The following is a 57671-nucleotide window of genomic DNA, read 5'->3' on the forward strand; positions in this document are numbered from 1 at the left end:
GAATCATAACCTGTAACAAACTCATTTTCAAACAAAAACCCAAACGTTAAATCTGTTTCTTCTCCTGGAACATAAAATCTAACAATGCCTTTTACTATAAATGACAAATAGGTTTCAACCGTTCCTAATTCTAATAATACAGAATGCTTTTTAAAAGTTACCTTTTGTAATTTTGATGAGAATAATTGCCAATCTGAATCGGTTATTGGAGTTATTTGTTCAATAAAAGTTCTAACTTCATTCATTTCAAAAGACGCTTTATGCACTACTAAAAACACCTGTTTTAAGTAATTACTAATCGTATACCTTTACTTTCAAAGATACAACATACTCTATCTAAATAAAAAACAGTTTGAGATCATACTCAAACTGCTTCTATCTATGCATGACTTCAAATACCGTAGTCTATAAGTCTTCAAAAAGATCCTCTAAAGGCTTTCTTACTTTCTTCCAATATTGAGTCGCATCCTCGGCACTTCTATAACCTATTGCAGCAATTACAGAGGCATTTAAGCCTTTGTCTTTTAAACCTAAAATTTCATTGTATTGTGCGGCTTCAAAGCCTTCCATCGGACAAGCATCTATTTGTAGAGAAGCACAAACCGACAGCAAATTGGCTAGAGCAATATAGGTTTGGTTTTTAGTCCAGTTAAATAGGTCTGCTTTAGGCTGTTCTAAAATTTTCATTTTCATAAAATCGCCATAACCTTTTAAAGACTCTAGATCTAATCCTCTAACTCTTGCTGTTAGATCAATATAATCATCTATAACTTGTGGTTCAACTTGCGTATAATTACAAAACACAATCAAATGCGAAGCGTCTGTAATCTGACTCTGCTGCCATGATACGGGTTTGAGCTGTTCTCGTATTGAGGCATTCTCAATTATAAGCACTTTGTAGGTTTGCAATCCGTAAGAAGAAACAGAGAGTTGTATTGCCCTTTTAATAAGATTAATATGTGCCTTAGACACTTTTTTAGAAGCATCAAACGTTTTAGTGGCATAACGCCATTCTTGGTCTTTAATATAGTTCATAAGTTATTATTGTTTTAGAATATAGTTTTCCATCATAAAGTCTAAAGAAAATCCCATTTTAGCATACATCTGTCTCGCCATTTCTGAAGCTTGTAATGTGGCCAAGTCGTAATTTTTATCTATTGCCATATTTAAAACATGGTGCATGATTTCTTTGGCATACCCTTTTTTTCGTTGTGAAGGTATAATTCCAAGGCTATGAATTCCAATGGTATTATTACTTCCAAACAAAATAATGGTACCTACCAGCGTATCTTCTTGTTTTACCAAATAATAGGCTATGGCATCGCATGTTTTTACAATGGTTTGAGAAGAGATATTATATTGAAACGCCTCTTTAAAAGCCCTACTCCAAAGCTTGGCCTTTACCAAACTATCAACTCTATCTAAGGTAAGTGTTCTTTCAATTATAAATTTTGAATTAAGCGGTAAACTCATACCATATTGTAATGATTTGAGTTGCAACTCACTACCTTCTAACAAACTGGTTTCACTTTTGTTTTCATTAAAATGTGAAAACGTAATCTGGTTATTAGCTTTCATTTCAGATATGACGCTCGTCATGAGCTCTGGAGTGAGTTTCTTGTTAACCCAAATTCTATTGGGCCACTCAGAGTTTTCTACTAAAGAAACAAAATATCCTTTGCCTTCTTTAAAGCCATCAAATGCTGTTCCTGCTAAGGTCCATAACAATCCTAAGTTATGCGTATTTAATGTGTTGTGTTTCATTTTAAATTTATTAATATAATGCCTACAATCATTGCAAAAGCTCCTATTAGGCGTTTAGATGTTAAAGGTTCTACCGGAAGGTTCAACCAACCAAATGTTCCTGCTATTAACGAGAAAATAAGTTGTCCGCATAACCCAAAAGCAATCATTTTAGAAATTCCCATTTTGGGTATGGTATAAAAGTATAGCGAAATACCAATCATACTAAACAAACCACCAATAAACCATAAATACCAAGGCACATGAACTATACGTTCAAATTGAAAAGTATCTTTACCTATAATTAAAAAAACAACAATCCCAAAAACCGAGCTGGCAATTGATGTTGCTATTACTGCCAAAATAGGCTGCTTTAATATAGTGCCAAGTTGGGTGTTAAATCCAGCTTGTATAGCCAAAAACACACCTCCTGCACAGGCAAGACAATAAAGAAGTATTGATTTCATAATGCAAAGGTGAGCAAGAAGAAAGTAGGATGCCTTTACATATGTTGATTTAAATTATCTTTTTTTTATTTTTTTTCTAATTCTGCTTAATTGAGTAGGTGTTATTCCTAAATGCGAAGCAATATAATGCAATGGTATTCTGGTCTCGATATTAGGATGAGCACTTATAAAATCAAGGTAACGCTCATAGGCAGTTTTTAAAACAATATCTATTTCTCGTCTTTCTTTATCTATAACCCAGTTTTTTTCAAGATATGCTATATAAAAGTCATTAAGATCTAAATGCTTAGCCATAAGTTTACGGTACATATTGTAATTAAAGCTTATTAATGTGCTATCTTCAATCACTTCTAGAGCAAATTCTGAAGCTTGTTCCTTTAAGGCAGAAACTGTAGAACCCACAAAATCATCTTCTAAAAAAATATTCTTATGGTATAAATCACCTCGGCTATTGATAAAATAAGATACAATAGCGCCTTTATACAACATATGTTTCTCTCTAGAAACCTTGCCTATATCTAACAACAAGTCGCCTTTTTTTAAATGCTGTACTCTAGAAATGGATAAAACAGAAGCTACAGATACTTCACTTACAGTACAGTAGCTGTTAAAAACTCTTTTTACAAATGCCTCGTATGTTGCCATATTATTCACTTGAGTAAAGATAATAATCTTCTAACAATAACTCTTTCGAAGAAATAAACAAGTAGCCGCAAGCCTTACATTATTTTAAGTCACGTAACCCACTACATATAAAACCTTTACAGCTCTTTTAAGTACACACAGACTGAACAATTAATTATATACGTTGTTAGCTTTTAGTTGTGATAGAAAAGAGGTTCAGCTTTCTGTTCGAGTAATTCAATCAATTCTTTTTGATAATATTTGAATCTATCAGGAATAGCTAAAACTTTAATTTTATTTCCGAATTCTGATCCACCATTTTCCACAATTAATTTTCTGTGCCTTTGCTCCATAACAATGACTAAATCCGCCCAGTTCATTAAATCCATTGTTAGAGGTTTAGTTCCCTCTTTATTACAAATCTTATGGTTCGTTCCAGCAGAATCGAATTCAAATATTTTGAATTTTTCAGAAAAGTAATCCGATGCTGTTTTTGATCTTTGCTTATTCGCAGAACAGACAAAAAGTATATTTTTCATAATTCAGAACAATTAAAGCTAACGGATTTGTATATGATTCGTTGCGTGGTTTAGCACGTAATTTAGCAAATAAAAACCGAATAGAAAATCCGCGAGGATTTTCGTAAGTAAGCTTTCACTAGCAATGGATTATATACGTTGTTAGCCACTGACACTTTCTTGAATTGCACTTTGAATTCCGATTTTAATAATTGATTTTAAATCGTCCGAGGCATTTACAATTTCTATATTTTCAAAAAACTTTTCAGCACCTAATGTAACGTATAATTTTCCGAAAATCTGTTTAGCGCAGAATGTTGCCATTGACCTTATATTTCCCAAATCTACAGAAACTTTCGGGTTAGTTTTTAAACTTTCTGTTATTAAACCAAGGATTTTACTTCCTGATTCTTTAGTACTTATAATTGGACCGAAATCGTCTAAACTTATATTTTTCATTATTTCCAATTTATTTTAATATCGTTAAATTTTTTATTGTCGTGATTTTCAATATCACTAAGAGTTATCGGTTCTTTTAAAGGTAGTGATAAATAAATAATAGTACCTTTCCAATACCCACATTTTTTTGCAAATTCTTTGCCAAAGTCGTTTTTGTAAAATGCTCCTTCGGAATAAATATGGAATCGACCTCTTGTTTTTGTTGCTATTTGGTTTAAAATCCAAAGACCGTAACCCATATGATTTGTCATTTTTTTTGAGGTAACAAATTTTTCTACAGATTTCTTTAATGTTCCTGGTCTATCGATAGAGCTGTTTTCAAAGACTCTATTTAATGTTGTAATAATTCCATTACCAGTATCTGCACAAGCAATTTCTATATGATTTTCGTTTCCTTCAGCGACAAGAATGGAATTTGTATCATCGACTGCGTGCTCCCAAAAATTTAGTAATATCTCTGATAAGCATAAGAAAATCATAGATACTACTTTATCATTTTTTTTATAATATTCTTCAATTTTGGGTAAAAACTCAGATTTTAAAAATTTATCTGAATAATCTTTTGAGCGTAGTAAAGCTTGTGGTGCTATAATAAATCTATCATCTACAAAAACCTTTAGGTTTTTGTAGTTTCTTTCAGTCAAATCTTTATTAGAAACAAAAGAGTGAATCAATTTTGTGAAACCATATCTTTCCCATTCTTTTTCGATATAGTCGTTAACAAATAGATTAGGCTTTTTAAAACAATTGTGTTTATAAGTGTATTCTATAAACTTATAGTTAAGTAAAATACCTAACAAAGATGTTTTTTTTACTTTTTGTAAATTTATGACAACATTAGGTACAAGTTTTTCCTCCATACTGAAAGCTCGTTCCAGTGAATTTAATAACTCATAAATTGAATTTGGTTTAAGTATTTTAGGGAACTCGAATAGAATCATTTACCAAAGTTTGATGAAAGTTTGTCAAATAATTTTAATTCTTTACGGTAGTCTTTTTTCCTATAATCCGTCAATGTCGTTTTGAAATAGTCTGTTATGTCATACATCAACTTCTGATTTTTTTTATGTATATAGAGTTTGTTTTTACTGATTGATTTTTCTACATTCTGTATTAATTGTAATAGTTCATCAGCTTCTGTTTTCCCATCTAAAAAAGTCATTTTGTCTAACTTTCTGTATATGCTTTCAAATATTGAAATTCTTTTTTGTTCTTTTATTTTAAATGAAATTATACTTTTGTCCTTAGACTTTAGTTTATGCTGGGAAATTATATTGATTATTGTCGTTATTAAATTAATCGATATAAATATTAAAAGTGCAATCAATAGTTGATTATTCCTTTCAATATCATCCGCATAGGTTTTGAGTAAATCTTTTAATATTCCAATGTTGTTCATTTATTAACAGGTGTTTCTCGTGTTTGTGGCTAACTCGTTTTATACGATATAAATATACTCATATCTAATATATTATTTTATATCAACTCATTTTTTACTTTTCTAGAAAGGTGCTTATACCTATATACTTAGGTTGTGCTTAGTATTTTAAAGGTTTTATAAGTGTGCTTAAAGATGGCTTCGAGATTCCTCCTACAACATCATATTTTTAAAATATATACCAAAGCGTTTCTCGAACAAGTCTCGAACAACACTCGAAGAAAACCCACCAAAAAACGCTTTTTGGGCCTAAAATTGTGTCAATTTGTGTCAATTTGTGTCAGGATGTGTCAATTTGTATCAGGATGCGTCAATTTGTGTCAATTTGTGTCAATTTGTATCAATTTGTATCAATCTGTGTCAATTTGTGTCAATCTGTGTCAAAATTTTGACGTTTTTAGATGATATCATCATTTTTTATTGAAAGTCATCTAAAGTCTTATTCGTCTTTAAAAATGGGTTATAAAAGGCTTAAATGTAGGTAACAAAAATCCCGAGTATATGCTCGGGATTTTTGCTGTTTATTATTTTGATACTATGTATATCATAAAGAATTTCTAAAACGAGTTTAAGATGCTTCGACTCCGCTCAGCATAAGCGATTCACACAACTTTTGTAAACAAAAGTTGGTTCGCAGTGCTTTGTTCTTTTTAGTGAGATGCTTCGACTGCGCTCAGCATAAGCGATTCACACAACTTTTGTAAACAAAAGTTGGTTCGCAATGTTTTGTACTTTTTAGTGAGATGCTTCGACTTCGCTCAGCATAAGCGATTCACACAACTTTTGTAAACAAAAGTTGGTTCTCTGCTTACATGTTTCTACGATATTGTCCGCCAACCTCAAATAAAGCTGATGTAATTTCACCTAATGAACATACTTTACAAACGTCCATTAAGGCTTCAAAGATATTCTCATTGTTAATGGCTTTGTGTTGTAAGTCTTTTAGCAATTGCTTAGTATCATTTGCTTTATGAAGGTTCTCTAAAGTTTTGATTTGAAATTGTTTTTCTTCTTCTGTAGCTCTAATCACTTCCGCAGGTAAAACCGTTGGAGAGCCTTTAGAACTTAAAAAGGTGTTTACTCCAATAATTGGAAACTCGCCATTATGCTTTAAGGTTTCATAGTATAAACTCTCTTCTTGTATCTTGCTTCGTTGGTACATGGTTTCCATAGCACCAAGCACACCACCACGTTCTGTGATGCGATCAAATTCCATAAGCACTGCTTCTTCTACCAAATCGGTAAGCTCTTCAATAATAAAAGAGCCTTGTATTGGGTTTTCATTTTTATTTAATCCTAACTCCTTATTAATAATCAACTGAATTGCCATCGCACGACGTACCGATTCTTCTGTTGGTGTTGTAATGGCTTCGTCATAAGCATTGGTATGTAATGAATTACAGTTATCGTAAATAGCATATAAAGCTTGAAGGGTTGTACGAATATCATTAAAGTCAATTTCTTGTGCATGCAAACTCCTACCAGATGTTTGAATATGATATTTTAGCATCTGTGCTCTTGCATTGGCGCCATACTTATGCTTTAATGCTTTGGCCCAAATTTTACGAGCTACACGACCAATAACCGCATATTCTGGGTCGATACCGTTTGAGAAAAAGAAGGATAAGTTTGGCCCGAATTTATTGATGTCCATCCCTCTAGAAAGGTAATACTCAACATAGGTAAATCCGTTAGAGAGTGTAAACGCTAATTGCGAAATAGGATTCGCTCCTGCTTCGGCAATATGATATCCAGAAATAGATACTGAATAAAAGTTACGTACATTATTTTCAATAAAATACTCCTGAACATCTCCCATTAAACGCAATGCAAATTCTGTTGAAAAAATGCAGGTGTTTTGCGCTTGGTCTTCCTTCAAGATATCAGCTTGAACCGTTCCACGAACTTGAGCAATGGTTTTAATTTTAATATTTTGGTATACCTCTGCTGGTAATACTTGATCTCCTGTAACACCTAAAAGCATCAAACCTAAACCATCATTACCTTCTGGCAACTCTCCATTATACTTTGGACGCTCAATTCCTTTTTCTTTATATAGCTTGGCTATTTTAGCTTCTACCTCTTTTTCTAAACCATTCTCTTTAATGTAAATCTCACATTGTTGGTCTATGGCTGCATTCATAAAAAAGCCAAGTAACATAGGCGCAGGACCATTAATAGTCATACTTACAGAGGTCATTACATCTGCGAGATTAAAACCAGAGTATAATTTTTTAGCATCATCTAAACAGCAAATAGACACACCAGCATTTCCAATTTTTCCGTAGATATCTGGTCTATGATCTGGATCGTTTCCGTAAAGCGTTACACTATCAAAAGCCGTAGATAAACGTTTAGCAGGCATCCCTTGACTCACATAATGAAAACGTCTATTGGTACGTTCTGGTCCACCTTCTCCAGCAAACATACGCGCTGGATCTTCTCCTGTACGTTTAAATGGATATAATCCTGATGTATATGGAAACTCACCAGGTACATTTTCTTGTAAGGTCCATCTTAAAATATCTCCCCAAGCTTGGTACTTTGGCAACGCTACCTTTGGTATTTGCGTATGCGATAACGATTCTGTATGGGTTTCAATCTTAATTTCTTTATCTCTTACTTTAAAGGAATAGATTGGGTTTTTATACTTGTTAACCTTGTCATCCCAACCTGTAATGACTTCCCAATTATAAGGATCGAGGTTGAGTTTTACGCGGTCGAATTCTTTAACAAGCAAGCCTAAAAAATCCTTTGTATTGTCATCCTGAACTTGATTCAGGATCTCATCATCATTAAGTCCTAATTTTCCAAGGAAAGACATCTCGACTTCGCTCGATGTGACATTAGCCACAGAGCAAATCGTTTTATAAATTCCGTATAGCTTTTGAGCCACCTCAACTTGTGCATTAGCCGTTTTGTCGTATGCACGATTGTTTTCAGCAATTTCAGAAAGGTAACGTGTTCTCGCAGGCGGAATGACAAAAATCTTCTCACTCATTTCTTTAGAAATCTCGAAAGTAGATTTTAAGTCTGAATCTGCTTTTTCAACCAACTTATCCATAATCGCTTTGTAAAGCGTATTCATACCAGGATCGTTAAATTGAGACGCAATGGTTCCAAAAACAGGTAACTCGTCTTGAGGTGTATCCCAAAGATTATTGTTACGCATGTATTGTTTTTTTACATCACGTAAGGCATCTTTAGCACCTCGTTTATCAAACTTATTAATCGCTACTAAATCGGCAAAATCGAGCATGTCGATTTTTTCTAATTGTGTAGCTGCTCCAAACTCAGGCGTCATCACATAAAGTGACACATCGCTATGTTCTATAATTTCAGTATCAGATTGTCCGATACCAGAAGTTTCTAAAATAATTAAATCATACTCGGCAGCTTTTAGTACTTCTACAGCCTCATTTACATATTTAGACAAGGCTAGATTAGACTGACGTGTTGCTAGACTACGCATATACACTCTAGAAGAATTGATGGCATTCATACGAATACGATCTCCAAGAAGTGCGCCTCCTGTTTTACGTTTAGAAGGATCGACAGACACAATACCAATGGTTTTTTCTGGAAAATCGATTAAGAAGCGACGAACGAGTTCATCAACCAAACTCGATTTTCCTGCACCACCAGTTCCTGTAATTCCGAGAACAGGTGTCTTAGAGTTTTTGTTTTTAGTATGAATTTTATCTAAAGCTGCTTTAGCAACCTCTGGAAAGTTTTCAGCAGAAGAAATCACACGAGCAATGTCTTTAGGATTTTTCTTCGGAAGGCTATCAATCTCACCATTAAGCGCATCACCAATAGCAAAATCTGATTGTTGAACCAAATCATTAATCATGCCTTGCAATCCCATTTCTCTACCATCATCAGGTGAATAGATACGATCAATTCCGTAATCCATCAACTCTTTAATTTCTGAAGGTAAAATCACTCCACCTCCACCTCCGAAGATTTTTATATGACCAGCACCTTTTTCTTTTAACAGGTCGTGCATGTATTTAAAATACTCATTATGACCACCTTGATAAGAAGTCATACAGATAGCATTTACATCTTCTTGAATGGCAGTATTTACAACCTCTTCGACACTTCTATCATGTCCTAAGTGAATCACCTCTACTCCTGTAGCTTGAATGATTCTACGCATGATATTTATAGAGGCATCATGACCATCAAACAATGATGCTGCGGTTACAATTCTTACTTTATACTTCGGATTATATGGTGCGATTTGTTTCATTCGTAAAATTATGTGTTTTAAAGGACACAAATTTACGGAATTTTCAAAAGAAGAGCTTTACGATTTAGAATAGTTTAATGTTTAATTCTATTGAATAAAATTCATAAATGTGACACTCTAAAAAAAATGGTGTCAAAAATCAAGATACCAATAAGTTCAAATCTATATATTTGTCGAACAATATAAAATATTTCAATTGATGATACGTAAGTTATTAGCTTTATTATTAGTGTTTTTCAACTTAACTGCTTGCGCAGAATTACAAAGTGTAGTTGACCAACTCCCTCAACAATCTGGTTCTATTTTAAGTAATGCTGATATGGCTGCAGGTTTGCGTCAAGCCTTAGATTTAGGCATTGACAAACAGGTTAGCAAACTCACGCAAAAGGATGGCTTTTTTAAAAATGAATTGGTTAAGATCTTATTACCAAAAGAGTTGCAAAAAGTCGATAAAGGTTTACGTGATATTGGATTGGATAACCTTGCAGATGAAGGCTTAAAAGTATTAAACAGAGCTGCTGAAGATGCCGTTAAGGAAGCAACTCCTATTTTTATAAACGCTGTAAAAGACATTACATTTGATGATGCAAAAAACATTTTACTTGGTAATGACAATGCTGCAACCCAGTACTTGACTAATAAAACACAAACTGCGCTTTACAATAAGTTTAAACCTGTAATTAATAGTAGTTTTAGTAAAGTTGGTGCTGATCAAATTTGGGCTAATCTAATCAATAAGTATAATGCCATTCCGTTTACCAATAATGTAAATCCAGATTTAACCGATTACGTCACTGGTGAAGCTTTAAAAGGTGTATATACCATGATTGCTGTTGAAGAAAAAGAAATACGAAACAAAGTCTCTTCTAGAACCACAGATTTACTTAGAAAAGTATTTGCGTTACAGGATTAGTGATTAGTGATTAGTGATTAGTGATTAGTGATTAGTGATTAGTGATTAGTGATTAGTGATTAGTGATTAGTGATTAGTGAAATTTAAATAATTTATTTAATCTAAAAAAGACTTACTACTTACTACTTACTACTTACTACTTACTACTTACTGCTTACTGCTTACTGCTTACTATCTACCAAACTACTTTTTTCTATACAATCCGTCAAAAGCAACTGTAATGTCTTTACCATTGGTTATAGTTTCCCAATATTGACGAACAGAGCCATCGTCGTTTAATGTCCAAGTCACACGATGATAAAACGGAACACCATCTTTGTTGTTCTCTTCATCAGTCTGTAAAATCATTTGATTTGCTATTCGGTGGCCTTTTAAGTGCAAACTTTGTCCTTGGTTATCTACCCAAATTTGTTCCCATTGCTTGGTTTTATAATTATAAAAATTATTGCTTGTTCCTGTAAAGTTTCCTTTAGCACTTGTCCAATGTTCTTGAAGCACACAATTATCTTGAACTTTTACAATAGTATTGGTTCCTGCTGCAGATCCATCTGGATTAGTGACTTGCCATTCGCCAATCCAAAAATCAAACTCTGCATGTTTTTCGGTACAACAATTACAAGGTTGGGTTTGCGCATAAAAATTTAACGTACATAATAGAACCATTGAGAGTAGTGTCGTTTTCATAATAAGCAGCATAAAGTTGATGTTTTAAAGCTAACAAATCATTCTTAATACAATGCTAATATTAACATAACATTAGTCCATTAATTATATTAGATATTTGCACCAGTTAGTTGTTAAGAATAAATCTTCTCACATTATTTGAATTAGGATAGTTAGTTAAAAAATCGGTCTAAATCTACAGACCGATTTTTTTTTGTTGAATTGCTTTTTTTTCTATATATTTAATAGCTCATTTGTAAAACTTAATGAAGAACTCTCAAAAATATATAGACAAACAACGCTTATTACTTTCGAGATATAAAACGCTTATTGAGCAAGCGTATAACTTTAGACAAACAGATTCTGCTTTAAGTGATATTTCAGAATATAAAGCCATTAAGTTGCTTCATAAAATGAATAAACATAAGTTTTTAATTAGAGATTTAAACTTACTTCAAGAACATTAAAGCGTACTGTGTAATACTTTAAAATAATCAAACGCTTTTAAAAGTCGAGAGCCATACCAAGAAAACGCTTCACCATCAACTATTTTTATTGTCGTATTAGGAAATTCTAAAGCTAAGGCTTCAACATCTTTAGGTTTAAAAGGATAAGGTTCGCTAGATAACAATATCACATCTGGTTGCTTTTCTTTTAATTCTGAAAGCTTAATTTCGGGATAACGTGTTAGGTTTTGAAATACATTTTCGAAATTGTTAAGCTGAAGCATGCTATGAATAAAATTATGATTTGCAGCCACCATCCAAGGATTTTTCCAAATAAAATAAGCCACTTTTAGCTTAGAGCGTCCTTCAATAGACGTTTTAAAACAATGGTGTTTGTCTTGAATAGCATTCACCATTTGCTTTGCTTCTAAAGTCTTATCAAATAACTTTCCGTAGCTATTAATAAGCTCTAAGCTATCATCAATTGTATAAATATCACTTAAATGCACTGGAGCGATTTGCTCTAATTCAGTTATCATTGCTTTGGTATTCTCTTCTTTATTACAAAGAATAACATCAGGTTTTAATGCTTTAATCTTATCAATATTAACTTGTTTAGTTCCTCCAACTATAGCTTTTTGTTGTCGCAAATGCTTTGGATGCACACAAAATTTAGTCACACCAATAAGGGAATCTTCTAAACCTAAATCAACAATTAATTCGGTTTGCGAAGGCACCAAACTCACAATTCGTTTGGGTGTTTGTTTAAACGTGATTGTTCTATTAAGTTGATCTTTAAAACTAAGCATAGCAAAAACTTACAAGGTAATGATAGAAAACTCTCCTTGTAGTGGCTCTAAATTATCTACCAATTTAGGAATGAAACCTGAACCATGTTCTAAATAAAACTCAGAAAAGTTTGTATAACGTTCTTGTAAACTCTTATTTGGGAATAATTCATTTTGAATAGCGACAACACGATTGATATGATCTGAAAGTTTTCTTTTTTGGGCCTTTAATAAGCGTTTCTCTAGATGTGCTAATCCGTTAATCTGTTTCTGTTCTTGTGCTGCAACAGCACCTTTAAATGAACCATCTGTCTTTTCGGCTAAATCATGTAAAGCTTTAAACTGTTGTCTTAAATATTCTTTCTGTTCTGAAAAATCTATTTCTATTTCTGAAATCTGTTTGGTGATTTTTGTTTTTAAATCATTTTGTTTTAAAAACAAATCGGAAATTTGAACATCAAGCTTACTTAGTTTTTCCTTTTGCTTTTCAGTGATAAGCAAAGCAGAGTTACGAAGCAATAACATTGGAAATGGCACATTCTGACTTTCAAAAAATGACTTTAACTGCAACCAATAAGCCAACTCACCTCCTCCTCCTATATAACAGAGATTTGGCAACACCACTTCTTGATACAGTGGTCGCATAATCACATTAGGTGAAAATCGTTCTGGCACCTCATCGAGGTGTTTTATTAGCTCACTCGAATTCCAACTTATATCTGTATTATTAACATAATACACCTCATCTTTTTCTATGATACGCTCTCGGATTCCTTCAGAAATATAAAACAAGTTGATTTCTCTAGGATTGACTTGAATTTTATAATTAGTTTCCAACGAGTTCAATTGATTATTAGCTTCAGAAACTTTTGAAAAAGAGGTTTTGCTGATGAGTTCATTTTTAATATAAGGAACAAATTGCCTTTTTAAAGTCTTGTCATTTCCATCAACAATAACGAGTCCATAATCTTTAAACAATTCGTTAACCAAATCATGCATCGCTTCGGTTAAATTAGAATGATTGAGGTAGGCTTTTTTAAAATAGTGTTTTAACTCTGAAGCGTTAGTCGTTCCATTTAATTGTGACCCAAACACTTTAAAAACTTGGTCTAAACCTTCTAGATCTAAATCACCAACAATACCTGAAGCATGACGATTCCATTGTAATTTTTTTCCTTTAAAATTGAAGAAATTGATTTCATCAAAATCATGATCTTCTGAAGCCATCCAATAGATTGGCACGAAATCGAAATCTGGATATTGAGCCTTTAGCGTTTTACATAAATTTATGGTAGAAATAATCTTGTAAAAAAAGTAAAGTGGTCCAGTGAATATATTCAATTGATGACCAGTAACAACAGTAAATGTGTTCGTGTTTTTTAGAAGATTAATATGCGTTTGTGTCGCTTTAGAAACAACAGAATTTTGATATTGTTTATTTAAGGCTTGAACTAAAACTGCTCTAGAATCACTATTGAAAGCACTTTGCTTTTCTTCGATTTGCGCTTTAAAATTTTCGAGCTTAGGAAAGCGATTATAGAATGATTTTAACGCTTCTTTTTCATCTAAATAATCACATATTAATGACGAAAAATAGTTAGTCTCTTTAAACGAAATACAATTGGTTGGCATAAATACAATTCTAATGAAGTGTAAATATACAGCTATTGTATTTTTAGAGTTACTAAAGTTTAGTTAATTCAATATTACCTTGAATAATTTGGAGCTTCTTTAGTAATGGTAACATCATGAGGATGACTTTCGTGAATACCAGAGCTTGTGATTTTTACAAAGCGTCCAGTATCTTTTAACGTTGCAATATCTTTTGCACCACAGTAACCCATTCCTGCACGTAAACCACCAACAAACTGATGAATACTTTCAAATAGCTCACCCTTATAAGGCACACGACCAACAATGCCTTCAGGAACTAGTTTTTTGATATCATCTTCAACATCTTGAAAATAACGATCTTTACTCCCTTGTTTCATAGCTTCAACAGAACCCATTCCTCGATACGACTTAAACTTTCGTCCTTCATAAATAATAGTTTCACCAGGACTTTCCTTAGTTCCAGCCAAAAGCGAACCTAACATCACACTATCTGCTCCAGCAGCAATCGCTTTAGGAATATCTCCAGTATAACGAATTCCACCATCAGCAATCACAGGAACACCAGAACCTTTAATAGCAGCAGCAACCTCTAACACTGCCGAAAACTGAGGAAAACCAACACCAGCAACTACACGAGTCGTACAAATAGAACCAGGACCAATTCCAACTTTAACAGCGTCTGCTCCAGCTTCAACCAAATATTTAGCAGCTTCACCAGTTGCAATGTTACCAACAATAACTTCTAACGAAGGAAATTGAGCTTTAATAGCTTTTAAAACCATAACCACACCTTTGGTATGACCATGAGCTGTATCTATAATCACTGCATCTACACCAGCTTTTACTAAAGCCGAAGCTCTTTCAACAGCATCACCTGTAACTCCAATAGCAGCTGCAACACGAAGTCTTCCGTATTGATCTTTATTGGCATTTGGTTTTTGAGTAACTTTAGTGATATCTCTAAAGGTAATAAGACCTTTTAGTTTATAATTGTCATCAACAATCAATAATTTTTCAATTTTATTTTGCTGAAGAATTTGCTCTGCATCTTTTAATGACGTTCCGACAGAAGCCGTCACTAAATTTTCGCTCGTCATGACCTCAACAATTGGTCTTTGGTTTTCATGTTCGAAACGCAAATCGCGATTGGTAACGATTCCTTTTAGTGTTCCGTTATCATCAACAATTGGGATGCCTCCAATACTATGTTCTGCCATGTTTTGTTTTGCATCAGAAACTTTCGCTGTCAACGGAAGCGTCACAGGATCGATAATCATACCACTTTCGGCACGTTTAACCTTACGTACTTTTTCAGCTTGCTGCTCAATGGTCATGTTTTTATGCAACACACCAATACCTCCTTCTTGAGCCATAGCAATAGCCATTTTACTCTCAGTAACGGTATCCATCGCAGCAGAAACCACAGGAATATTGATGGTAATGTTACGTGTGAATTTGGTTTGAATGTTAACCTCTCTAGGTAAAATTTCGGAAAAAGCTGGAACAAGAAGTACGTCGTCGTAAGTAAGACCTTCACCAACAATTTTGTTTTCGTGTGCTGTCATGATGCAATTACAGTTATAATTGCATGCAAATCTACGCATTTTATTTCACTTTAAATATCTATTTAACTAATTATAGTAGATTTTTGAATACCTTAAAAACAAATAAATATGAATGAAAAATATACAACATAAATAAGTAATAGCATTACATCAAATCCTAAATAAACTTTAAATTTAAAAAGCGAACAGCTATTCGTTTTTTGAATCTTTGCAATATCGCCTAAGGGATTCAAAAGCGTAAGCATAGCGATCTTGAGCATTAGCAATATCGCCTTTAAATCTAATCACTTTTGGAATTGCCAGACCATATAAAAACTTTCCTTTAGCCATTCGTTTTATTTGATTTAGACTGCGTTCATCCATCATTTTATAAATGCCTTCAATCCAAACATATTGCTCTTTATAGATGATTAATTCATCCCACTTTAAGGCAGCATCAGCTTTTAATATCTTATTAGAAGCATAGAGTGTTTTGAGTATTTCAAAAGCATTATTAAAAACCGTTTCTCCTCCCAAACTCGCATAATGCTTAACTTGTTTTCTAGCCAATAAACTCAAAGGAAATGTTTTAACTAATTTCAATTTACTTGAGACATAATAAGCCATAGAAGGCCAAACTACCTCATGACCTTTTGCTTTAATTTGCGCATCGAACCATTTATAAAAATCTCTGCGTTGCTTCATGTTTGCATACTCATTAGGCAAGTTGTGAGTGAGATTATACGCATTAGCGTTTTGCCAAGTTATACTATTCTGGCGTCTATCGGAAGCCAACCAATCGCTTGGAGATAATTCTTTTTGTTGCGTTGCTTTTTGATACGCACAAATAGAACGCCATTCACTAGCATGAATGGTTAGAGAAAAAAAGAATAATAAAAGCGTATAACTACCTTTCATTTTTATTAAAATCTCAATAAAAATACAAGAATTATACTAGATTCACTTAAAAAGTAATTTGTAGCGTTGTAAACCAATTTCTAGGTGCAGAAGGTATAATTCCTGGTCCAGGATAACCTGTTGCTCGACGTGTAAAATAGGTTTCGTCTAATACGTTGTTAATTCCTGTTTCAAGTTTAAACATTTTGTAAGTATATGATAAGGACAAATCTAAAATGCTATAAGCAGGAATTTTCCCTCTAGTTCCAGACTCATTTGGTTCAATGGCATTAGAAGCATCAGAAAACTGATCAGACAAATAAGAATATTGCACACTAGCTAAGACATTTTTATAACCAAATTTAAGTCCGCTTTTTAAGTTCACATTTGGTACAAACTCAACCTCATTTCCTTCAACACCAAACCTGCTAATGGTTGAGGTATATTCTGAAGCTATTAATGATAAATTATTAAAGATCGTGAACTTATAATTTGAGTTATCTATATTAAACGTTGACAAAACATTCCATTCTACAAGACTTTCAAAACCAAAAATCAAAGCATCACCAATGTTTGTTCGTAATCGATTTCCTTTATCTGGACCTTCACTTTCTAAAATAACACCTATTCTATCATTATAAAAGAGTCCGAATGCACTAATGTCATAGTTTACAAATTTTGACCACTTTCCTCTCACTCCAAGATCTAGGGTTTGACCTTTTTCATCAGAAATATTTTCGTCAACTAAAAACGAAGGATTGACAGTTCTGATATCGGAAAACGTAACTGAACGGTAATTTTGAGACACATTACCATATAACTCAAACGATGTATTAGGTTTATAACTAGCTCCAATACCAAATAAGATAAAATTTCTTTCATTTGTTCTATTATCAAACTCGGTTATACTTGCTATTGGGTTTCCAGCAGCATCTCTATTAATTCTAGTGTATTCTCCTTTAGATTGTGTCTTGATATATTCAAATCTAAAACCAGGAGTGATTGAAAACTTATCAGACAGTCTTAAAATATTTTCACCAAATACAGCAATGTTTTCATTTGGCAAGTCAAAATCTGAATTGATGTAATCACCTGTTTCTACAAAATTAAAATCTGGGTTAATACCTCTAGAACCAGCGCCTTGACTTTCTACGTTACTAGCATTGTAATATTTTGCACCTATCAAGAAAGTACTTTCTTGATTAAACAAATTATAGTTAGATAGCAACCTCGTTTCAAAACCAAAATTATTATACTCTCCAAGAATTAAATCTCTAAAATCGTATTGATTATTAAAAAATTCATCATCATCTAAAACTGGGTTTGGTTCAGGCAATCTAAAGTTTCCTCTATAACCAAGTGCATTTCGTTCAGCATTTAATCCGAAAACATTAAATGTAAAATTGGTTTTTTCAGAAAATTTATGTGACAGCTTAATGTTGTATAAAAGCCAGTTTATCTTAAACCAATTTCGCTTACGATTGCTTTGAAATATATCGTCTTCAAACTGTGCATCTGTTAATCCACCTGCTTGTTGCGCTAAATAATACAAGTGCGTAATATCTGCTGAAATCTTTGTACGCTCATTAAATTGGTAACCAACATGAGCATATACATTTTTAGATTCAAATTGCGAATTTGGTCTGAAACCATCTCCTTTTTTATAATTGAAATAAGTATAGTAGCTAAACTTTCCTATGGTTCCACTTAAACTAGAAAAATTAGTATACAAACCATAACTTCCTAAAGTGTTTCTGGTAATCAACTCAATAGGTTTGTTGGCATTAGGTGTTTTCATTTTAAAATTAATCAAACCACCAAATTGAGTTCCATATTGTAACGAAGCTGCGCCACGAATCACTTGAATCTCTTCTAATCCTTCACTAGCTGGTGTGTAATAACTTTCAGGATAACCTAAAACATCTGCACTAATATCATAACCGTTTTGTCTTGTATTGAAATTAGATGTACGATTTGGGTCTAGACCTCGACCACCAATATTTAGTTGCAAACCTGCATCATCGTTTTGAAAAATATTCAAACCAGCGACCTGACTATAAATTTGTCTGGCATTATTAGACGCTAAGTTTGCCATAGATTGCTCAACAAGAATTACTTCAGTTTTTTTACCAGCATAAATAGCAGTTTCTTCAACTTCTTTTAAACGCTTTAATTCAAAAACTTTTGTTTTTCTAGCGCTTATAACTATTTCTGAAAGTTCTTCCTTTAAAGGTGTCAGTACCACGTTAAAACTCACATCATCTTCTATAACAAGTTCTTGTTCAAAAATTCTAAATTCAGCAATATAAAACGCCAAAGACATTTTATTTTTTGAAGTCACAAACTCATAATACCCATTAGAATCAGAACTCGTTAATAGTCCTGAAACCTTATCGTAGACTTCAACATTTTCTACAATACTGTTGGTATCACTATGAGTAATGTAACCAGACACTTTATGCTGAGCCTGTAATGCAAATACAAGCAAAAAGCTTGCTATTAATAATTTATAATCCTTTAATGTCATCTTTAAATGGTAAAATCCAATGTTTGTGTTTAAACGATTCCTTTTCTTGATACAAATCAACACTTGAGTCAATATAAGGTTGACTTACTCTTCCGTTGAGTGCGACGTAACTTTCAGCAAATACCTGAATATTTTTATGACCTTGAGCTGTAAAATGGTCACCTAAATAATGTGCATACTCTAAAATAAAATCAGGTTGAAAGCTCATTTGTTTTTCTTGAAAAGACGTAAGAAAATCATCATTTTGCACATAAAATGACTGTCCAGATTTAGCATCAACAATTTTAAATGTCGTTAAACCTGCTTTTTCCATGAGCATAACTCGCCATGAAAATCGATAGCCTTCTTCTGTCCAAAACAATTCATTTGGATATAACAAATATCTAAATGGAATCAATACTTGAAGTAAAAAAAACAATCCAATTATCGGAAGTATAAATTGTTGTTTAGTTGCATTAAATTGATGCTCTCTTATTGATTTTGGTTCTATCTGAAAAGCTTTCAACATGCGTTTTATAATTGCAATAATTTTATGATGAAAATCTGCTTCAAAAAAGATGAGCGTCCCAACAATCATGATAAATGGAAACATTCCTATTGGAAACAAGACTCTTGTAAACACATGAAAAAATACTACTAAAGCAAATGCAAATAATCTAGTACGCTTGAATAATAACAAAAACGGAATCGTTACATCGTATAACATGCCTGACCAACTCATTGCAAAATGAAACCAATCCTGCTGCATAAGATTGTCTCCAATTATTGGTAAATCGTATTTTGATGGCAACCATATTTTTAAAGGCATTGCTTTAAACAACCAGTCGCTATTAATTTTTGCCAAACCAGCATAAACGTAAACGATTCCTAAAAGCAATTTTATGCTATCAATGGTCCATTTAGGAATCTTAGAAGTATAGTGTTTTTTTAAAATATTGTCAGCAGAAAAGTACGCATTAGCAGGTAAGAAAATCATCAAAAAGCTAAGAATACTTATAAAATAATAATGATTTAAATAGGTGGTTTTGTCGATTAATTCGATATAAGTGAAACTAAGAAAAAACGTTATGATTGCTATTCTGTATTTTAATCCTAAAGCCACAAACAAAGCCGAAAGACCACAGATTACAAACAACAAATAGTTATATTCTCCTAGAGATTTAACCCATTCAAAACCATAATATTTAAAATGGAAATTGGGTTGAATGTATAGTTTTTCAATCCAGCCATGATACCAAAATCTTAAGATTCCAAAACACATCATTAACCCAAAGCCAATACGAAATATAGCTAAAGGTGCAGCATCAGTGAGAGATTTGAAATATGTTTGATTGTTTGGTTTCATAAAAAAAAAGATTCTTAAATGATTACAATATATCATCAAAGAATCTTTAATCATTTATTTTTTATTCTCCTTAATCTCCATCAGCATCAACAAAATCAACACTAATATTCATGGCTTGAATCATGTCTACTTTTAATAACACGACTGCTGTTTGAAGAGCATCATAAGCTTCGGTCATTTTAGTATTATCTGTTTGCACTTGTTGAGAAAAGCTATCATCTAAAACCTGTATTTTAACTCTAGCTTCATTAAATTGATTATTAATTAGTGTAGCTAAATTTTCTCCTTGACTTATCGTGTTTAAAAAATCTAAGTAACTTTTAAAGCTTTCTGAGGTTTGATTGTTCGCATAATGTTTTCCATTAAAAAAATCTTGAACAGCATCTAAAGCTGTTAAAGCTAAAATTTTAGAAACCTCTTTATTATAAAACCCTTCTACTTTATCACTAAGAGGTGTCGTTGAAAAGACTCCTGCAGGAATTCCAATTTTATTAGCTCTAAGTCCTTTTTCATAATAGAATAAAAAGTCGTTAGCCAATTTATTTGTAGAGCTTGTAGCAGAATTTCCTGAGCTAGCAACAAATTCGTCTCTGTAGGTTGTAGTCCAATCATTTATTACAATGTCTGTAAGACTTTGCATTTGATTAATCAAATCAGAAAGATACTGTAAATTTGCATTCGCATCTACACTAGAAGTATAAGCTTCAAGAATTGCAGAGTCATCTGCAGCTATACCATAAATCATATAGTCTACTGCAGGAAAACCTACTGCGTCATTATTATTTACATTGGTTAAATCATAACTACCTGAAGAAATATTGTTTTGAATATCTGAAACATTCGTTGGATAAATATTCATTTGGAACGCATAATTGATTTGTTCTGCTTTTCCAATATTAAACATTTCAACATATTGCCATTTTGTATAAGCGTCAAGCCAAGAGGTTCTTAAATCTGTTAATGTATTTTGATTTGGAGCGGCTAAAAATTCATTCTTATCCGTTACCATTTCATCTAACTGAAGTGAAAAATCCTGATATGCTGGGATAATAATATTATCTGCCCAATTGACAAGCATGGCTTGTCTGTTAAACTGATCTTGATTACCATCATCTGAATCACTACTATCTGAACTACATGCAAACAGAAGTGCAACTATAAAAAAAGGCAATACTAATTTCTTTATCATAACATTATTTGTTTTCAATTTCGGCTTGCAAAGATAATTAAGCAGACACATTCTACCTAGAATAGTGCCTGCTTTTAGACTAATTCACTTAAAATTAACTTGCAGCTTCAACCATTGATATACCAAATACATCTGCAATATCTTGAGAGATTGCATCTAGTGTTTCATTTGAAACATCCCAGAAACCATTACCTTCCATCAGTTCAGAAATCATTGTATCAACTTCTATCTTTGTAAAATAAGGGTCATCACTATTTGGCTGACGTGTAAACTGAAGGCTGTAAATAAATCCAAATCCTTCAGATAAATCATGAAATGCTCCAGCTTGATTACCACCATTCATCGCTATTTTTCCTTGTTGTAAATAGTAAATTGCTCTAATGGCAATAATTTTAGAAACCTCTTTTCTAATAATATTTGCTTGTTGATCACGAACTGTGTATTCTTTAGCAACAATTGCAGCTCTTCCTAATTTAAAAGCATTATATATGTTGCTAGCTATACCTGTGAAATCTTCATCACTATCTACTTTAGATAAATACTTATTTAAAAAACTATCTGCTTCTAACATTGGAACTTCAGCATTGTCTGTACCATACAAATACCCAAAAGCTTCATCCCACTTATGCTCCATTGTAGTGTAATTTTTCCCTTCAGCTAAAATTTCTGCATCATTATTAGCTCTATTTTCACCAGCATCAAGAACAGATGTACTCAAATAGTTATTAAGCATTTGGTCTACCATTAGAGCACCAATTAAAGCTTTATTAACAGCTTGATTGTATTCTAACCCTTTTTCATTTACGTAGCGAATTGAACCACCTCCAGCTTCTTGTATTTGTCCAGCAACTCCAGAAACAGCATTTGTATTCCAATTAGGATACACATCATTAACTTGAGCAGCAATCCAGCTATCAAAATCGGCTTTTATTGCATTAGCATCAGTAGTGTTTGCTGAGAAATAATCTGAAGAAGCAGCTGTTTTACTTCTAATACTTTTATTTGAGGCGTTTAAATCTGGATTAGAAAAACTTGCATTACCTTCTACATGCGCAAACATAGCATCAATTTGAGCTTCACTTAAAGTTTCATCTTTTAAGGCATTAATAAATTCTTGTCCCATCATGATTCTAGTCGTTTGACCACCATAACTTATGGTTGATTGACCATTTCTTTCAAAACTATAAGTTGCAGGAGCTACAACTTGAGGATCTGAATTAGTTGTAGAATCATCATCATTACTACATGAAGTGAATAAACCTACTAGAGCTAATAAAATTAAAGTGATTTTTTTCATTATTACGTTGGATTAGTTTTTATTTAGACTTGTTATAAATAATTTTTATTTCTGAGCGCAAATTTAAGATAGTATTTAACTTCTTCAAAATTTATTTAGATTAATTTTAAATAATTACATAATATCCAGTCTGTCAAGAAAATTTTGTAATTCAATTTGAAACAAAGTCCCTTCAAGTAGTTCCTTCATTTGCTCCATTTCAATATGACTCATTGCAAAACTTACGTCTGAATTTGGAATATGCATTAAGAGTGATTTACATGAACTATTTAATTCACAATCATTACAGCAACTCGTTTTTGCTTTATTTAAAGTACTATTCACTTCACACAATAGAGACTTTATTTGAGTTATTGAAACATATAAACAAGCAAGTCTGAATATAATTCGAATGTTGTTATCATTGTTGCTTAAGTCATCTACCCATTTAAATGACATTCCAAAATCGTTATGGTATAACGTGTTGATATCTTCCTTCATTTAAAATTTTCATGTTATTGGTTATACAATTTTTGAGAAATTTCGCAACTGTTCAAATGTTCAACCTGTTTGAGTGTGCCTTTTAAAAACTCTAATAAAGCGTTCATATCACAGTTTGAATTATGATTCAGAAGCAAACTAAAATCTGGATGATATTTCAAAAGATATAACGGATTATGAACCTCATTTTTTGAAGGATTATTAATAAGCATTTGATTCACGATATTGGTAAGGTTTACGACGTCTGATTTTGAAAGTGCTAAAAATTTATTTTTATAAACCATCATAATTTTTGAAAAATCGGCATCTACAGCTCTCTTTAATTGAAAAGCAATACCTACTGTATTGTAATATATCGTATGAAAATCATTCATTTTAATTAATAATTAGAGTATAATCAATATCTACAAGTCTTAGAAACCTAATTGTATTAACTTGCTCTGTATTAAGTAATACTTTTAATTCGGTTAACTCTTGTTTATTAAACATGAGTACCAAATTTGATTGTTGTGTAGGAATGGGAATTTTTCGTCTTAATCTAGTACAAGCGTATTTGTCTTCCCAAAACGCAATTTCTAACTCATTTACATAGGACTTAAATTTCAAAAATTCCTGTTTCGTGAACTCTAGATATATGTTGTTGTATTCTAAATGAAATATTTTACAATTTTTACAAAAGGTCAATTCTCCATTTTTAGTCTTGCTTAAAATTTTGATTTTGTGACACATAAAGTTTTATTTAATAACAATCTGTTTTGATTTGTCCCATTTTTTCAAAGTCGCTTAAGGGTTTGTCTAATACTGATTTTGTTATATTATCTAAAGTTTCAAAAACGTCTTTCTGCATAGCTATAGAACCACAAATCATAATGACACCTTCATTTTTCAAATGATTAGCAAAGAACTTGAATCGCTCTTTTATTAAATCTTGCACATATTGTTGATTCGTTTCTTGAGAATAAGCAATAGCAATACTTGAAAGGTGTTTTTTGGTAATAGCTTTATCAATATCATCCTTATATAAATTGAAAGACGCCTTTGTTCGTCCTCCCCAAAATAAGTGAAGGTTTTTTCGCTTTTTATTGTCGTTCATCATTCCTAAAAAAGGCGCTATTCCTGTGCCATTAGCAATCATGACAACTTCACTTTTATGCTTTGGAAAATGAAACGCTGTGTTTTGTTGAATCTCAGCATTTAGGATGTCGCCTTTTACAAGCTGATTTAGATAATTAGAACACAATCCTTGATCGTGTTTTTTTATGCTTAACAAGATGCGATCCTCTTTTTTTCCAATAGAATACAATCTTGGAGATTGATCTTTATCTATAGCTATTGAAAGCAAATCACCAGATTTAAATTTGAGTCGCTTACTAGGACGTAATTCAATTAAAAATGTAGAATCGAGATTAAGCTCTGTTTTGTTTATGACTGAAAACTTATGCTGTTTATTGCGTTTTGGTTTAAACATTAGGTCATCAATATTGAGCTCTAAATTATTAGCCTCACTCCAATTCTTAACCCAGTGTTTAAAGGTTGTTTCAGACTGATTATTGATTTTATGCAAGGGTAATTTTGGTGTAAACATGTCATACTTTTGAAGTAAGCCATCAACTAGAATGGCATACTTACAATAATCTGGATATAAGAGTGAACCAAAGCCAAGAACAGCATATTCAATAGGATTAGATTGCGCAGTAATACGCAATTTACTTTCAAACTGATTGGCAGATAAAGGCGCATCACCTTCGCCATAAGTTGATGTAAAAATCACCAATTGTTTTGCGCTTTCGAAATTGGTATAATGATTCAGATCCGTTAAATAAACTTTTTTATTCAACTTCAAAAGGGCATTAAAAAATAACTTAGCGAAACGATAGGTTGTTCCTGTTTCAGAACCAACTAAAATGATATACTCAGCATCATCCTTATCATATTTATTAAGCACACGCTTTGACGTTTTTAATCGTTTTAAACTCATTGCAAAGCCTGAATAAATAAAAAATAAGATTCCTAAGCAGACTACAAATAACACTACAGACCAAACAATACTGCCTTGTCCTGTGTGTAATTTTAGGCTCCAAAAAGAAGTCCAATGCATCCAAGGATAGTGCTGTTCACTTAATATTTTTCCTGAGTACTGATGTATTAATAATTCTTTGTCGCTAAGCTTAACAAAGAAGTAGTCTTCTGGATCTTCTGAAAAAGGAAACTCCACCAATTGAACATCTGCTATTGCAATTGTTTTGAAGATTTCTAATTCGTGATGTGATTTGGTTTCTGAAAACGAATCCTGCTGTATCGTATTAGTGCTATGTGAAATATTAGATTCTGGTAACAGCGAAAACTTTTCCAACGACAGATAAACACCAGAAACTGCGACAATAAGCATTGGAACAAGCAACCATCTGCCAAAAACAACGTGATAATACTGCTCAAAATTTTCGTTTACAACTTTAGAAAAAAACCGTTGAAGACCACCTTGACGCTTGGCAATCAATACTACACCAGAAACAGCCATCAAGATTAAAAAAAAGGACACAAAACCAACAATACATCTTCCTGTAGATTTTAGAAACAACGAACGATGCAGGTTGGTCGTAAACTTAAAAATAGGTGCTTTTTCGATAATGCTTCCGAGTGACTCACCAGATTTAGGATGAATGTAAAACGTATCACTTTCACCTTTAGAAGTGATAACAGAAGCAGAGACAAAATCGTTTCCATCCTTCTGAATCGTAAACACCTCCTCATTACTCTGACTAAGACTTTCTATGGCTTGCGAAAGTGTGATGTTTTCAAGTCCAGATACCTTAAATTCCTGAAACTGATTTGAAATGGGTTCAAAAGCTAGAATGGCTCCAGTGACTGAAGCCAAAATCAAAAAAACAGACGTTATTAATGCTAAGGCAAAATGACTAAATCTCCAAATAGAAATGGTCATAAACTTGATGATTTATTGAGGCATCATACGAATGTAACGTATGAATCCATTTCCATTAATTTTACTCTTTAAATTTTGAGAAGTCAATTCAAACTCTACATCATCTTGGTAATATTCTTGATCTTCGACAGCAGATTCGAATCGGAGTTTGTATCCTTTATCTAATTTATCGTTATCAATCTCAATAACACTAATAGCGCGTTCTCCTCCACTAATCGTCGCACCTGTAATGGCATCTAAATCAGCTCTAACTTTACCTTGAAACTGCCACCAAGATTCAACCGTATTGTACCATTCGTCATCATCACCTTTAACTTGTAAGGTTTTTTCATATGCACCTTCAGGATTAATTAATGAAATTACAATGTAAGCACCTTCGCCAGAATAATTGGTCATTTGAATCATGCATTTGTATTTTTCAGAATCGGAAAAGGTTTTAAACGACGTTAATCCTATCGCAAGGACACATAAGATTATAAATATATATAAGTGTTTCATTAGTGGTTTTTATTTTAAAAATTCAACAGAGACTTTATTCTTTTTGAGCAACTCATTTTCAAGTGCTAAATCGTAAGCCGTTTCTTCAAAATCTGTGGTTGCCGTTTTAGTAGCGCCATTTTCAATAAGATACTTGAGCATCGTGTTATCTTTGGAGGTCATCGCTGCCAAGTGCAGTGCAGTATAGCCTTGCGCATTTTTAGCATTAATATCTTGTTTCATTTTCAATGCCAACTTTAGTAAATCTAAGCTTTGTTTATCTACAGCCATGTGAAACCAAGAATTCCTATTATCTTGAACCGTTTCAAGCTCAAATCCGTTAGTTTTTAATAATTCCATTTTATTAAAAAATGCTTCAGAATTGTCCTTAGAAAACGATTGCGCTAGATAATAGCTTATATTATTTCCATCCTTATCTGTAATTGAAGGTTTTGCGCCTTTATCCAATAAAAAAGCGACTACTTCTGGAGCATTATTTTGAACTGCTAGTGACAATGCTGATTGTCCTTTCTTGTTAACACTATTGATCTCTTTGGCATGCTCTACCAATACCTTAACAATCTCCATACTATTTCTTGAAGCAGCATTCATAAGTGCTGTATTACCATTTGTATCTTTAGCATCAACGTCTAAGCCTTTAGATAGCAAATACGATACAAGTGCGAGGTCTTTGTTTCGTGAAGCGACGATATGTAATGGTGATATTCCTTCGCTATTTACAGTATTAACTTGAAGTCCAAGACTTTCTAAAAACTTATAAACTTCAATCCCATTGATATTTCTGCGTGTTCCATAAGCTGCATAGATAAAAGCTTGATCTGAACCTTTGATGCCTTTTTCAAGTAAAGCATTCATCATTTTAATGTTTCCTGTTTTAGCCACATAATTAAACACACCATTTCCATCACGATCTACACTATGAATGTCTAAACCTTGAGCAGTAAAGTAGTTAATTAACTTAAAATCTTGATCACTAGGAGCAGCCAATAATAAAGCATTAGCACCATTTGGTGTTAGATCGATTTTGGGTTGAATCCCATTGGCAATACACAAATCATAAACTTTAGTATTCTGTTGACCCGTTGATGCAGCAAAGTTTAAAATGGAATTCCCTTTATCGTCTATAACATCTGTTTTTGCACCTTGATTAAGCAAATAGGTCATAAAATCAACATTGCCTTTGTATGCTGCCCAAAAAATATAAGTACGACCATCATGTGTGATTTTGTTGACATCATTTCCTGGTTGTTTTACCATATACGCAATGGTTGCATTGTCAACATTTTCTAATAAAGCATAAACCACAGGATCAAAAGCATACGAATTGAGTTCAGAAATATCGTGACCTTCTTCAATTTGAGTTTTTACTTGCTCTAACGAAGGATTTGATTTCCAATAATCGCGATTGAGAAAAACATTCTCGTTTTGCGAAAAACAAGTCAAGCATAGAAAAAAAGCTAACAGCGTAAGACGTATTTTCATGGTGCTCTTATTTAGTTTTTACAAATGACTCAATAATGGCATTGATCGCATCAGCTTTGACCAATTCGTCATCAAATAAATATTTAAACAACACTTTATTATCGACCTTAGTTTCTAATTCAAGATTGGTATTTCGGTTGTAAACCTCATCCCATTTAGCTCTTACTGAAGCCCATTTATCGTAATTGGTTTTCCACCAGTCTTTAGCAGCTTGACATCTACTGTCATCAACTTTAACGTAAGTATTATAGCCTTTTTCATTAGCTAAAATCACATCTTCTGTGCCTTCTTCTCTAATGACCTTAGCATTATCTTGATCGTGAACCCAACCATAATCTGTTATCTCGTGACGATTTCCTCTTAACGTAATATTATAGTCACTACGTTTTGTGTATTCACGTCTTGGTAAAGGTGCTGGCGTGGTATTTTCCCAAAAACTTTTTCCGTCAACATGAACCCAAGTTGCAGAACCTTCATAACGCGGACTATCATCGACTTGAAATACTTTTTGTGTCCATTGCCCTTCTACGTTGTCATTAGACTTTTTTGTGTAAGTCCATCTATTATTTGCATTATACATGTATAAATTGGTGTTTTCATACAACCAATCTTGTCGCCAATGTTTTACAATATATGGTTCGGCAGGATTACCAACTTGAAGTAAATGCTGAATTGAAATTTTATTGTCGCTATCAACAACAAGTTCAGCCCATTCTAAACCTTTATCAACTTTAGTTTTTGAAGGTTTATATAATGAATCTTGGCTATACGAAAATGTTTCTGCAAAATTGAACGTCACTTCAAAACAGCCACACATAGCTTTGATAGCGTTTTGATCTTGTTCTTTTTTGTTTTGAGCAAATGCTATTGTAAACACAGATAAACATAGGATAGAAAGTACTGATAATCGTTTCATAATTGGTTTTTGAAAAATTTTAAAAAAATTGAATTCTTATTTAGATTAAATTAAAATAACTTATATATTTGCCGCAAATCTAATTAAGAATGAGTCTAAATAAAAATAATTTTTGCTTTTATTTTTTATTTTTTTTGATAAGCTTCTGCTACTCCCAAGAAACAAAGGAAACGGAACAGGATTCAATAAAAACCCAAGAATTAAACGAGGTTGTTGTCACAGGTCAATACAATCCGCAATCCATCAAAAAATCAGTTTATAATGTTAGAGTTATCAACAAGGAGCAAATCAAGCAAATAGCAGCTGTTAATGTGGCCGATTTGTTAAACTTCAACCTAAACCTTAACATCATTCCTAATGCTCAAAATGGACGTTCTACAGTGTCGTTTTTCGGACTAGACGCGCGTTATTTTAATGTGCTTATAGATAACATTCCTATTGTGAGTGATAATGGTGTAGGTAGTGATATTGACTTAACACAAATTAATCTTGATGATGTTGAGCGTATAGAAATTGTAGAAGGCTCAATGGGAGTTCAATATGGTGCTAACGCCATGTCTGGAGTTTTAAATATTATCACGAAGAAATCTTCTGAACACAAATGGCGAATAAACGCCACTATACAAGAAGAAACGGTTAGTGATGAATACGAATGGTTTGACAAAGGAAGACATATACAAGGTGTGACACTATCTCATAATTTTAATGATAATTGGTATGCTAGTGTAGGTTTTAACAGAAATGATTTTGCTGGATTCTTTAATAATCGTCAAGGACGCGACTATATTGAAAACGATAATTTACGAGGTTATGAGTGGCTGCCAAAAGAACAAATTACAACAAACGCTTTAATCAATTACAAGAAAAATAATCATCAATTTTTTTACAAGTTTGAGTATTATAATGAAACCATAAACTTTTACAATGCCACTGTTAGAAACAATGTTGATACACAAACATCAACCATAAACCCTTCAGCTACAGATCGAAATTACACAACCAACCGGTTGTTTAATCATTTAAATGGTTCTGGTGTATTTAATTCTGGTATACGCTATAATGTTTCGTTTTCATACCAAAAGCAAAAACGACGTTTGAATGAATTCAATTATTTCATATTAACGCAAGAAAAAACTGCCGAAATTGATGAGACAAATCAGTCAGGTGAAGTTTTCTTTTCAAAAGGAACCTTGAGTAATTTATTTAAAGGAGCACATTTTAATGCACAAGCAGGATATGAATTCACCTATCAAGAAGGCTTTGATCGTGAAGCTGCTGGAGAGAATTTACTTAATCCTAAACGACACAGCATAAGTGATATTGCTGTTTTTGCTTCTTCTGAAATACAAATGAATGACCAATTAGCTTTAAGGCCAGGAATACGTGTTTTAAACAATTCTCAATTTGGCTTTAAGTCGGTTTATGAACTTACAGCAAGACAATTATTTAATAAAGGTTATGAATTAAGAGCAAATGTAGGCACTTCATATAGAGTTCCAGATTTCACTGAGCTGTACTACTATTTTGTAGATGCCAATCACGATGTTAGAGGAAATGAAGATTTAAAACCAGAAGAAGGCATTACCACCTTTTTAAGTTTAAAAAAGAAAAGTTGGATTAAAAATCGACTACGATTAGAAAACACATTACGATTATCTTACATAGACTTAAGTGACAAAATTGAATTATCAATCACTAACACACTGCCTTTACAATACAGATACATCAACATTGATAAGTATAGTTTTTTAGGTTTCACGACTACCAATTCACTTAAAAGCGACAATTGGAATTTATCTTTAGGCGCGACACTTTTCGGTATTTCAAGAACCTTATCTGACGAAGCTAATGCCAATGATAAGTATTTGTATCAATTTCAACTTAACTCGAGTATAAGTTATAACATTCCTAAGTGGAATACTATGATCTCTATGTTACTCAATTACAATGGTGAGCAACAAAATTATAGAGCTACAGGAGCTGATACTAATGGAAATTCTACATTCTCTCTTATTACAACAGATGCTTATGCATGGATGGATGCTTCTGTAAGAAAATCATTTTTAAAAAACAGCCTAGAAACAACATTTGGTGTTAGAAATCTATTTGATGTAACACGTGTTAATACAGATTATAGTTCTGGAGGAGGAACACATGACTCTAATGTCAACTCTATTCTTTTAGGTTATGGACGCTCATTTTATTTAAAATTATTATATAAACTCAATTTTTAAAACCATGAAACATAATTTTTTAACTGCTCTAGCAGTATTTAGCTTACTTTTTATTACAAGTTGTAGTAGTGACGATGATGCACCACAAGAACCAATTCAAATTACTATAGATGGAGCTACAGTTGCTCCAAACATTGGCAGTGCTAACATGACCAATCAAGTCTATATTGATTTAAGCACCAATACCACAACAGATATTAACCGTACAACTTGGGATTTAGGCTTTAGTTCGTCTCAGGATAGAGTTGTTATTAATGGTTCAATATTAATGATGGCAGCAAAACTTTCAACTACAGATATTAATGCGGTTTCTTCATCTGATGCTGAAGTACAAACAATTCAACCACAAGCTGAAGTTGGTAATTTTAATCCTGCTAACATGGCTTATATTGACGCACCTAATGGAAATCTTTCAGGTACTGCAATTGATGCCATTTCTGAAACAGATTCAGAGAACTTTGTATACCTTGTTAATTTAGGTTACGAAGTAGGAACGGAACAACCTGAAGCAGGTTCTTCCAATTACAAAGGAAGCGCTAGAGGATGGAAAAAAATAAGAATTCTAAAAAGCGGAAATGATTATACTCTGCAATATGCCGACTTAGATGATACTACTTTTGAAAGTATAACCATAGCCAAAAACGCTGACTATAACTTTACATTCTTTAGTTTCAATACTGAAACTTTAGTTAGTGTAGAACCTTTAAAGAATCATTGGGATTTATGCTATACTGTATTTACAGATGAAGCTGTATTTGGTGGTGACAGTTATGGTGCTTATGCTTATGCTGATTTTATTGTAAATAACATCAAGTCTGGAGCTACAGCCTACATGATTGACGAAACTACCGAAGGCATCACTTACGAAGATTTCACATTAGCAGATGTCAACGATGTAAACTTTGAGAACGATCAGAGAAATATTGGTAGTAGTTGGAGAAATGGTGGTGGACCAGGAACTTCACCTTCATTAAAAGAAGATCTCTTTTACGTTATTAACGATGCGAATGGTAATTACTATAAGTTACAATTTTTAGCACTTACAAATGCTGAAAACGTAAGAGGTAATGCAGAATTTGTATACAAATTATTACAGTAGGTATTTATTAAAACACTATTGATAAAAACCCTTGTTATACATGCTATAATGAGGGTTTTTTAATGATAATAATTAAAGATCTTTGACGCTTCATTATAAGCACTTTCAAAACTCATCGCATTAAGATGATTGTTCTTATTTGAAGTAAAATAAGACAATAGTTTTTCGGTTGGCATATTTCCAGTAAGCTCATCTTTAGCCATCGGACAACCACCAAAACCTTGAATGGCTCCATCAAAACGCATGCAGCCAGCTTTATAAGCCGCATCTACTTTTTCAAACCAAGTAGTTGGTGTGGTATGTAAATGTGCTCCAAACTCGATGTCTGGATACTTCGGAATCAAGTTAGAAAATAGGTAATCGATACTTTCAGGGTTTGAACTTCCAATGGTATCACTCAGAGATAATATCTTCACTCCCATGTTACTCAAACGTTCAGTCCACTCTCCTACAATGTTTACATCCCAAGGATCACCATAAGGGTTTCCAAATCCCATAGAAATATAAACCACAACTTCTTTGTTATGTTTTTGGGCTAGCTCTAAAATTTCTGACAAAGTAACCACAGATTGTGCAATGGTTTTATGCGTGTTTCGCATCTGAAAGTTTTCAGAGATTGAAAATGGATACCCTAAATAATTAATTTCAGGATGCTTACAAGCATCAGTCGCACCACGAGTATTGGCTATTATTGCTAACAATTTACTTTTAGTAGCACTCAAATCTAATTTTGATAACACCTCTGCAGTATCAACCATTTGCGGAATCGCTTTAGGAGAAACAAAACTTCCGAAGTCTATGGTATCAAAACCAACCCTTAAAAGGGATTGAATATATTGAACTTTTTTGTCTGTAGGAATAAAATCTTTAATGCCTTGCATGGCATCTCTAGGACATTCAATTATTTTAAGTGCTTTCTTCATTATTTATAGTCCAAATATAGTAATTAAGATTCTGTTTTTACATCTAATTTTTAGAGGCTAAAATTAAAACTGCAATCCCAACAAACACAATAATTTGCATCCATTTAAGATACAATCCAACATTGCTATGCTGTTTAATAAATTCTGAAATTGAACCAGCCAACATGGCAATAGATGAAAAAACAATTGCAGAAACAAACATAAATAACAAGCCTAAAACATAAAATTGTGAAATTGTACTTAAAGTGTTACTAAACAAAAACCCTGGAAAAAAAGCCAAAAAGAAAATAGATACTTTTGGGTTTAAGACATTCATAATAAAGCCTTGTTTAAATAGTTGAAGTAAATCCTTTTTAGGAACATTGTCTGAGCTCAACTTTAAATCAGATTTAGATGTATATGCTTTGTAAGCTAGAAAAAGTAAGTACAACGCACCAAATAGTTTGATGATAAAAAAAAGGGAGTCGTTTTCTTTTATAATTGCTGAAACGCCAAAGGCTACTAATGTTGTATGCACCAAACATCCAGATATTAAACCAGCTACAGTAGCTAAACCGAAAATCTTTCCGTTTACTATACTCTGCATTAATACATAAATATTATCTGGTCCAGGAGATATTGCCAATACCGAAGTGGCAAGTACAAATGATATTAAAAGGTCGTAATTCAGTATGTACAATTTTTTAGTAAAAATAATTAAAAAATACTGTAAGGATTAGAAAAACATTTACGACTTAAATACTTTATAACTAATCCATAAACACATGAAAAACTTTACTTTACAATTAAAATCCTTAATTCTTCTTATTTCAGTTTTACAGATTAGTGTAGCTTTTTCTCAATCTACAGCTAGATACAACATTACTTTTTCGAGTGTTTGGGAAAATGAAATTGTAGATCCTATAAATGGGAATAGTACTACTGCAATTCCTGGAAATGCACATTGGTCTAATCTTGTTGGTGCAACTCATAATAGCAATTATACTATGGTTGAAATGGGAACTTTAGCGTCTCTTGGTATTAAAAATGTTGCAGAAACAGGAAATAATGATGCGCTTATGACTGAAGTCTTGAATGAAATTAATAACACTGGTAATGCAGACCAATGGTTGCAAGAACCATTTTCTCCATTTGCAGCAATTAGCTCAGCAACACTAAGTGGTGTTGTAGTTTCTTCAGATTATCCTTTATTAAGTTTAGTATCTATGATTGCTCCTAGTCCAGATTGGATGATTGCTATTAATAGTATAAATTTAAGAGCAGGTGATTCTTGGCAAAATGAAATTACTATACCATTATTTCCTTATGATGCTGGAACAGATAGTGGTACAACTTACACTGCAAGCGATCAAGTTACAGTTCCTGCCGAGACTATTTCAAGTTTAGTAAATCAAACACCTTTTAACGCTAAACCCATTGGTACAATAACAATTACATTAGATCAAGTACTTAGTGTAGATAATCAAGAACTTGCTGAAGTGACATTGTCTCCAAATCCTTCTAATGGCTTGGTTAAAATCAATGCTTCAAATACAAACATTTTAAAAGAAGTTTTAGTATTTGATGTTTTAGGAAAGCAAGTTGAAGTGGTTATCAATCCAAATTTACAAGCCTCATTGAATTTAGATTTGAGACATCTAAATAAAGGTATGTATTTGGTAAGACTAGAGCTTAAAGATGGTTCACAAGCTACAAAAAGACTAGTGTTACACTAAAACATACAATTATAATCCGTTGTGCATTTTGATAAAATTCGTCATTTAGCTTCACTCAGTTCGACTTCGTCTCGTGTCGAGTGAATTTTACGATTGAAATTAGTAAAATTTGTATCGAGAAAAAGAATTTCATCTTAAAAAAAAGTTCTCGATACAATTTTTCGTCCCTCAAAACCACTCGAACTGACGTATGATGTTAAATTGAACTCAAAATGCACAACGGATAATTTTAATAAAAAAGCGAATCAGTAAGTTATTGATTCGCTTTCTTTATAATTGCTTTGTTGATTTGTTTAATTAGCTTCGGACCTTCATAAATAAAGCCTGTATAAATCTGAACCAAGTCTGCTCCTGCTTCAATTTTTTCTAAAGCGTCTTTAGCTGAATGAATACCTCCTACTCCTATAATAGGAAATGCTTTATTACTTTTTTCTGAAAGGTATTGAATAACTCGTGTTGATTTTTCTTTTATGGGCTGACCACTCAATCCTCCATTACCAATTTCTGTTAGTCGTTCTTCTGAAGCTTTTAAACCTGTTCTATCTACTGAAGTATTACTAGCAATAACACCATCTAAATTGGTTTCTTTAACGAGATCTATAATTTCATCTAACTGACTCGTATTTAAATCTGGTGCAATTTTTAATACAATAGGCTTTTGTTTGGCGAAAGTTTTATTGGCTGCTTGTACTTCTGAAATGAGTTCTAACAAATAATCTTTATCATTAAGCTTTGCATGACTACTCACGTTTGGACAACTCACATTGAGTACAAAATAATCTACATAAGGATGCAATCCATTAAAGCATTCTAAATAATCCTTCGTATAATCTTCTGGTTTCGTTTGTGTATTTTTTCCTATGTTTCCACCAATAATAAGCTGTCCTCTATTTTTTTTTAATTGATGAATTGCAGCTTCTAAGCCTTTATTATTAAAACCCATTCGGTTAATAATTCCTTTATCATCTTTAAGTCTGAATAATCTTTTCTTCGGATTTCCAACTTGACCTTTAGGAGTCACTGTTCCAATTTCAATAAAACCGAAACCAAAATTTGCTAGCTCGTTATACAACACTGCATTTTTATCAAAACCAGCAGCTAGACCTACTGGATTTTTAAAATGCAAATCAAACAACTGTCGTTCTAAGGATTTATGATTAACAGTATAAAGGCTTTTAAAAATAGATGTTACTCCGGGAACTTTGCATAAAAAACGAACTAACGAAAACGTGAAATGATGAATTTTTTCAGGATCAAAAAGAAAAAATAGTGGTCTTATAAGGAGTTTATACATGAGTATCAAGTTTCGCTACAAAAATAAGAATAACGATTAACAATTCATCTAAAACATGTAATTTGTCATAGAATATCTCTAAGAGATTCTTTACTTTTGAGTACTAATCAAATTAAACAACTAATGAAAAAAATCATAATACCTGTAGATTTCTCTCAACATTCAGAATATGCTCTTGAAGCTGCTGCTCTCCTTGCAAAAAAGTACAATTCTGAGCTAATTGTCATGCATATGTTAGAGCTTTCTGAGTCTATATTTTCTTCTTCAAGCTCAGAGAGAAATGAAGAAACTGCTTTTATGCTAATGGTTACCAATAAAAAATTTGAAAGCTTCCTAGACAAACCATATCTAGAAGGCATCTCAATTACACCAATGATCAAAAATCATAAGGTTTTAAAAGAAGTAGATGAAGTGGCTAGCGATCTAAAAGCCGACTTAATAGTTATGGGTTCTAGAGGTCATAGTGATCACGATGGTGTGTTTATAGGTTCTAATACCGAAAAAGTGGTACGTCATAGCAAAACACCATTACTTGTTGTTAAATCTAAACTAGAAAATATTGATTTTAAACATATCCTTTTAGCTACAGATTTTTCGTCTGAAAGTGCTACAGCAGCAAAAACAGCAATGGCATTATTAAGTAAACTCGGAAATAAAGTGACCTTACTGCATGTAAATCTTCCTGGTCAACATTTTTCAAGTACTGATGAAATTGAAGAGAAAATTTCCAATTTTCTTAGCGAAACAAATCACGAAGATTGGAAAGACAATATCGTATTAATTTCAGACTATAATGTTGAAGAAGCCATATTAAAATATGCAAATAAACATGATATTAACGCTATAGGTATGATTACAGAAGGTCGTACTGGTTTAAGCCATTTATTTGGTGGAAGCATTTCTGAAGATTTAGTCAATCATTCTAAATTGCCTGTATTTACATTTAGAGAGTAAAACAAACGATTAATCTTAAAAAAAGCATCTTAATTAATTTTAAGGTGCTTTTGTTTTTGTAGCATTTAGATTGATGTTTTTGCCAATAATACTTTCTAAATGCCATTTGAATTTTTAATTTTGAAAAAACTTCCATAATGATAAACAAGCAACACCTCATCAATAGATTTATAAGTTATGTTACTGTAGATACAGAATCTGATCCTGAAAGCGAATCCACACCAAGTACTGCTAAACAATGGGATTTAGCTAATGCATTAGCCGAAGAGCTTAAAGCCATTGGCTTAAGTGATGTGACTATTGATGACAAAGCCTATATCATGGCAACCTTACCAAGCAATGTAGATCACGACGTACCAACCATTGGTTTTATCTCTCATTTTGACACCTCTCCAGATTTTACTGGAGCCAATGTAAAACCACGTGTTGTTGACAATTATGACGGAAAAGATATTATATTAAATGAAGCTGAAAACATTGTGCTTTCTCCAGATTATTTTGACGACCTATTGCTATATAAAGGCAATACATTAATCGTTACTGACGGAACCACACTTTTAGGTGCTGATGATAAAGCAGGAATTACTGAAATTGTTTCTGCTATGGAATACCTTATTCAGCATCCTGAAATCAAACATGGAGACATTAGAATTGGGTTTACTCCAGATGAAGAAATCGGAAGAGGTGCACACCATTTTAATGTTGAAAAATTTGGAGCTGATTGGGCTTACACAATGGATGGCAGTCAGATTGGCGAATTAGAATACGAAAACTTCAATGCTGCTGGAGCCAAAGTACATATTAAAGGAAAAATCGTACATCCTGGTTATGCTAAAGGAAAAATGGTAAATTCAATGTACATCGCAACGACCTTTATTAATAGTTTACCAAGACTTGAAACACCAGAACATACAGAAGGTTATCAAGGGTTTTTCCATTTACATCATATCGATGGTAAGGTTGACGAAACAATCTTACAATATATTATACGCGATCATGACAAGGCGCATTTTGAAGCTCGAAAAGAAATGTTGAGCAAAGTTGCCAATGATATCAATTCTGAATATGGTCGAGAAGTCATTACTTTAGAAATTAAGGACCAGTACTTCAATATGAAGGAAAAAGTTGAACCTGTAATGCATATTGTTGATATTGCAGAAGAAGCCATGAAACAATTAAACATTGAGCCTTTAATTAAACCTATTCGTGGTGGAACAGATGGTTCTCAACTCAGTTATATGGGATTACCTTGTCCGAATATTTTTGCTGGTGGACATAATTTTCATGGACGATACGAATATGTTCCTGTTGAAAGTATGATTAAAGCTACTGAAGTGATTTGTAAAATTGCTGAATTGACAGCAATTAAATCATTAAATTCTTAAACAATGAAAAAAGTTCATTCCGTTGAAGAATACATCGAAAGTAATTCGCATTATGGTGAAGCTTTAGTAGTATTACGCGATATAATTACTAAAACCGAATTAGAAGAAACTCTAAAATGGAGTGCTCCTGTTTATACATTAAACGGAAAAAATGTGGTTGGACTTGGAGCTTTTAAAAACCATTTCGGAATTTGGTTTTTCAATGGTGTATTTCTCAAAGACGAGCATAATTTACTTGTAAACGCTCAAGAAAACAAAACTAAGGCCTTAAGACAAATGCGTTTTAAGTCTATTGAAGACATTGACAAAAATCTAGTCTTAGCTTATGTAAAAGAAGCTATTGAAAATCAGAAATTAGGTAAAGAAATTAAGCCTACTCGCAACACCAAAGCTATTGAAATTCCTGATGAATTAAACTCTGTGTTCAAAGCCAATTCAGACTTAAAAGCAAGTTTTGATGCGCTTACTCCTGGAAAACAACGTGAATATTGTGCTCATATTGCAGACGCTAAACGTGAAGCTACTAAATTTAGTAGAATAGAAAAAATAATTCCCATGATTCTAAATGGTGTTGGTTTGCATGATAAGTATAAAAATTGTTAGACAGACTTAACACTTTCTAGAAATAAAGCATAAAAAAAGCTCCAAAAGAAATTTTGGAGCTTTTTTACTTTATAATTTGAAAACCTTATTTTGTGGTTGCTGGAGTATTTAACTTCTTACTCATTTCCATAGAAATAGCAGAACGTTCAAACTTTATCTTTCCAGCCATAGTTTCAATGACACAGCTATTGTCTTTATCATTTAAATCAATAACTTTTCCGTGTAAGCCACTTTTAGTAATCACCTTATCTCCACGTTTTAATTCTGCTGCAAACTTTTTTTCTTGTTTAGCACGCTTCATTTGAGGCGCTATCATAAAAAAATACACTACAGCAAACATGGCTACAAAAGGTAGTAAATCCATCATAGGTTTTTACGCTTTATAATTTACTGAACTTTTTTTACTGCTGGTTTTGCTTTAGCAGGAGCATTTGGATCTGGCTCAACAAAAGCTTTAATCTTTACAACTTCTGAACCTTTTTCAGTATTTGTTGTTAAAGTAATACTTTTAGTTACCTGATTGCTTCCTTTACCATTAAATTTTACTGTAAACTCAGCAGAATCACCTGGAGCAATTGGGTCTTTATTCCAATCTGAAGGTACTGTACATCCACAAGTACTTTTAATGTTACTCACTACTAAAGGAGACTTTCCTGTGTTTGTGTACTTAAATTTAGTTTCAACTGGTGTACCATTTACAATAGTACCAAAATCATGCTCAGTTTCATCAAATGTAATTACTGGAAAATCTCCAGCAGTTGCATCTCTTTCGGCAGCAGCAGCTACATTATCTGAATTAATTTTACTCGCTGCATTTTCTTCTTTACAAGATGTAAAAGCGACCATACAAAGTGCACTTAATCCTAATATTACTTTTTTCATTGCTATAATTTTAAATTAAACGTTTAAAAATGATTTTTTATTTAAGGCGATAAAAGTAGTGATTATTTCATCGAATCAAAATTTTTTAGCATTTTTTTAGATGAACAAACAAACCTTAACACTCGATTTTTAAAGGATTTTATAGTAATCCTCTACCTACCTTATTGAACTTGTTTTCAGCTTTATATTCTTTCACAATTTTATCTAAAATCCCATTAATAAAATTGCTACTTTTTGGTGTAGAATACTCTTTAGCGATTTCTAGATACTCATTAATAGTTACTTTTACTGGTATCGATGGAAACTTCTGAAACTCGCAAATTGCCATTTGCATTAATATTGTATCTATTTGAGTGATTCGTTCTGAATCCCAGTTTTTGGTTTTAGATGCTATTTCAGAATTAAAGCTTCCTTGATTTAAAATTGTTTTGTTTAGTAAATCTATTCCAAATTCTCTATCGTCTTCATCTTTAAATAACTTTGGAAGAAAATGCTGCTCAGTAGTTGATGCCTTCACTTTTTTCAAAAGCTTCATTATACTAGTATTCACTACTGGAATATCATCTAACCATGTGAGCTTTTTATCTTCATAATAATCATAAAGCTTATCATTTGGCGCAATAATATCTTCAAAAATTGAAATTACAAAATCTTTATCTTCCTTAAATGTTGAAACAGAGGTCGACATATATGCTTTATAAAGATCACTTTCTGTTATGGCTTTAAAAATAAGGTCTACATATTCAAAATCTAAATACCAAGGATTGAGTTTACGATGCTCTAATTCAGAGTTTAGTGCTTCATTAGTGCTAAGTTGCACTAAAACTTCATTCTTAACAAATTTTTGATTTGGATGCTTTTCCTCCTGAGTTGCTAAAAACTTCTTTTGAGATTTGCTCTGCCTATCTTCTGCTTTTTTATGAACCTCAATTATTAATGATAATATGCTAAGGTATAAATCGTACATGTTATTTAAACTATCGTTTAAAAATTTGTCACATACATTTAAATTTTCGCTCTCTCCTCCTTTAAAAGCATAGAGTGCTTGCATGACTTTTATACGAATATGTCTTCTGTTTAACATGTAAAGAACTTTAAATAATATCGTTAAGAAATTATGATGTAACGTTAAATAACGTTTGGCAAAAATGCTATAATTTTAAGAGGGCAAAACAATTACTTGCTTTGCTCTCGCTTACGTGTTTCAATACGCTCGTTTGCAATATGCAGTGCAGCAACATTGGTTGTTACGTTATTTGCTTTCGCTCTAATTAAAATCTCTTCAGTAGTGTTAAAAATATTTTCCGTTTTACGAATAATTTCTTGTTTACCGTAGTTTTCTAATTCGGCATAAACATTTATAATTCCACCAGCATTAATTAAAAAATCAGGAGCATAAACAATACCTCTTTCTTGCAATTGTTTGCCATGTATATCTTCATTTGCTAATTGATTATTAGCTGCTCCAGCAATAATTTTAGCTTTTAGTTTAGGAATTGTATCATCATTAATCGTAGCTCCTAAAGCACAAGGTGCGTAAATATCCATTTCTTCAGAGTAAATATCGTCTCCTTGATAAATAGTTACATCGTACTTAGATTTTACAGCTTCTAAACGTTCTTGACTAATGTCTGAAATTGTAACCTTAGCACCTTCATTAGCTAAATGCTCAACTAAAGCTTCTCCAACATGCCCAATACCTTGAACAAATACAGATTTATCTTCTAAAATATCACTACCAAATTTAAATTTAGCTGCTGCTTTCATTCCCATAAAAACGCCATAAGCAGTAATTGGTGACGGATTTCCTGCGCCTCCTTTACTTTCTGAAATACCAGTAACATAAGGTGTCACTTCGCGAACTAAATCCATATCAGCAGTTGTCATTCCAACATCTTCTGCAGTGATGTATTTTCCATTTAAAGAATGTACAAATTCACCAAATTTTTTCATCAACTCTGGTGTCTTCTGCGTTTTAGCATCTCCAATAATAACGGCTTTTCCTCCACCAAGATTTAATCCAGTAATTGCCGATTTAAAAGTCATGCCACGAGAAAGCCTAAGCACATCGTTAAGCGCTTCCCATTCGTTATTATAACTCCACATTCTAGTACCTCCAAGTGCTGGTCCTAAAACTGTGTTATGAATACCAATTATTGCTTTTAAACCAGTATCTTTGTCGTTGCAAAAAACAATTTGCTCGTGATTATCAAATGATAATTGCCCAAATACTGGGTCTACTTTATGAAGTTCTTTTGAACTAATAATTTCTGAAGTCATGTGATTATATTTGAAGGCTAATTTGTAGTTTATTCAAAATAGCGAGCAAAAATAAATTAATATTAGAGTATTAACAAAATTATAGATGTAAAATTATGCATCTGTTAACAACTTGAGCTCCATTTTTTTTTAATGAAAGCATTAAAACACATCAATAAATACTTTTACAAATATAGATACCGCTTACTTTTAGGCGTTATCATTACCGTTTGTGCTAAAATATTTGCAGTATTCACGCCTAGACTTGTTGGGAAATCAATTAATATCATTTCTCAAGGACTTAATAATGAAATAAGCAATGAAGTCTTCAAACAAGAATTAATAACAAATATCATCTACCTTATTGGAGCTGCTGTCATTGCAGGTATCCTTACGTTTTTAATGCGTCAAACCATTATTAATGTTTCACGTTATATTGAATATGATCTAAAAAATGAAGTCTATCAACAATACCAACGTTTGTCTCTTAACTTTTATAAATCTAACAGAACAGGAGATTTGATGAACAGAATTAGTGAAGACGTCACTAAAGTTAGAATGTATACAGGACCAGCTATTATGTATACCATAAATATGATTACACTGTTTATAGTCGCTTTAATTTATATGTTTAGTGCTGCTCCTAAACTAACACTCTATACCATATTGCCTTTACCATTCTTATCGTATATTGTATATAAACTAAGCACAGTTATAAACAAGAGAAGTACCATTGTTCAAGAATATTTGTCGAACTTATCAACTTACACTCAAGAATCGTTTAGTGGAATCTCAGTAATTAAAGCATATGGTATTGAAGATGAAAACTATGTCGCTTTTAATACTCTTTCTGAAGAAAGTAAAGCCAAACAAATCGACTTAACCAAAGTTCAAGCACTGTTTTTTCCGTCAATGATTTTACTCATCGGGATTAGTAATATTTTAGTGGCTTACATTGGAGGCATGCAATATATAAATGGCGAAATAGAAGACATTGGAACCATTGCCGAATTTTTAATGTATGTAAATATGCTTACTTGGCCAGTAGCTACTGTTGGCTGGGTGACCAATTTGGTACAACAAGCTGAAGCTTCACAAAAACGTATTAATGAGTTTTTAAGACAAAAGCCTGAAATTAAAAACAACGCTTTAAAACCAACTCAAATTGAAGGGAACATCGATTTTAAAGACGTAACATTCACTTATCCAGATACTAATATTACAGCATTAAGCAAAATATCATTTTCACTTAAAAAAGGGGAAACATTAGCCATATTAGGAAAAACTGGCTCTGGAAAATCTACCATTCTCGATTTAATTGGAAGACTATACGATATTCAAAATGGTAGTATTACTATTGATGGAAACTCAATAGATCAAGTTAATTTATACAGTCTAAGAGATAGTATTGGTTATGTGCCTCAAGATGCCTTTTTATTTTCAGATACCATTGAAAATAACATCATGTTTGGTAAAGAAGATGCTACTGAAGCTGAAGTCATTGAAGCTGCTAAACTAGCTTATGTACATAAAAACATCAAGAAATTTTCCAATGGTTATAAAACCAAACTAGGCGAACGTGGCATTACACTTTCTGGTGGACAAAAACAACGAATTTCGATTGCTAGAGCTTTGATTAAAGCTCCTGAAATTATGCTGTTTGACGATTGTCTTTCTGCTGTTGATACCGAAACCGAAGAAAAAATTCTTAATAGTTTAAAGAAAGTCTCTCAAGGAAAAACTACAATTATTGTAAGTCATCGTGTGTCTTCTGCTAAAAATGCAGATAAAATTATTGTACTTGATGACGGAAAAATTGTTCAAAGCGGAACTCACGAACATCTCATTAATATTGATGGATACTACAAAGAACTTTATCTAAAACAACTCAACTCAAAAGAATTGTAAGTATTTGTTGTTTACTTTACTTTTTTTTTAGATTTTTGAAGCTATAACAACTCAAAAAAATAAAATTTAGCTATGAGTGATTACGGAATGATGGATAAAGAAGAAATTTTTTCAAAAGTATTAAGAGCAGGACGACGAACTTACTTTTTTGATGTAAGATCAACCAAAGCTGGAGATTACTACTTAACAATTACCGAAAGTAAAAAATTCACAAATGACGATGGATCTTTCCATTATAAAAAACATAAAATCTACCTCTACAAAGAAGATTTTAATGAATTTAATGATATATTAAAAGAAATGACAGATTACATCATTGCCGAAAAAGGTGATGAAGTCATTAGTGAAAGACACCAAAAAGATTTTAAAAAAGAAGATTACAATACAATTTCTGATGATGTAGCTGAAGGTGGCGAAGCTTTAAACAATGCAGATTCTGCCGACAAGTTTACTGATATCAATTTTGAAGACATTTAATCAACACTTTTGTTAAAAACTAACTTAAACCGTTACATTCCGTAGCGGTTTTTTATTTTTATACGCTTATAACCTCTATTTTATTTTTTATGAGATTTATTTTACTTGTCATTATACTTAGTTGCTTCAGCATTAGTGCACAAACAAAAACTAACTTATCCTACTATCTTCCTCAAAACACAAGCTATAACTCTAAAATTCCGACACCAAAATCTGTTATTGGTCATGAGGTTGGCGAATGGCATATTACACATGATAAGCTCATACAATACATGCAAGTTTTAGCAGAAACTTCTGATAGAATTACTATTGAAAACAGAGGCACTACTTTTGAAGATAGACCTTTACCTCTGCTCACCATAACAGCTCCAAAAAACCATTCAAATATTGAAACTATTCGAACCAACCATATTGCTGCAACCGAAAGTAATTCAACAAACACAGACAATAGACCAATACTAGTTTACCAAGGATTTTCTATTCATGGTAATGAAGCTAGTGGCTCAAATGCTGCATTGCTCGTTGCATATTATTTAGCTGCTGCAGAAAGCGATGCTGTTAAAACATTATTAGACCATGTGGTTATTTTATTCGATCCTTGTTATAATCCAGATGGCTTACAACGTTTTGCATATTGGGCAAATACCAATAAAAGCAAAAACTTAAATCCAGATCCTAACGATCGTGAATACGACGAGGTTTGGCCTGGTGGACGAACCAATCATTATTGGTTTGATATGAATAGAGATTGGTTACCTGTTCAGTTGCCAGAATCTAAAGTTCGAATTAAGAGTTTCCATAAATGGTTGCCAAACATTGTAACCGATCATCATGAAATGGGAACTCATTCAACTTTCTTTTTTCAACCAGGCATTCCTTCTAGAACACATCCATTAACACCTAAACTCAATCAAGAACTCACAAAGGCTATTGGAAATTATCACGCCAAAGCGTTAGATAAAATTGGCTCTTTATACTATACTGAAGAAAATTTTGATGACTTTTACTACGGAAAAGGATCAACCTTTCCAGACATTAACGGAAGCATTGGAATTTTATTTGAACAAGGTAGTTCTCGTGGTCATATTCAAGAAACTGCAAATGGTTTATTAACTTTTCCGTTTACCATTCGCAATCAATTTACAGCAGCTTTATCTACTCTTGAAGCGGCAAAATCTATGCGAAAAGACATCTTGCAATACCAACACGATTTTTATAAAAATGCGCGAACTGAAGCTGAGAAAAAAACTGGTAAAGCCATTGTTTTTGGTGATGCAAAAGATGCTGCAAAAACCTTTCATTTAGCTGAGGTATTAAAACGACATCAAATTGAGTTTTATGAACTTAAAAATGACTTTAAAACTCATGGAAAGCAATTCAAAACAGGATACAGTTATGTTATTCCGAAGCATCAAAAAAACACAAGACTCATCAATGCCATGTTTGAAAAACGTACCATATTTCAAGATAGCTTGTTTTACGATGTCTCTGCATGGACGTTTCCTTTAGCTTTTGGTTTAGATTATAAAGACAATGTATCGACTTCAATTGCTGGAAACAAAGTAGAAAATTTACAAATGAAAACAGGTGCTGTTTCAGCTAAAAGCAATTATGCTTATCTTATGGAGTGGCACGAATACTATGCTCCAAAAGCGCTAAATACAATTCTTAGTAGTGGTTTAAGAGCAAAAGTTGGTATGAAACCGTTTAGCATAAATGGTAAAACATATGACTACGGAACCATTTTAATTCCTGTTCAAAATCAGAATAAATCTGCAGAAGCTTTATATTCTTTTTTGCAAAATGTAGCCAAAAACAGTCATCTTCAAATTGATGCTGTATCCACTGGACTAACTCATGGTATTGACTTAGGCAGTAGTCAATTTAGAGCTTTAACACAGCCAAAAGTTGCGTTAATTGTAGGTGATGGTATTAGAAGTTATGATGCTGGAGAAATCTGGCATCTATTCGACCAACGTTACGATATGCATATCACCAAATTAGATACAAGAAACTTAGACAGAACAGATTTAAGTCGTTATAATACAATTATATTGCCTAGTGGTTCGCTTGAAAAAGACGCTTCTGAACATTTAAAAGAATGGCTACAAAATGGAGGTACTTTAATTGCTTACAGAAGTGCATTACGATGGCTAAACAGGAATGAAATTGTAAAATTTGAATTTAAATCTAAAGAAACCATTGCTAAAAACATAAGCTTTGAAAGCAAAGGAAACTTTAGAGGTGCGCAAGTCATTGGTGGTGCTATTTTTGAAGCCAAACAAGATCGATCGCATCCTATAAATTTTGGTTATAAAAATAATCGTATTGCTTTGTTTAAAAACAATACTCTATTTTTAAATCCAAATAAACAGAGTTATAACAATCCGTTGCAATACACAAAAAAGCCATTGCTAAGTGGTTATATCTCTAAACAAAATTTAGATAGTCTTGCTCTATCTGTTCCGTTTAAAATGAATCGTTTTGGATCTGGAAAAGTCATTTCGTTTACAGATAATACGAATTTTAGAGCCTTTTGGTATGGCACTAACAAATTGCTAATGAATGCTATCTTTTTTAGAAAGGAAATATGATATTATTAGATGGTTAGATAGTTAGATAGTTAGATGGTTAATTTAAAAAAAGCTCTACTTCAAGTACTGAATTTCTTTTTTACAAATCAATAACCTAACACATAAACGAGAAAAGGTATTACGATACTACACTTCCATTTTTAACTTGGTGTTCTGGATTTAAAAGTATCACATCTTTACCATCAACAGCTCCAAGAATTAAACATTCGCTCATAAATTTAGCTATTTGTTTTTTGGGAAAATTAACTACAGCTACAATTTGTCTGTTTAGTAATTCTTCTTTATTGTAGAGCGTAGTAATTTGAGCAGATGACTTTTTAATACCTAATGCTCCAAAATCTATTGTTATTTGATAAGCTGGATTACGAGCTTCAGGAAAATCATTAATTTCAATGATAGTTCCAACACGTAAATCAACTTTTGAGAAGTCTTCGAAAGTTATTATATTATCCATGATATAAAAGTATAAAAAATATGGCACTTACACCTTCAAATATGCTTCCGTTAGGAACAAAAGCACCTAGTTTTAATCTAAAAAACACCATTGATGACACATATGTTTCGTTAGAATCAGCAAAAGGAATGAACGGAACAATCATTATGTTTATCTGCAACCATTGTCCGTTTGTAAAGCACGTTAATACCGAATTATCACAATTAGCAAAAGATTATAGTTCAAAAGGTATAACATGCATTGCTATTTCAAGTAATGATGTTGAAAATTATCCTGAAGATGCTCCAGATAAAATGAAGCAAAACGCTATAGACAATGATTTTATATTTCCATATTTATATGACGATACGCAAAGCGTTGCAAAGGCTTATGATGCTGCTTGTACTCCAGATTTTTATGTGTTTGACAGTGATTTAAAATTAGTGTATCGAGGACAACTAGACAGTTCTAGACCTGGAAATGAAATTCCTGTAACTGGAGAAGATTTACGAACTGCCATAGATGCTGTACTAAATAATAATGCGATAAGTACTATTCAAAAACCAAGTATTGGTTGCAATATCAAGTGGAAATAAACACACACCAACACAGCTCTAATTATAAAACTATCTCTCTTTAAATTTAAAATGAATTGGAATACTATAAGGCATATTAACTGGTCTGCCTCGTTGTTTTCCTGGTGTCATTTTAGGCAGCAAACTAATAATACGCTCTGCTTCTTTCTCTAAGAGTTTGTCTGGCCCTCGACTTCTAATTTTAGTAACTTGACCTGTTTTATCAATCACAAAAAGCACATACACTTTACCTTGCATTTCTAATTCTAATGCTCTTTCAGGATATTTAAAATTTTTGCTAACATGCTCTAACATTTTAGCTTGAAAGCAAGCCATTTTTTCTTCTTTCGAACCTCCTTCACATCCAGGAAATACAGGTATATCTTCAATAACAGCAAAGGGAACTTCTATATCTTCTTCTACTTCTTCTACTTCGACATCCTCAACATTAACCACGTATTCTTCAATCGCTTCATTTTGACCAATTTCACTACTTTCAATAATCGTTTCTTCTACTTCAACTTCATCCTCAACAATTTTAATATCATCAGGTACTAATGCTGGTGGTGGAGGTGGTGGTACATTTAAATTTACAATAGGAATATCTTCTTCAACAAAATTATCCACTTGAACAATATCTCTTATAACAACATCACTCTTATACGTTTTATGTTCAAACATAATGTAAGTGATTAACAACATCAAATTTAAGCCAACAGCAAAATAGAGACTACTATTTCTGCCAACTTCTACCTCTGGGTTTTTCTTGACTTGCATAACTCTAGTATTTAATACTATTAAGTTACTACAATATAACTCAAAAAAATATGATAATTATCATGTAGACCAGATAGTTTGAGTCATGGTTTTACAAATTATCTAACTGATTATCAGCTCCATCTTCGCTTATGGTCCAAAAGAAACCTATAAAGAAAAATTGATCTGCAGCAGGTTGTAAAGAACGTCTAGCAAAATTTCCATTAATATCTGGTGTGTTTGCATACTGATAACCATTAATGTTTTTAAAGCCAAAGATATTATTCACAGAAGCATATAGAATTTTTTGCGGACTAATTAAATATGCCCAATTTAAACTCACACTATTAAAGCTTTTGGTTTTCTCTCCAAGAAATTCATTAGTATTTGGATTGGTATATGGTCGTCCAGAAGCAAATGAGTATGCAAAACCGACTTGACTCTTCCAATCGTCAATCCAATATTTTGCAATAGCTGAAAAATTATGCGTATTAGCAAAACTAGGTTGTGCTTGCCTTGGAAAATTTCTATAGTCACGTTCGGTATCTAAATACGAATAGCTAATCCAGTAATCGGTATTTTTGATACTCTTATTATCTCTCCAAAACACATCTAGACCTTGCGCAAAACCTGAGCCAGAATTATTAAAATTAGAATCAAAACTTTCTATGTCTGTATCAAACTTCACTAGATTATCATAATCTTTACGATAGAGTTCAGCTCTAAATAATTTTCCGTCGTTAACATATTGATAATTCATAATGTAGTGCCTTGTATTTTGTGTTTTAACTTCAGAATTATACTTTAAGATTCCGTTATTAGCATTCTGATAAAAATCACCATAAGCCACAGATAGTTGTCCGTTTTTAGAGGTTTTATAAGCTAAAGACACTCTTGGTGACACATTAAACTCATTAGACAATTCATAATTATCTGCTCTCACTCCTACTTTTAATGCTAGGTCTTTACTAAAGATGATGTCAGATTCTGCAAAGGCTGCCGAATTATTATTGGTAAACCCATAACTTCCAGTAAATGCATTTGACTTGACCGCTTCATCAAAATCTGTTGTAAAATGTTCTAAACCAAAACTTAATTTGAATCTGCTACTAAAGCGTTTTTTTAGTTTAAGCTTAGCATGAACTGAGTTTTCACTATCATCTACATCTAAAGCCTCATTAATACCAATATCTGTTTTGGCAATGGTATAACTCAACCCTGTTTGAACTGACCAATTATTTCCTAAAATACCTTGATAAGAAGTATTGGCATAAAAATTTCTGTTTTTTAGTTTAAAACGTACACCATCTGGTTCGTTAATATCATCTTGGGTTAAATCAAAACTAGATGCATCGAAAGCTGCGTAAAATTTAAGCATTCCAGTATCAAATTTTTGACGAAAAACTGCTTCACCTTGCGCACCTTCATAAGGTTTTTCCCAATCGTTTCTATCTGGATACAAAGCAATGTAAGGTGCCAAATTAATGTATGCCGCATTAACACTAAGTGAAGTGTTTTTCCATTTTTCGGTATGACCTAATGCTCCACCAACACTCATAATACCTATATCTGTTTTTTCTTGATCTGGTTCATCAATGGTATTTAATAGCAATACGCTTGAAAGTGCATTACCAAATTCGGCAGAATAACCTCCTGTTGAAAAAGTAATGCCATCAAATAAAAATGGTGAATATCGACCACGTGTTGGAATGTTATTTGCCGTTGGAGAATAAGGCGTAAACACACGAATACCATCGATAAAGATTTGTGTTTCATTAGCATCTCCTCCTCTAACGAATAAACGACCATCTTCGGCTACAGTAGAAGTTCCTGGAAGTGTTTGTAAAGCACCTACAAAGTCACCAACAGCACTTGCCGTTGTAACTACATCTAGAGGTTTTAAAACAGAGACTTTACTGTTATCATTGGCTTCAAACGTTCCTGCCGAAATCACTACAGCATCTAAAGTATTAACATCTTCTCTAAGTTTTATTTGAAGATTACTAAGTGTTGTCACATCTCCAGCAATGGTTTTGGTTTCATAAGACAAATAAGAAATGGTAAGTACTTGTGTTCCTGTTTCTGAGGTTTCGAACGAAAATTCTCCTATGTCATTTGTTGTTGCACCATCATAAGTGCCTTCTAAATAAACGTTAGCTCCAATAATAGGTTGATTTTTATTATCGGTTACTTTTCCGCTAATAGTACTTTGCGCAAAAGATAATGATGAGATTAAGAGAAAAATGATAAACGTTGATCGTTTCATGGTTGATTATATAATATGTTCGTTTTTAATTGATGCCTCAAACTTCTAGCTTTTTTAAATTTTGAAGAATTCTATTTTACCGAATTGTTAATATTGAATGACGAATTGCATATTTTTACAAAAACTACGACCTAATGCTTACTAAAACTGAACAACAATTTACTTGGATTTTTATCATTATTGTTATTGTTGAATTAATCTGCGGACAAGTAAACAACTTTTCTACAATACATTATTTTACAAAACCTTTAATTGTAATCTCCTTGCTCCTATTTTTCTTTAACCAAAGCAAACAACTCAACAGTTTTATAAAGACGTTTACTATTCTAGCTTTAGTTTTTTCTCTAATTGGTGATGTAGCATTGTTATTTGATGGTTATAATCCTATCTATTTTATTGTTGGTTTAGCATCTTTTTTATTAGCACATGTAATGTATGTCTTAGTATTTTTAAAACACAGAGACAGCTCTAAAAACTCTTTAGGTTTTATTGGCTTAATGCTTTTTTATGCTGCTTTCTTATTCTATATACTGAAAGATGGTTTAGGTGATTTATTAATTCCAGTAATCGTGTATATGATTGTTATACTGAGTATGTCTACTTCTGCGTTTTTAAGAGAGAAACAGAACAATATCGCAAGTTATAATTGGGTATTGTTAGGTGCAATTCTATTTATGGTTTCTGATAGTATCTTAGCTTTAGACAAGTTTTATCAATCTTTTCAATTGAGTTCACTACTCATCATGAGCACCTACGCGTTAGCACAATTTTGTATTGTTATTGGAATTTTAAAGCAAAATTCTAATTCGCGTTAAGGATTGAAGTGATATCCTTTTTGTTTTAGAAAAGACCTTTAGACTACGCTCAAGGTGGCAAAACAAAAAGATTTAACGGAAAGCCTGACAAACCGAAACATAAGTGTAGGTTTGAAACGCCCAAAAATCACTTTTTAAACGGACGAATAATTAAACGTGCTGCTTTGTCGAAATTGATATAGTTATAGGTCCAATTAAAAAACACAATGACTCTATTTCTAAATCCGACTAAAGACATTAGATGAATAAACATCCAGATGAACCATGCAAAAAAACCACCAAATTTAAAGTGCTTTAAATCTACAACCGCTTTGTTTCTTCCGATGGTTGCCATAGAACCTTTGTCGTTATAAACAAAAGGTTTCATTGGCTGATTATTAATAAGCTTTAAAAGATTTTTGCCCAACAATCGACCTTGTTGAATTGCAGGTTGTGCCACTTGCGGATGACCATTAGGATAGGCTTCTGTTGACATAGACGCAATATCTCCTAAAGCAAAAATTGAGTCGTAACCATCAATTTGATTGAACCTATTGACTTTGTAACGGTTGGTTCTTTTTAGCAGTGTATTTGCATCTAAGCCTAGAATTGGAGCTCCTGTTACACCTGCAGCCCAAATTAGAGTTTCAGAACTAAACTTGAGCTTTGTATTTGTGGTCACTTGTCTTCCGTCGTAATTTTCGACAAACGTATTACAGTGTACCTTAACGCCTAAGTCTGTTAAAAATTTTTCTGCTTTTTTAGATGCATGCTCACTCATTGGTGGCAACACTCTTTGAGCACCTTCAAGTAAATGAATATTCATGTCTTGAGTATTCAAATCTCTATAATCTCTAGGAAGGATATTATTTTTAAGCTCTGCTATAGCTCCAGCTAATTCTACACCAGTTGGTCCTCCTCCAACAATAATAAAGTTTAAAAATGCTTCACGTTCTTCTTTCGAATTAGCTATGGCAGCTTTTTCAAAGTTTTGAAGAATTAAACTCCTAATATTTAAAGCTTGAGGAACGCTTTTCATAGGCATGCTATGTGCTTCTATTGTAGTATTACCAAAGAAGTTTGTTTTTGTTCCAGTAGCAATTACTAGGTAATCATAGCTAAGGTCTCCAATTGATGTTTGTATACGCTTTTGATTAGGTAAAATTTGATGGACTTCTGCCAACCTAAAAAAAGAGGTTTTGTGCTTTTTTATAATCTTTCGAAGTGGATAAGCAATAGAATCTGGTTCTAATCCCGAACTAGAAACTTGGTATAATAGAGGTTGGAATGTGTGATAGTTGTGTTTATCTATTAAAACAATTTGAAGGTTTTTATTGGCTAATGTCTTTACAAGTTGAACACCTGCAAACCCACCTCCTATAACAACAACTCGAGGCAAAGTAGATTCTGGAATATTCATAATTTTGATTAAAAATTACCATAACAAAGATACGATTTTGAACACCTAAAATCTTATTTTTGGAATATTACTTTGTTCTATTTGTAACATTTTAAAAGCGAATACTACATATAAGTAACTAACCGATAAAAATTTGGATAAAGCACTCGAACATAGTTTTGTTGAATTACTTGAAAAGCATCAAAACATTGTACATAAAGTCTGTAGATTATACACCAATAATCAAGATGCGCACAATGATTTGTTTCAAGAAATCACTATACAGTTATGGAAAGCTTATCCTAAGTTTCGAGGAGATGCTAAGTTTAGTACTTGGATGTATCGTGTTGGTTTAAATACTGCAATTACACTCTACCGAAAATCAAAACGTAGCATCAAAACTCAGGAGTTTGAAAGTGTTCAGTTTAAAATTAAATCTGAAGCTTATGATGATACAGAAGAACAACAATTAAAGCTATTATATAAGGCTGTACATCAATTAAATGATATTGAAAAAGCCTTAGTGTTTTTATATCTCGAAGATAAAAATTACAGTGAAATAAGTGAAACCCTTGGTATTACTGAAGTGAATGCTCGTGTGAAAATGAATAGGGTTAAAAAGAAATTAAAAACAATATTAAATCCGTAACATTATGGATGAATTAGAATTATTAAAGAAAGACTGGCAAAACAAAGATAAATCCTATCCTAAGTTATCATATAATGAAATTTACAATATGATATTAAGGAAGTCGTCATCAATTGTTAAATGGATTTTTATAATAAGCCTCATAGAATTTGTATTTTGGCTATGCATCTCTTTTGGTTTAAAAGCCTCAGGATTTAGCCTAGAAGTTGATGGTATAGAAAAGAATTTTGGCTTTATAGCTATCACTATTTTCTCCTACGGAATTTTAGCCTATTTCTTTTACAGGTTTTATATGAATTATAAGACCATTAATACTACAGACAATGCCAAAGTTTTAATGGAAAACATTTTAAAAACAAGACGAACAGTGAAACAGTATGTCTTTTTTAATTTGTTAATACTTGTAATTGGAACAGCTTACATGATGCCATATGCACTTGATCAAAATGAAGACTCTAAAGCGCTAATTGAAACTGCTAAAGCAAATGGTGAATTGTTAAAATATTACGCAAGTATTGCCTTGGTTACAGTTTTTACTTTAGCCGTAACTATTGTCATTTTACTAGTGTTCTATTGGTTAATTTATGGCATTCTTTTAAAGCGTTTGAATAGAAACTATCACGAATTAAAAAAGCTAGAAGTTTAATAATGAATTGCGTTCATTTTAATATTGACCAACATACCATTCGTTACCATGTAACTTGGATGGGAATTGAAACTATAACAGTGAATGACATTCAAGTATCTAAAAAACTATCTTTACCTAAAAGAAAACATAGATTTAATATAGAAATATCTGGTAAAAAAGAAGCTTTTTTCATTACCTCAAAGCAATCGTTTTCAACAGGTTTGATAACAGTTCAATTATTTCACAATACTATTCTTATTGAAGAAAAAGTTATAGCATTTAATTTTTCTCCTGTTCATAAAGATGAACTTAAACATCCTGAAAACTCTTCATTTATAACAGGTTTAATACTGACGTTCTTATCTATCGTTTTTGATTGGTCTCCGTTTTTTATTTTTATCGGATTGATGTGTATGTTCAATTCACTTTGTACTACATCATCAAATATGACGAATTCACAACATTCTGAAGACACAAAATCGATTGATTGATTGATTGATGTTTTTTTTTACCAATCACGAAGTTTATTAAGACGCTCTTGTTCTTCTAATTCTTCTTGCGGAATCACTTTTAAAAATGAAGGATGCTGCTCGATGGCATATTCAATCTTTTCAACAATTTCTGCAATACTTTCATTGTCATAATCGATTTGAAGCGGTTCTTTTACCTCAAATGTTTGATATACATTTTTCTTTTTAACACGCAATCCTTTTTTATCAAACGATCGTCTAAAACCATCAATCACAATAGGAACCACAACAGGTTTGTATTGTTTTATGATATGTGCAGTTCCTTTTCTAATTGGTTTAAATGGTGTTGTTGTTCCTTGCGGAAAGGTCACTACCCAACCATCATCTAGCGCTTTTTTTATACTAGTAATGTCACTCATTTTAACCTGTCTGTTCACATCTTGACCTTTTGAACGCCAAGTACGTTCAATACTTATTGATCCAGTATAGGCAAATATTTTAGGAAGCAATCCTGATTTCATGGTTTCCTTTGCTGCAACATAGTACATGTTTAATTTAGGATTCCATAAATAACCAACATTTTTAATATTATCTAATCGACCACTAAGACTTGCATTAAACACATGAAACATCGCAATAACATCAGCAAAATAAGTTTGATGATTAGAAATAAAAAGCACATTTGTTTCAGGTAGGTTTTTAATAATATCTGAACCTTCAATTTGCAGTTCATTAAAGCCTCTAAATCTTCGATGTGTAAATAATCCGAGGATTCTTATCAGCCATTTTTTTACAAAAAGTATATGCCCAAAAGGGTTTTTCTTAAATAATCCCATTAAGTGTTAGTTATTAAGCGGAAAAGCAAATCTACAAAATCTCTTAATTACAACACCTTTTTTAACAAGTCTTTCACTTCACTCAACATCATGGCTGTTGCTCCCCAAACCACATGGTCATTAAGTTTAAAAGCAGGAACCTGAACATCAATTTTATAAGAAGTTTTAACTGAAGTGCTTATTACCGAAGCGTCATCTAAAAAATGAGAAAGCGCAACTTCTATAAGACCTTCCACTTCTTCGTCTTGTTTTATAAAATCTGGTGTAGACTCAGAAACACCAAAAAAAGGATGCACTGTAAAATTACTTGGAGGAATATACATTGGAGTCATTTGTTTTAAAACCTGAACTTGATGTTCTGGCACTCCAACTTCTTCATGAGTTTCACGAAGCGCTGTGGTTTGCAAATTACGATCTGAGTGTTCAACTTTTCCTCCAGGAAATCCTACTTGAGCCGAATGCACACCTTTATAGGTTTTTCTTAAAATTAAAATAAGATGCGTTTCGTTGTTTTTATTTGGATAAAACAACGATAAAACAGCTGCTTGTTTTGCAGATTTCATCAAAACTTTATTACGTTCCATCAACTCCAAACGATAAGGTGGAGACATTTTAATCTGAGAGACTTCTCCAGGAAGTTCTAGATTTTTTATTTTTGATATCGATTTTAAAAATATATTGAAATCCATCTTAAAATGACCAGACTTTTTTTTATTATATGTTGCATCTGTATTATGAATTGTGAAGATAAGCAATCTCATAAGAATACAAACGTATCAGCTTCAGATTCATTAACAGTCACTCAAAAAAAAGAAGTTATAGCTTCAAAAGACTCTATACCAAATACTCAAAATCGTGAATTTCCATTACTAACCGAAAAAAATGCGATGGAGTTTTTTCTTCAGTATGAAAAAAAACACAAAGAAAATAAAGTTCGTATTGTAACCGATTTTGGTAATATCGATATTTTATTGTTTAATGAAACTAAATTCCATCGCGCTAACTTTATCTACTTAACAAAGCAAGGTTATTTTACTAACACACAATTTTATCGTGTTATCGAAAACTACATCGTACAAGCTGGCAGTACAGACGACAGAAAAGTAATGCGCAAACGAAAAGCCATTGGCAAATACTTATTACCAACAGATACTAAACGAGGATTTAAACATGATAGAGGCGTTATTTCTATGCCAAGTAGCGAAATTGATAATCCGCATAAACTAGCCTCTCCTTATGAGTTTTTTATCACTTTAAGAGATGTCTATCAACTGGATGGCGATTATACCATCTTCGGAAAAGTAATTAGAGGTCTTGACGTTTGCGACAAAATTGCTAAAGTTGAAACCGATGATGGCGACTGGCCTTTACAAAATGTCTATATAAAACGTGTAGAAATACTAGATTAATTCAATATAACTCTACTTGTTTTAACATAAATTCTACATAGATTAAAAGGATTTTTCAATATCTTGAGCCACACTAAAACTAATT

The 57671-nt window shown here is 32.5% G+C and carries 56 protein-coding genes (1 of these 56 only partly in view); 17 read left to right on the top strand and 39 right to left on the bottom strand.

The window, feature by feature from the left end; translation table 11 throughout:
* The 10 genes from ACP15M_RS09370 to ACP15M_RS09415 all read right to left on the bottom strand — a co-directional run.
* A protein-coding gene (locus ACP15M_RS09370; protein ID WP_425076949.1) for a Crp/Fnr family transcriptional regulator crosses the window boundary here: on the bottom strand, positions 1-245 show its beginning. 322 nt of this gene lie to the left of the window's left edge; only the first 245 of its 567 coding nucleotides appear in the window; the start codon lies at positions 243-245; the stop codon falls past the left edge of the window.
* A 160-nt stretch (positions 246-405) separates the two neighbouring features.
* The gene (locus tag ACP15M_RS09375; RefSeq protein ID WP_425076950.1) at positions 406-1035 is read right to left on the bottom strand and encodes an NAD(P)H-dependent oxidoreductase; all 630 of its coding nucleotides are present in this window, start codon (positions 1033-1035) and stop codon (positions 406-408) included.
* 6 nt (positions 1036-1041) lie between these two features.
* Positions 1042-1764 carry a GNAT family N-acetyltransferase gene (locus ACP15M_RS09380; RefSeq protein ID WP_425076951.1) on the bottom strand — a complete coding sequence of 241 codons (723 nt, stop codon included), beginning with the start codon at positions 1762-1764 and terminating at the stop codon, positions 1042-1044.
* Positions 1761-2210, bottom strand: a complete 450-nt coding sequence (locus tag ACP15M_RS09385) for a DMT family transporter (RefSeq protein WP_425076952.1) — start codon at positions 2208-2210, stop codon at positions 1761-1763. Before ACP15M_RS09385 ends, ACP15M_RS09380 begins: the two co-directional genes overlap by 4 nt.
* A gap of 54 nt (positions 2211-2264) precedes the next feature.
* Entirely contained in the window at positions 2265-2855 is a 591-nt protein-coding gene (locus ACP15M_RS09390; RefSeq protein WP_425076953.1) for a Crp/Fnr family transcriptional regulator, read from the bottom strand.
* 173 nt (positions 2856-3028) lie between these two features.
* Positions 3029-3373 (bottom strand): phosphotyrosine protein phosphatase, encoded by a 345-nt coding sequence (locus tag ACP15M_RS09395; RefSeq protein ID WP_425076954.1) that lies wholly within the window; start codon positions 3371-3373, stop codon positions 3029-3031.
* Between the two features lie 141 nt (positions 3374-3514).
* Positions 3515-3811, bottom strand: coding sequence for an STAS-like domain-containing protein (locus tag ACP15M_RS09400; RefSeq protein WP_299103562.1), 297 nt, complete (start codon positions 3809-3811; stop codon positions 3515-3517).
* Entirely contained in the window at positions 3811-4752 is a 942-nt protein-coding gene (locus tag ACP15M_RS09405; protein ID WP_425076955.1) for a hypothetical protein, read from the bottom strand. Before ACP15M_RS09405 ends, ACP15M_RS09400 begins: the two co-directional genes overlap by 1 nt.
* Positions 4749-5210 carry a hypothetical protein gene (locus ACP15M_RS09410; protein ID WP_425076956.1) on the bottom strand — a complete coding sequence of 154 codons (462 nt, stop codon included), beginning with the start codon at positions 5208-5210 and terminating at the stop codon, positions 4749-4751. Before ACP15M_RS09410 ends, ACP15M_RS09405 begins: the two co-directional genes overlap by 4 nt.
* Positions 5211-6057: 847 nt before the next feature.
* Positions 6058-9504 (bottom strand): methylmalonyl-CoA mutase family protein, encoded by a 3447-nt coding sequence (locus ACP15M_RS09415; protein WP_425076957.1) that lies wholly within the window; start codon positions 9502-9504, stop codon positions 6058-6060.
* A gap of 199 nt (positions 9505-9703) precedes the next feature.
* Here ACP15M_RS09415 and ACP15M_RS09420 point away from each other — a divergent pair, with 199 nt between their 5' ends.
* Positions 9704-10417, top strand: a complete 714-nt coding sequence (locus tag ACP15M_RS09420; protein ID WP_425076958.1) for a DUF4197 domain-containing protein — start codon at positions 9704-9706, stop codon at positions 10415-10417.
* A 183-nt stretch (positions 10418-10600) separates the two neighbouring features.
* Here ACP15M_RS09420 and ACP15M_RS09425 read toward each other — a convergent pair whose 3' ends face one another.
* Positions 10601-11101: a hypothetical protein gene (locus tag ACP15M_RS09425; protein ID WP_425076959.1), complete on the bottom strand. Its 501-nt coding sequence runs from the start codon at positions 11099-11101 to the stop codon at positions 10601-10603.
* 245 nt (positions 11102-11346) lie between these two features.
* On the opposite strand from ACP15M_RS09425, the gene ACP15M_RS09430 reads away from it, so the two are divergent.
* Positions 11347-11547, top strand: coding sequence for a Lacal_2735 family protein (locus ACP15M_RS09430; RefSeq protein ID WP_425076960.1), 201 nt, complete (start codon positions 11347-11349; stop codon positions 11545-11547).
* Here ACP15M_RS09430 and ACP15M_RS09435 read toward each other — a convergent pair.
* From ACP15M_RS09435 to ACP15M_RS09505, 15 genes are all read right to left on the bottom strand, one after another.
* A complete protein-coding gene (locus ACP15M_RS09435) occupies positions 11544-12335 on the bottom strand; it encodes an ABC transporter substrate-binding protein (protein ID WP_425076961.1) in 792 nt (263 codons plus the stop codon). The genes ACP15M_RS09430 and ACP15M_RS09435 overlap by 4 nt on opposite strands.
* Positions 12336-12344: 9 nt before the next feature.
* Positions 12345-13946, bottom strand: a complete 1602-nt coding sequence (gene bshC, locus ACP15M_RS09440; RefSeq protein ID WP_425076962.1) for a bacillithiol biosynthesis cysteine-adding enzyme BshC — start codon at positions 13944-13946, stop codon at positions 12345-12347.
* A gap of 74 nt (positions 13947-14020) precedes the next feature.
* A complete protein-coding gene (guaB, locus tag ACP15M_RS09445; protein ID WP_425076963.1) occupies positions 14021-15493 on the bottom strand; it encodes an IMP dehydrogenase in 1473 nt (490 codons plus the stop codon).
* Positions 15494-15682: 189 nt separating this feature from the next.
* Positions 15683-16390, bottom strand: coding sequence for an Insecticidal toxin complex protein (locus tag ACP15M_RS09450; protein ID WP_425076964.1), 708 nt, complete (start codon positions 16388-16390; stop codon positions 15683-15685).
* Between the two features lie 46 nt (positions 16391-16436).
* The gene (locus tag ACP15M_RS09455; protein ID WP_425076965.1) at positions 16437-18896 is read right to left on the bottom strand and encodes a TonB-dependent receptor domain-containing protein; all 2460 of its coding nucleotides are present in this window, start codon (positions 18894-18896) and stop codon (positions 16437-16439) included.
* Positions 18877-20241: an HTTM domain-containing protein gene (locus ACP15M_RS09460; protein ID WP_425076966.1), complete on the bottom strand. Its 1365-nt coding sequence runs from the start codon at positions 20239-20241 to the stop codon at positions 18877-18879. Before ACP15M_RS09460 ends, ACP15M_RS09455 begins: the two co-directional genes overlap by 20 nt.
* A 70-nt stretch (positions 20242-20311) precedes the next feature.
* Entirely contained in the window at positions 20312-21430 is a 1119-nt protein-coding gene (locus ACP15M_RS09465; protein WP_425076967.1) for an imelysin family protein, read from the bottom strand.
* A gap of 94 nt (positions 21431-21524) precedes the next feature.
* Positions 21525-22727, bottom strand: a complete 1203-nt coding sequence (locus ACP15M_RS09470; protein ID WP_425076968.1) for a DUF4856 domain-containing protein — start codon at positions 22725-22727, stop codon at positions 21525-21527.
* A gap of 114 nt (positions 22728-22841) precedes the next feature.
* Positions 22842-23207: a hypothetical protein gene (locus ACP15M_RS09475; protein WP_425076969.1), complete on the bottom strand. Its 366-nt coding sequence runs from the start codon at positions 23205-23207 to the stop codon at positions 22842-22844.
* Positions 23208-23221: 14 nt separating this feature from the next.
* Positions 23222-23581, bottom strand: a complete 360-nt coding sequence (locus ACP15M_RS09480; protein WP_425076970.1) for a hypothetical protein — start codon at positions 23579-23581, stop codon at positions 23222-23224.
* A gap of 1 nt (position 23582) precedes the next feature.
* A complete protein-coding gene (locus ACP15M_RS09485; protein WP_425076971.1) occupies positions 23583-23936 on the bottom strand; it encodes a DUF6686 family protein in 354 nt (117 codons plus the stop codon).
* A 10-nt stretch (positions 23937-23946) separates the two neighbouring features.
* Positions 23947-26148 carry a PepSY domain-containing protein gene (locus ACP15M_RS09490; RefSeq protein ID WP_425076972.1) on the bottom strand — a complete coding sequence of 734 codons (2202 nt, stop codon included), beginning with the start codon at positions 26146-26148 and terminating at the stop codon, positions 23947-23949.
* Between the two features lie 12 nt (positions 26149-26160).
* Entirely contained in the window at positions 26161-26646 is a 486-nt protein-coding gene (locus ACP15M_RS09495) for a DUF2271 domain-containing protein (RefSeq protein WP_425076973.1), read from the bottom strand.
* Positions 26647-26655: 9 nt separating this feature from the next.
* Positions 26656-28128: an ankyrin repeat domain-containing protein gene (locus ACP15M_RS09500; protein ID WP_425076974.1), complete on the bottom strand. Its 1473-nt coding sequence runs from the start codon at positions 28126-28128 to the stop codon at positions 26656-26658.
* Between the two features lie 7 nt (positions 28129-28135).
* On the bottom strand, positions 28136-29044 hold the full coding sequence (locus ACP15M_RS09505; protein WP_425076975.1) for a DUF6607 family protein: 909 nt from the start codon (positions 29042-29044) through the stop codon (positions 28136-28138).
* 134 nt (positions 29045-29178) lie between these two features.
* Here ACP15M_RS09505 and ACP15M_RS09510 point away from each other — a divergent pair, with 134 nt between their 5' ends.
* On the top strand, positions 29179-31278 hold the full coding sequence (locus ACP15M_RS09510) for a TonB-dependent receptor plug domain-containing protein (RefSeq protein WP_425076976.1): 2100 nt from the start codon (positions 29179-29181) through the stop codon (positions 31276-31278).
* A gap of 4 nt (positions 31279-31282) precedes the next feature.
* Positions 31283-32377 carry an HmuY family protein gene (locus ACP15M_RS09515; protein WP_425076977.1) on the top strand — a complete coding sequence of 365 codons (1095 nt, stop codon included), beginning with the start codon at positions 31283-31285 and terminating at the stop codon, positions 32375-32377.
* A 59-nt stretch (positions 32378-32436) separates the two neighbouring features.
* Here the strand turns inward: ACP15M_RS09515 and ACP15M_RS09520 are convergent, their stop codons facing one another.
* The gene (locus tag ACP15M_RS09520) at positions 32437-33300 is read right to left on the bottom strand and encodes a hydroxymethylglutaryl-CoA lyase (protein WP_425076978.1); all 864 of its coding nucleotides are present in this window, start codon (positions 33298-33300) and stop codon (positions 32437-32439) included.
* 43 nt (positions 33301-33343) lie between these two features.
* Positions 33344-33970, bottom strand: a complete 627-nt coding sequence (locus ACP15M_RS09525) for a LysE family translocator (protein ID WP_425077190.1) — start codon at positions 33968-33970, stop codon at positions 33344-33346.
* A gap of 94 nt (positions 33971-34064) precedes the next feature.
* Here ACP15M_RS09525 and ACP15M_RS09530 point away from each other — a divergent pair, with 94 nt between their 5' ends.
* A complete protein-coding gene (locus ACP15M_RS09530; RefSeq protein ID WP_425076979.1) occupies positions 34065-35015 on the top strand; it encodes a spondin domain-containing protein in 951 nt (316 codons plus the stop codon).
* 253 nt (positions 35016-35268) lie between these two features.
* Here ACP15M_RS09530 and ACP15M_RS09535 read toward each other — a convergent pair whose 3' ends face one another.
* Positions 35269-36309 (bottom strand): quinone-dependent dihydroorotate dehydrogenase, encoded by a 1041-nt coding sequence (locus ACP15M_RS09535; protein WP_425076980.1) that lies wholly within the window; start codon positions 36307-36309, stop codon positions 35269-35271.
* A 123-nt stretch (positions 36310-36432) separates the two neighbouring features.
* On the opposite strand from ACP15M_RS09535, the gene ACP15M_RS09540 reads away from it, so the two are divergent.
* The 3 genes from ACP15M_RS09540 to ACP15M_RS09550 all read left to right on the top strand — a co-directional run bounded on the left by ACP15M_RS09540 (position 36433) and on the right by ACP15M_RS09550 (position 39251).
* Positions 36433-37263: a universal stress protein gene (locus ACP15M_RS09540; protein WP_425076981.1), complete on the top strand. Its 831-nt coding sequence runs from the start codon at positions 36433-36435 to the stop codon at positions 37261-37263.
* 137 nt (positions 37264-37400) lie between these two features.
* Complete coding sequence (gene pepT, locus ACP15M_RS09545) at positions 37401-38648, top strand: peptidase T (protein WP_425076982.1); 1248 nt, start codon at positions 37401-37403, stop codon at positions 38646-38648.
* A 3-nt stretch (positions 38649-38651) separates the two neighbouring features.
* Positions 38652-39251 (top strand): YdeI/OmpD-associated family protein, encoded by a 600-nt coding sequence (locus tag ACP15M_RS09550; protein WP_425076983.1) that lies wholly within the window; start codon positions 38652-38654, stop codon positions 39249-39251.
* Positions 39252-39336: 85 nt separating this feature from the next.
* Here the strand turns inward: ACP15M_RS09550 and yajC are convergent, their stop codons facing one another.
* The 4 genes from yajC to ACP15M_RS09570 form a co-directional block, all read right to left on the bottom strand.
* A complete protein-coding gene (gene yajC / locus ACP15M_RS09555; protein ID WP_425076984.1) occupies positions 39337-39618 on the bottom strand; it encodes a preprotein translocase subunit YajC in 282 nt (93 codons plus the stop codon).
* A gap of 20 nt (positions 39619-39638) precedes the next feature.
* On the bottom strand, positions 39639-40133 hold the full coding sequence (locus ACP15M_RS09560) for a DUF1573 domain-containing protein (RefSeq protein WP_425076985.1): 495 nt from the start codon (positions 40131-40133) through the stop codon (positions 39639-39641).
* 139 nt (positions 40134-40272) lie between these two features.
* Complete coding sequence (gene nusB / locus ACP15M_RS09565) at positions 40273-41217, bottom strand: transcription antitermination factor NusB (protein ID WP_425076986.1); 945 nt, start codon at positions 41215-41217, stop codon at positions 40273-40275.
* Positions 41218-41309: 92 nt separating this feature from the next.
* Entirely contained in the window at positions 41310-42413 is a 1104-nt protein-coding gene (locus ACP15M_RS09570; RefSeq protein ID WP_425076987.1) for a Glu/Leu/Phe/Val family dehydrogenase, read from the bottom strand.
* A gap of 132 nt (positions 42414-42545) precedes the next feature.
* Here ACP15M_RS09570 and ACP15M_RS09575 point away from each other — a divergent pair, with 132 nt between their 5' ends.
* The 3 genes from ACP15M_RS09575 to ACP15M_RS09585 all read left to right on the top strand — a co-directional run bounded on the left by ACP15M_RS09575 (position 42546) and on the right by ACP15M_RS09585 (position 47371).
* Positions 42546-44300 (top strand): ABC transporter ATP-binding protein, encoded by a 1755-nt coding sequence (locus tag ACP15M_RS09575; RefSeq protein WP_425076988.1) that lies wholly within the window; start codon positions 42546-42548, stop codon positions 44298-44300.
* 72 nt (positions 44301-44372) lie between these two features.
* Entirely contained in the window at positions 44373-44777 is a 405-nt protein-coding gene (locus tag ACP15M_RS09580; RefSeq protein ID WP_425076989.1) for a PUR family DNA/RNA-binding protein, read from the top strand.
* 89 nt (positions 44778-44866) lie between these two features.
* Positions 44867-47371 (top strand): M14 family metallopeptidase, encoded by a 2505-nt coding sequence (locus ACP15M_RS09585; protein WP_425076990.1) that lies wholly within the window; start codon positions 44867-44869, stop codon positions 47369-47371.
* Positions 47372-47489: 118 nt separating this feature from the next.
* On the opposite strand, the gene ACP15M_RS09590 is transcribed toward ACP15M_RS09585, so the two are convergent.
* Positions 47490-47825 carry a tRNA-binding protein gene (locus tag ACP15M_RS09590; RefSeq protein WP_425076991.1) on the bottom strand — a complete coding sequence of 112 codons (336 nt, stop codon included), beginning with the start codon at positions 47823-47825 and terminating at the stop codon, positions 47490-47492.
* 20 nt (positions 47826-47845) lie between these two features.
* On the opposite strand from ACP15M_RS09590, the gene ACP15M_RS09595 reads away from it, so the two are divergent.
* Positions 47846-48400: a thioredoxin family protein gene (locus ACP15M_RS09595; RefSeq protein WP_425076992.1), complete on the top strand. Its 555-nt coding sequence runs from the start codon at positions 47846-47848 to the stop codon at positions 48398-48400.
* Between the two features lie 30 nt (positions 48401-48430).
* Here ACP15M_RS09595 and ACP15M_RS09600 read toward each other — a convergent pair whose 3' ends face one another.
* Together ACP15M_RS09600 and ACP15M_RS09605 are read right to left on the bottom strand one after the other, a co-directional pair.
* Positions 48431-49156, bottom strand: a complete 726-nt coding sequence (locus ACP15M_RS09600) for an energy transducer TonB (RefSeq protein WP_425076993.1) — start codon at positions 49154-49156, stop codon at positions 48431-48433.
* A gap of 91 nt (positions 49157-49247) precedes the next feature.
* Positions 49248-51401 carry a TonB-dependent receptor gene (locus tag ACP15M_RS09605; RefSeq protein WP_425076994.1) on the bottom strand — a complete coding sequence of 718 codons (2154 nt, stop codon included), beginning with the start codon at positions 51399-51401 and terminating at the stop codon, positions 49248-49250.
* Between the two features lie 134 nt (positions 51402-51535).
* Between ACP15M_RS09605 and ACP15M_RS09610 the strand changes: the two genes are divergently transcribed.
* Positions 51536-52216, top strand: a complete 681-nt coding sequence (locus tag ACP15M_RS09610) for a lysoplasmalogenase (RefSeq protein ID WP_425076995.1) — start codon at positions 51536-51538, stop codon at positions 52214-52216.
* Between the two features lie 127 nt (positions 52217-52343).
* Here ACP15M_RS09610 and ACP15M_RS09615 read toward each other — a convergent pair whose 3' ends face one another.
* Positions 52344-53615 carry an NAD(P)/FAD-dependent oxidoreductase gene (locus ACP15M_RS09615; RefSeq protein ID WP_425076996.1) on the bottom strand — a complete coding sequence of 424 codons (1272 nt, stop codon included), beginning with the start codon at positions 53613-53615 and terminating at the stop codon, positions 52344-52346.
* Positions 53616-53748: 133 nt separating this feature from the next.
* Here ACP15M_RS09615 and ACP15M_RS09620 point away from each other — a divergent pair, with 133 nt between their 5' ends.
* From ACP15M_RS09620 to ACP15M_RS09630, 3 genes are read left to right on the top strand one after another with little or no spacing between them, the layout of a single operon-like run.
* Positions 53749-54243 (top strand): RNA polymerase sigma factor, encoded by a 495-nt coding sequence (locus ACP15M_RS09620; RefSeq protein WP_425076997.1) that lies wholly within the window; start codon positions 53749-53751, stop codon positions 54241-54243.
* A 4-nt stretch (positions 54244-54247) separates the two neighbouring features.
* Entirely contained in the window at positions 54248-54889 is a 642-nt protein-coding gene (locus ACP15M_RS09625) for a hypothetical protein (protein ID WP_425076998.1), read from the top strand.
* Positions 54890-54891: 2 nt separating this feature from the next.
* Positions 54892-55362 (top strand): hypothetical protein, encoded by a 471-nt coding sequence (locus ACP15M_RS09630; RefSeq protein WP_425076999.1) that lies wholly within the window; start codon positions 54892-54894, stop codon positions 55360-55362.
* A gap of 17 nt (positions 55363-55379) precedes the next feature.
* On the opposite strand, the gene ACP15M_RS09635 is transcribed toward ACP15M_RS09630, so the two are convergent.
* Both ACP15M_RS09635 and ACP15M_RS09640 read right to left on the bottom strand, forming a co-directional pair.
* Positions 55380-56177, bottom strand: a complete 798-nt coding sequence (locus ACP15M_RS09635) for a lysophospholipid acyltransferase family protein (protein ID WP_425077000.1) — start codon at positions 56175-56177, stop codon at positions 55380-55382.
* A gap of 47 nt (positions 56178-56224) precedes the next feature.
* Positions 56225-56938 (bottom strand): NUDIX hydrolase, encoded by a 714-nt coding sequence (locus tag ACP15M_RS09640; protein ID WP_425077001.1) that lies wholly within the window; start codon positions 56936-56938, stop codon positions 56225-56227.
* Here ACP15M_RS09640 and ACP15M_RS09645 point away from each other — a divergent pair.
* Positions 56912-57586, top strand: a complete 675-nt coding sequence (locus tag ACP15M_RS09645; protein ID WP_425077002.1) for a peptidylprolyl isomerase — start codon at positions 56912-56914, stop codon at positions 57584-57586. The two genes, ACP15M_RS09640 and ACP15M_RS09645, sit on opposite strands and share 27 nt — an antisense overlap.
* Positions 57587-57671: the final 85 nt, after the last annotated feature.

The sequence above is a fragment of the Psychroserpens sp. S379A genome, assembly GCF_049800755.1.
GTDB lineage: Bacteria > Bacteroidota > Bacteroidia > Flavobacteriales > Flavobacteriaceae > Psychroserpens.

Bases quoted from the DNA above. Each gene is read 5' to 3' on its own strand.
- ACP15M_RS09375 (WP_425076950.1), bottom strand. From the start codon at position 1,035: ATGAACTATATTAAAGACCAAGAATGGCGTTATGCCACTAAAACGTTT.
- ACP15M_RS09380 (WP_425076951.1), bottom strand. From the start codon at position 1,764: ATGAAACACAACACATTAAATACGCATAACTTAGGATTGTTATGGACC.
- ACP15M_RS09385 (WP_425076952.1), bottom strand. From the start codon at position 2,210: ATGAAATCAATACTTCTTTATTGTCTTGCCTGTGCAGGAGGTGTGTTT.
- ACP15M_RS09390 (WP_425076953.1), bottom strand. From the start codon at position 2,855: ATGGCAACATACGAGGCATTTGTAAAAAGAGTTTTTAACAGCTACTGT.
- ACP15M_RS09395 (WP_425076954.1), bottom strand. From the start codon at position 3,373: ATGAAAAATATACTTTTTGTCTGTTCTGCGAATAAGCAAAGATCAAAA.
- ACP15M_RS09400 (WP_299103562.1), bottom strand. From the start codon at position 3,811: ATGAAAAATATAAGTTTAGACGATTTCGGTCCAATTATAAGTACTAAA.
- ACP15M_RS09405 (WP_425076955.1), bottom strand. From the start codon at position 4,752: ATGATTCTATTCGAGTTCCCTAAAATACTTAAACCAAATTCAATTTAT.
- ACP15M_RS09410 (WP_425076956.1), bottom strand. From the start codon at position 5,210: ATGAACAACATTGGAATATTAAAAGATTTACTCAAAACCTATGCGGAT.
- ACP15M_RS09415 (WP_425076957.1), bottom strand. From the start codon at position 9,504: ATGAAACAAATCGCACCATATAATCCGAAGTATAAAGTAAGAATTGTA.
- ACP15M_RS09420 (WP_425076958.1), top strand. From the start codon at position 9,704: ATGATACGTAAGTTATTAGCTTTATTATTAGTGTTTTTCAACTTAACT.
- ACP15M_RS09425 (WP_425076959.1), bottom strand. From the start codon at position 11,101: ATGAAAACGACACTACTCTCAATGGTTCTATTATGTACGTTAAATTTT.
- ACP15M_RS09430 (WP_425076960.1), top strand. From the start codon at position 11,347: ATGAAGAACTCTCAAAAATATATAGACAAACAACGCTTATTACTTTCG.
- ACP15M_RS09435 (WP_425076961.1), bottom strand. From the start codon at position 12,335: ATGCTTAGTTTTAAAGATCAACTTAATAGAACAATCACGTTTAAACAA.
- bshC (WP_425076962.1), bottom strand. From the start codon at position 13,946: ATGCCAACCAATTGTATTTCGTTTAAAGAGACTAACTATTTTTCGTCA.
- guaB (WP_425076963.1), bottom strand. From the start codon at position 15,493: ATGACAGCACACGAAAACAAAATTGTTGGTGAAGGTCTTACTTACGAC.
- ACP15M_RS09450 (WP_425076964.1), bottom strand. From the start codon at position 16,390: ATGAAAGGTAGTTATACGCTTTTATTATTCTTTTTTTCTCTAACCATT.
- ACP15M_RS09455 (WP_425076965.1), bottom strand. From the start codon at position 18,896: ATGACATTAAAGGATTATAAATTATTAATAGCAAGCTTTTTGCTTGTA.
- ACP15M_RS09460 (WP_425076966.1), bottom strand. From the start codon at position 20,241: ATGAAACCAAACAATCAAACATATTTCAAATCTCTCACTGATGCTGCA.
- ACP15M_RS09465 (WP_425076967.1), bottom strand. From the start codon at position 21,430: ATGATAAAGAAATTAGTATTGCCTTTTTTTATAGTTGCACTTCTGTTT.
- ACP15M_RS09470 (WP_425076968.1), bottom strand. From the start codon at position 22,727: ATGAAAAAAATCACTTTAATTTTATTAGCTCTAGTAGGTTTATTCACT.
- ACP15M_RS09475 (WP_425076969.1), bottom strand. From the start codon at position 23,207: ATGAAGGAAGATATCAACACGTTATACCATAACGATTTTGGAATGTCA.
- ACP15M_RS09480 (WP_425076970.1), bottom strand. From the start codon at position 23,581: ATGAATGATTTTCATACGATATATTACAATACAGTAGGTATTGCTTTT.
- ACP15M_RS09485 (WP_425076971.1), bottom strand. From the start codon at position 23,936: ATGTGTCACAAAATCAAAATTTTAAGCAAGACTAAAAATGGAGAATTG.
- ACP15M_RS09490 (WP_425076972.1), bottom strand. From the start codon at position 26,148: ATGACCATTTCTATTTGGAGATTTAGTCATTTTGCCTTAGCATTAATA.
- ACP15M_RS09495 (WP_425076973.1), bottom strand. From the start codon at position 26,646: ATGAAACACTTATATATATTTATAATCTTATGTGTCCTTGCGATAGGA.
- ACP15M_RS09500 (WP_425076974.1), bottom strand. From the start codon at position 28,128: ATGAAAATACGTCTTACGCTGTTAGCTTTTTTTCTATGCTTGACTTGT.
- ACP15M_RS09505 (WP_425076975.1), bottom strand. From the start codon at position 29,044: ATGAAACGATTATCAGTACTTTCTATCCTATGTTTATCTGTGTTTACA.
- ACP15M_RS09515 (WP_425076977.1), top strand. From the start codon at position 31,283: ATGAAACATAATTTTTTAACTGCTCTAGCAGTATTTAGCTTACTTTTT.
- ACP15M_RS09520 (WP_425076978.1), bottom strand. From the start codon at position 33,300: ATGAAGAAAGCACTTAAAATAATTGAATGTCCTAGAGATGCCATGCAA.
- ACP15M_RS09530 (WP_425076979.1), top strand. From the start codon at position 34,065: ATGAAAAACTTTACTTTACAATTAAAATCCTTAATTCTTCTTATTTCA.
- ACP15M_RS09535 (WP_425076980.1), bottom strand. From the start codon at position 36,309: ATGTATAAACTCCTTATAAGACCACTATTTTTTCTTTTTGATCCTGAA.
- ACP15M_RS09540 (WP_425076981.1), top strand. From the start codon at position 36,433: ATGAAAAAAATCATAATACCTGTAGATTTCTCTCAACATTCAGAATAT.
- pepT (WP_425076982.1), top strand. From the start codon at position 37,401: ATGATAAACAAGCAACACCTCATCAATAGATTTATAAGTTATGTTACT.
- ACP15M_RS09550 (WP_425076983.1), top strand. From the start codon at position 38,652: ATGAAAAAAGTTCATTCCGTTGAAGAATACATCGAAAGTAATTCGCAT.
- yajC (WP_425076984.1), bottom strand. From the start codon at position 39,618: ATGATGGATTTACTACCTTTTGTAGCCATGTTTGCTGTAGTGTATTTT.
- ACP15M_RS09560 (WP_425076985.1), bottom strand. From the start codon at position 40,133: ATGAAAAAAGTAATATTAGGATTAAGTGCACTTTGTATGGTCGCTTTT.
- nusB (WP_425076986.1), bottom strand. From the start codon at position 41,217: ATGTTAAACAGAAGACATATTCGTATAAAAGTCATGCAAGCACTCTAT.
- ACP15M_RS09570 (WP_425076987.1), bottom strand. From the start codon at position 42,413: ATGACTTCAGAAATTATTAGTTCAAAAGAACTTCATAAAGTAGACCCA.
- ACP15M_RS09575 (WP_425076988.1), top strand. From the start codon at position 42,546: ATGAAAGCATTAAAACACATCAATAAATACTTTTACAAATATAGATAC.
- ACP15M_RS09580 (WP_425076989.1), top strand. From the start codon at position 44,373: ATGAGTGATTACGGAATGATGGATAAAGAAGAAATTTTTTCAAAAGTA.
- ACP15M_RS09585 (WP_425076990.1), top strand. From the start codon at position 44,867: ATGAGATTTATTTTACTTGTCATTATACTTAGTTGCTTCAGCATTAGT.
- ACP15M_RS09590 (WP_425076991.1), bottom strand. From the start codon at position 47,825: ATGGATAATATAATAACTTTCGAAGACTTCTCAAAAGTTGATTTACGT.
- ACP15M_RS09595 (WP_425076992.1), top strand. From the start codon at position 47,846: ATGGCACTTACACCTTCAAATATGCTTCCGTTAGGAACAAAAGCACCT.
- ACP15M_RS09600 (WP_425076993.1), bottom strand. From the start codon at position 49,156: ATGCAAGTCAAGAAAAACCCAGAGGTAGAAGTTGGCAGAAATAGTAGT.
- ACP15M_RS09605 (WP_425076994.1), bottom strand. From the start codon at position 51,401: ATGAAACGATCAACGTTTATCATTTTTCTCTTAATCTCATCATTATCT.
- ACP15M_RS09610 (WP_425076995.1), top strand. From the start codon at position 51,536: ATGCTTACTAAAACTGAACAACAATTTACTTGGATTTTTATCATTATT.
- ACP15M_RS09615 (WP_425076996.1), bottom strand. From the start codon at position 53,615: ATGAATATTCCAGAATCTACTTTGCCTCGAGTTGTTGTTATAGGAGGT.
- ACP15M_RS09625 (WP_425076998.1), top strand. From the start codon at position 54,248: ATGGATGAATTAGAATTATTAAAGAAAGACTGGCAAAACAAAGATAAA.
- ACP15M_RS09630 (WP_425076999.1), top strand. From the start codon at position 54,892: ATGAATTGCGTTCATTTTAATATTGACCAACATACCATTCGTTACCAT.
- ACP15M_RS09635 (WP_425077000.1), bottom strand. From the start codon at position 56,177: ATGGGATTATTTAAGAAAAACCCTTTTGGGCATATACTTTTTGTAAAA.
- ACP15M_RS09645 (WP_425077002.1), top strand. From the start codon at position 56,912: ATGAATTGTGAAGATAAGCAATCTCATAAGAATACAAACGTATCAGCT.
- ACP15M_RS09640 (WP_425077001.1), bottom strand. From the start codon at position 56,938: ATGAGATTGCTTATCTTCACAATTCATAATACAGATGCAACATATAAT.